The sequence below is a fragment of the Streptomyces regalis genome (assembly GCF_001509475.1).
GTDB classification, from domain to species: Bacteria; Actinomycetota; Actinomycetes; order Streptomycetales; family Streptomycetaceae; genus Streptomyces; species Streptomyces regalis.
On the sequence record NZ_LLZG01000410.1, the window covers coordinates 1 to 57,671 of the forward strand.

Below are 57,671 nucleotides of genomic sequence, written 5' to 3' on the forward strand. Positions count from 1 at the left end.
CGATCCACGGCCGAGTACTCACAGCATCACGAACGGCCGAATCATCAGACCGGTCACGCCCAACCAGCGCACCTCAACAAGATCGTGTTACGAGCTCTAAGGCGAAGCCCCCACGGGTGGGTGGGGGATCGGGATGGCCGTGCTCGTCCTCAAACGCCGGACGGGCTGGGATGCACGGACCGGCACTGGGAAGTGACCGTCAGCACCGTGAGGCGAAGCCCCTGCGGGTGGGTGGGAGATCGTGAAATGCACGGGCCGGCATTAAAAGGGACCGTCAGCATCATGAAGCCAAGCCCCCTGGGCAGGCTCAAGCCGACGCCGCCGTCAGGCTCGCCAGTTCCTTGTCCGTCAGCCTGAGCTCCGCCACCCCCAGCAGGGCCGGCAGCTGCTCGAGGGTTCGGGCCGAGGCGATCGGGGACGTTACCGTGGGCTGGGCTGCCAGCCAGGCCAGGGCCACCGTGGCCACCGGCGCCTCGTGGGCCTGGGCTACGGCGTCCAGGGCGGCCAGCGCACGCCGTCCCCGCTCCGTCTCCAGGTACCTGCCGGCGCCCTGGGCTCGCGGGCTCTCCACCGCCGTATCGGCGCGGTACTTGCCCGTGAGGAAGCCGGACGCGAGGGCGTAGTACGGGACTGCCGCCAGGCCTTCCCGCTCGGCGAGGTTCTGGAGGTCGCCCTCGTAGGTGTCGCGGGAGACCAGGTTGTAGTGGGGCTGGAGGGCGACGTACCGGGCGAGGCCCTCGCGGTCGGAGAAGGCCAGGGAGGCCTCCAGTCGCTCCGCCGAGATGTTGGACGCGGCGATGTGCCGGACCTTGCCGGCCTTCACCAGGTCGTCCAGCGCGCCGATGATCTCCTCGACCGGCACTTCCGGCTTGTCGAAGTGGGTGTAGTAGAGGTCGATGTGATCGGTGCCGAGGCGGCGCAGGGAGGCGTCCGCGGCCGCCTTGATGTTGGCCGCGGTCAGGCCCTGGAAGTCGGGGTGCTGGCTGACCTTCGTGGCGATCACGATGTCCGCCCGGTTGCCGCGCGCCTTCAGCCACTTGCCGATGACAGTCTCGGACTCGCCGCCCACGTTGCCCTCGACCCACGCCGAGTACGAGTCGGCCGTGTCGATGAAGTTGCCGCCCGCTGCCGCGTAGGCGTCGAGTACGGCGAAGGACTGGGCCTCGTCGGCGGTCCAGCCGAAGACGTTGCCGCCGAGGGAGAGCGGGAAGACCTCGAGGTCGGAAGAGCCGAGCTTGCGAAGGGAAGCAGTCATGCTCGACGTCAACGTCCTTGACGGAGGCCGCTCTTCCGGAACAGCCGCAAAGTTCCCGTAAACAAGCGGATCCCGGCGCTCCGAAAACCGGCAGCCCTGACGTCGGGGGGTGCCGTCAGGACCGCCGGGGATCAGAAACCGCCGGGGATCAGAAGCTGACCGCCGGGATCAGATGTGGATGCCCTCGGAGGAGCCCCTCAGCGACCTCGAAGGCTCAGGGCGTGAGCCCCTTGCTCTGCAGCCACGCCATCGGGTCGATGCCGCTCGTGCTGCCGTCGGGGTGCACCTCGAGGTGCAGGTGGGCGCCGGTCACGTTGCCCGTGGCGCCCACGCGGCCGATGACGTCGCCCGTGTTGACCTTCTGGCCGACGCTGACGCTGATCGAGGACTGGTGCGCGAACCAGAGCTCGGTGCCGTCGTCGAGGGTGATCTCGGTCTTGTAGCCGTACGAGCCGTCCCAGCCGGCGAAGGTGACCGTGCCGGAGTGGATCGCCTTGATCAGCGTGCCGGTGGGGGCGGCGAAGTCGAGGCCCGTGTGGTAGCCGGAGGACCAGTAGGCGCCGGCCTGACCGAAGGTCGAGGTGATGGTGTACGAGGAGGTCGGCAGCGTGTACTGCTTGGCCAGCTCGGCGAGGCGCTCGGCCTCGGCCTTCTTGCGGGCCTCCTCCTCGGCGGCGGCCTTCGCGGCGGCGGCCTTGGCCTCGGCCTCCTTCTCCGCCTTGGCGGCCGCGGCGGCGGCCTCCTTCTCGGCGGCGGCGACCGCGGCAGCGGCGGCCTTGTCGTCGATCTGGTCCTGCTGCAGCTCGACCTGCGCGATGATCCGGCTGCGCAGCGCCTCGCCGGCGTCGGTGGCGCCCTGCGTGGTCTCCTCGGTCGCCGCGCCCATGGTGCTCAGCGCGGTCGAGGAGTCCTCGGCGGGCGCGGAGGAGTCGTCGTCGGAGATCAGGGGCAGGTCCGGGATGGTGATGGCGACCGGCGGCTTGCCGCTGTTCGCGCTGGCCATGCCGCCCGCGCCGACGGCGGCTATGACGCCGACGCCGAGAACCGTGGAGCTGCGGGCGAGTCCCCCGCCGCGCTGCTTGGAGACGCGATGCCTGCCGCGTACGGGACGAATGGACTCCGCGGTGGGGTTCCACTCCTCCAGCGGGCCCTCGTCGGTGCGATAGCGGTCGTAGCCGAAGGTGTCGCTACTGCGTTGGCTCGGCACGAACGGGGCTTGCTGGGCAGGCCTGTTGGACGCCACGTGGGCGTACTCCTTTCCTTCCTTCTCGCCTACCGGGTTAGCTGACGGGTTCGGAGCAGGAAGGTCTCCTACGCGCGTATACCGGCCGTGAGTTCACGGCGGTATCCGTGCGATTCACCCCAAGGTGGTGGTTCCCCGGTTCCCTTGCGGGATTCGGCGCGTGCGCACGGAGCCGACTCTTGTGACGGCTGGGACGACCGCGCTGCGTTATCGAACGTTAATAGACGCGGGGTGCGGATTCCAAGCCGTTCCGCTTGATCATTAACTATTTTCGCCTGGACTTACGGGTCATGAGCGGCCTAAATCGGGCGAGTTGGCCAGGGCTCAGGAGTCACACAGGTATTGACGTTATGTCAGTTGTTATGCGGAGGGCGGTCACCCGATCACCGTTGGTGACAACGCTCGAGGGTCTGCTCCGCAAGAAAACACTCAGGGCCGGAACTGAATCAGTTCCGGCCCTGAGCCTTCAGTAGCGGGGACAGGATTTGAACCTGCGACCTCTGGGTTATGAGCCCAGCGAGCTACCGAGCTGCTCCACCCCGCGGCGATGACTCAATAGTACGCCATCCGCAGGACAGAAAGCACACGCCTTTCCCGGCGGTCGCCGTCGTCACGGCAATAGGTGACTATTCGGGGCCTTTGCCCTCTTCTCATACCCCGGCAGGACCAGGACACCCACCCCCCCCCCCGCCAGCACCCCACTCCCGTCGGCCCCCACCACGAACGTGTCCGGCTCCCGCCAAGCCGTCACCACCCGCCGCACCCCCGCCGCCAGGATCAGCCGCGCACAGGGCGTCGGCCGAGAGGCCCGCCGGGTGCACGGCTCCAGGCTGCTGTACACCGTCGCCGACGCCAGCCTCGGATCACCGGCCGCGATCTTCGCGAGTGCCGCCTCCTCCGCGTGCACCACGGGGTCGTCCCCTTCCCTGGAGTGCCCGCGCGCCAGCTCCGTCCCGTCGGCCGCCACCACCACCGCCCCGACGCTGAAGGCGGTCTCCGACGGCGGGCACTGGGCCGCCAGGTCGCACGCCAGGGCCAGCCAGTGCCGATCCGCGGCGGAGGGAAGGGCACCGGCGCCGGGTGCCGTCGGCTCGTAGCGCATCAGGACGACGTCCTCGATCCGCCGCGTCTCCAGCAGGCGTAGTCGCCCGCCCTGATAGCCGCCCGGCCCGAACAGCCGCGGCGCGTCCGGGTCCCCCACGAACAGCGGCGCCAGCACCAGCTGCAGTTCGTCCGCCAGCCCCTGCTGCAGCAGCTGCGTGTGGATCGTGCCGCCGCCCTCGACCATCAGCCGCTCGACGCCGCGCACCTCGCGCAGGTGCTCCAGCAGTCCCCGCCAGTCCAGCTCGGCGCCCAGCGCGACCACGTCCGCCGCGACCGGGGTCCGCCGCAGCCGCTCCGCGCCCTTCTCCGTCGTATAGACGATCTTGTCGCCGCCCGTGTGCCAGAAGTTCGCCGTCGGGTCCAGCTCGCCGGACGCGCTGACCGTGACCTTCAGCGGATACTCCGGTTTCCCCGCCGCCACCCGTACGGCCCGCCGCTCGGCCGAGTTCACCAGCAGCCGCGGATTGTCCGCCCGGATCGTGCCGGCGCCGATGAGGATCGCGTCCACCGAGGCCCGTACCTCGTCGACCCGGTCGAAGTCGGCCGGGCTGGACAGCAGCAGGCGCTCGGGGGTGGTGTCGTCGAGGTAGCCGTCCAGGGAGACCGCGGCGGACAGCAGGACGTAGGGGTACGACGGCATCGGCGCGCTCTCCGGCTCGGTCGGAAATCTCGGGCTTGGTTCAAGTTTGAAACAAACCTACACTGGTCGCATGACGACTCGCTGGCTCTCCCCCGAGGAGCAGCGCGCCTGGCGCGCCTACATCGCCTCCGTCGCCCTCGTGGAGGACGCACTGGACCGGCAGCTCCAGCAGGAAGCCGGCATGCCCCACCTGTATTACTCCATCCTCGCCACCCTGTCCGAGACTCCGGAGCGCCGGTTGCGCATGACCGATCTCGCGGAGGGGCTGAAGATCACCCGCAGCCGGCTGACGTATGCCGTGACGCGCCTGGAGAAGGACGGGCTGGTGCGGCGCGAGGACTGCCGCTGGGACAAGCGCGGCAGCATCGCGACGATCACCGGGGAGGGGATGCGCGTCCTGGAGCGCGCGGCCCCGGGTCATGTGGAGACCGTACGGGCACTGCTCTTCGACCGGCTGAGCCCGGAGCAGGTCGGGCAGCTGGAGGAGATCTTCACCGCGGTCGCCGAAGGCTTCCAGGGCGAGGACGCGCACGCCACCGCGGATGACGTGCCCTGGCGGCGGCGCTCCGGCAAGTCCTGTTCGTGACACACGGCAAACTAGTTGCTTCAAATTTAAAGCATGGGGTAGGGTCCTGGACCGAGGAGCTGCTTCAAATCTGAAGCAGCTGGCCCACGTACGGAACCCGGAGAACCCGCATGCCCGACTTCACCGCCGCCACCCAGCGCGCCCGTGTCCGGGTCCCGCTGCGCTTCCACGACGGCTACTCCGTAGACGCCGAGCTGGTCACGTTCCACGGCCTGACCGACGGCCTGGAGCACGTGGCCGTCGTCCTCGGCGACCCGGCCCCCGGCACCACCCCGCTGGTCCGCCTGCACTCCGAGTGCCTGACCGGCGACGTCTTCGGCTCGGCCCGCTGCGACTGCGGCCCCCAGCTGCGCGAGGCCGTCGAGCGCATCGCCGAGCGCGGCGGCGTGCTGCTGTACCTGCGCCAGGAGGGCCGCGGCATCGGGCTCTACAACAAGCTGGACGCGTATGCCCTCCAGGACCAGGGCCTCGACACCTACGCCGCGAACGCCGCCCTCGGTCTGCCGGAGGACGCCCGCGACTACACGGCGGCCGCCCAGATGCTCACCGCCCTGGGCATCGGCGAACTGGACCTGCTCTCCAACAACCCCGACAAGGCAGACCAGTTGCGCGCCCTCGGCATCGAGGTCCAGGGCCGCGTCCCCACCGGCGTCTTCGCCACCCCGGACAACGTCCGCTACCTGCGCGCAAAGGTCCTGCAGACCCAGCACACGCTGCCGCTGGGGGACCTCGCGGGGCTCAACGTGGGATGAGCGACGGCTGAGCGAGGGCCATACGAAGGGGCGGGTGTCCGGTACCGGACACCCGCCCCTCAGTCGTAGGTCGACTGCCGCCTTACGGCGACGGCAGCCTTACGACGACTACGGCGTGACCTTCTCGATCGTCACCCCGCCGACACCCGCGGTCGTCCCGCGCGTGCTCACCAGCCGTACCTCACCGAAGAGCTGCCGGCCCTCGGGCACGGCCCGCGCGACCATGACGTTCGCCGCCACCTTCGCCGAGTCACCCGTGCCGAGCTTCACCGGCGCCGACCCGTCGACGGTGACCGAGCCGAGCGCGGAGGAGAAGAACGCGTCCCGGTAGTCGAACGCGGTGGAGCCGGACGGCACCTCGAAGCCGACGACCTCGACGGTGTACTTGCCGGCGGCCGGGTTGGCGAGGGAGACGGCCTCCTCGGAGTCGCCGTCCGCGGACTGCCCGACGAGCTTGCCCTCGGCGTCGTACACGTTCAGGTCGAGGTCGGAGCCCAGGTCGGAGACCTTGCCGATGGCGACGTCCAGCGACGTGGTCCCCTCGGGCACCTCGACGGTGCTGGTCTGCGTCTCACCGTCGGCGATGGTCGGCCGCCCGGTCTTCGACGAGCCGAGCGCGCCGCCCTTGAGGTTGCCCTCCACGGCCTCCAGCTTGTTGGTCACCGTCCAGGAGGCGGCGACCGGCGTGCCGACCTTGGCCTCCGGCACGGTCACGGACGCCGGGTCGAAGGACGCGCCGTACACGGTGACGTCCAGCTTGTACGGGTTGTCCAGCAGCGCCGACGTACGCCGCGAGTCGACCTCGATCTCCCAGACGCCGGGCAGCGGGTCCGCGTACCGGGCGATGTCCGTCGTGCTGACGTCGTCGTCGGCGATCTGGGTGCCGTACGGGCTGATGGCGCTGAACAGCGTCCGACTGCCCTCCTTCAGACCGCCCAGCGTGACCTGGAGCGACTTGGTGCCCTCCGGGACAGTCACGAAGTACGACTTGAAGTTGTTGCGCTGCACCGAGCCCGAGGCGGTGAAGGTGTGCTTCACCGGCGTGGAGACCACGACGGTGTTGAGGATCTGCTTGTCGACGCCCACCGTCCTCGGGTCGTCGGCCTCAAGGATCACGCTCTTGATGCCCGCGTGCTTCGGCGCCGCCTGGACCTTGACGGTCACCGCCTTGTTCAGCGGCAGGTCGACCACCTTCGGGCCGACGATCGAGAAGGTACGGGCCTTGTTGTTCGCCAGGCGCAGGATGTGCGGGAGCGAGCCGCCGGGGCCGGACGTACGGGTGAGGGTGACGTCGTACGTCTTCTTCTGCCCGGCCTTCAGGCCGCCCTCGCGGTCGTAGACGCCCGTGCCGAAGCCCGGCGTCTTCAGCGCCTGGTCGAGCGCGGTGTCGACCGGGGCCTTGACGGCGTAGTCATGGGCGGTGGCGCCTGCCTTGATCGCCTTCCAGGCGTCGAGGACATCGATGAGGCCGGCACCCTCCTCGTAGGCCTGAAGTCCCTCGATGTGCTTGGCGGTCGAGGTGAGCGCGGTGCGCAGCTTCTGCGGCGTCAGGGCGATGCCCTTCTGCTTGGCGGCGCTCAGCAGCAGCGCGCTCGCGCCCGCCGTCTGCGGGGACGCCATCGACGTGCCGTTGTACATGGCGTAGCCAGCCGGCAGCTTCCAGCCCGCCTCGGCGATCGGCGCGCCGGGCATCCAGGCCGGGATCGTGCTGACCGCGGAGCCGGGGGCGACGACGGTCGGGGTGAAGCCGCCGTCCTCACGCGGGCCGCGCGAGGAGAAGTTGAACAGCTGGTAGTCGTTCTCCACGCCGGTGCCGTAGTTGGCGGCGAAGGTCTCCTTGGAGACGCCGGCGCCGACCGAGATGACCTTGTCGGCCAGGCCCGGGTCGCCGATGGTGTTGGCGCCGGGGCCGGAGTTGCCGCCGGAGAGGACGAGCTGGACGCCGTAGGTGTCGATCAGGCGGGTGTACAGCTCGGCGCCCGCGTTGTTGCCGTCGTTCAGCGGCGGCAGGCCGCCGATGGACATGTTGACGACGTCGACGCCGCGGTTGACGACGAGGTCGATCATGCCCTCGGTGAGCGCGACGTTGGAGCAGCCGGGGCCGAAGATGCAGGCGCGCGAGGAGACGATCTTCGCGCCGGGGGCCTCGCCGTTCATGTTCTTGCTGCCGAGCATGCCGTTGGCGGCGGTGATGCCGGCCACGTGGCTGCCGTGCGCACCGGCGGTGAGGCCGATGTTGACGAAGTCGGCCTTCTTGCCGACCCAGTCGCCGCCCAGCGGATCCATCGGGACGTCCTTGCGGATCTCCACGACGAAGTCCTGGCTCTCGGGGATGTCCGTGGCCGGGTTGTCGGTGCCGAAGTGGCCGACCTGGTGGCCGTCCTTGTACGGCTTCATCGGGGTGTCGTCCGTGAAGTCGCCGTTGTCGTCGACGTCGACGGTGACCGTGCCGGCGGCGGGGTCGTAGAGCACGCCCCAGTCGTCGGTCTTGTCGCCGTCGCGGTTGACGTCACCGTCGGCGTCGCCGTCCTTGACCTCGCCCTGGTTGGTGACGGCCTCGCGGAAGATGCTGATCCCGTACGAGCCCGCGGGGGCCTTCCAGGTCTTGTCGCCGTAGGTGAAGGTGGGCCCGGTGACGGACGTGGTCATCGGGCGCCAGGTGCCGTCGCCGTCGACGATCGGGTCGGTGGCGGTCACCCAGTCGACGATCTTGCGCTCACCGGTCGTCGTCTTCTGCAGCGCGGGGCTCGCGAGGTCGACACCGGTGTCGAGGACGCCGATGGTCACGCCACGGCCGTCCGCCTTCGGGTTCTTCTTCACGAAGTCCACGGCGCCCGTCTCGAAGGACGGGTTGTACGGGTTCTTCGCGGGGGTGTTCTGGTCCGGGCCGGAGTAAGTGGCCGCGGAGGCGCTCGACTTGCCGCCGCCGTCGAGGCTCGGCTCCTCGAGGGGTATCTCGTTGCGCAGGTCGATGGCCTGCACGGAGGAGAGCCTGGCGGCGGCCGCGATGGCCGAGTCCGCCTTGCCGGTCGGCACGGTGGCCCGTACGTAGCCGAGCTTGTCGTAGGTACGGCCCACGGAGCCGCCCTTGATCGCGTCCAGCTCCGCGGCGACCTTCTCGGTCTGTCCGGGCGCCGTGGCGATCATCATCGTGACGGTCTTGTCGCGCTGTGCCTTGGCCTCCGCGAGGAGGTCGGCGTCGTCCGAACCGAGCTTGTCGTGCGCGGACTTGACGCCGGGGTCGGCCGCGGGGGCGGGGGAGCCGTCCGCGGCGAGGGCGAGGGGTATAGGCCCGGCCGCGGAGAGCGCGGCGACGAGGCCTGCGGCCACTGCGATACGGGCGACGCGTCTGGCGCCCGATATCGGTGCCGGGTGGGGGGTGGTGGGCATGGTGATCCCTGGTGCTGAAGGAACGTAGACGTCGGCGGCCGTATCGAGCACCTTCGACCGCCGCGGTCCGGAATGTGATCCCGGATGATCGCCCAGCTTTCCTCAAGGGACCGATTTCTGTTGATAGTTCAGGGCGGGGAGATCGCCGGCTGGCACAAACCCGCCATGCGCCACGGGGGACTTATCGGAACAGGCTGTGACATTCCTGTGAGGCGGTCCGGTTACGGCGCGTGAGTGCCGGTCAGCCCAGCTGCACCCGGTCGATCAGCCCCGCCTCGGTGAACGCGGCCACCAGCTCGTCGCGACCCTCCGTGAAGTGGGCCCAACTGTCGAAGTGGACGGGGACGATCCGGCGCGCCCCGAGGATCTGGGCGGCCTCCACGGCCCGGAGGCTGTCGAGGGTGAGCAACTGCCGGTCCAGGACGGCCGTGCGGGCGGCACCGGCGAAGAGGACGGCGGTGTCCACCGACCCGAACCGCTCGGCGATCTCCTTGACCGGCCCGAGCTGGGCGTTGTCGCCGCTGACGTACACCGTGGGCAGACCGTCCCCCGTCAGCATGAAGCCGACGACCTGTCCGACGACCGCTTCGAGCTCCTCCCGCTCCCCCGGACCGTGCAGCGCGGGCACTCCGGTCACGGTGATCGCACCCCCGCCCGGCCGGTCCACCGTCACGGACTCCCAGTCCCCCAACCCCCGAGCAGTACCGCCCAGCCGCCCCGCGCCGCTCGGCGTGGTCAAGGTCAACGGCACGTCAGAGAGCAGCGCACGGCCGGAGATGTCGAGGTTGTCGGGGTGCTCGTCGTGCGAGAGCAGCACCACGTCGATCCGGCCGAGCCCGGCGGGCGAGGCGGAGGCGGCAGCGGTCTTGGTCAGCGCACGGCCGCCACCCAGCGGGTAGTCGCCGGGGGCGTCGAACGTGGGATCGGTGAGGAGGCGCAGACCGCCGTACTCGATGAGGGCGGTCGGACCGCCGAAGACGCGGACGGGGACAGGGGCGGGGACCTGCTCGCTGGCGGTGCGGGTGGCGACCATCGTCAGACCTCACGGTTGAGAGGAGATGTATCCGTGAGGCCTAGCTAACCGTCTCTCACGGATAGACGCAACCCATAGCGTGAGAAGCCGAAGTCGGCGCGGAAGTGAGGACATTGAGGACCCGTCACAGCCGATTGACCCTCAGGACCCCCATATGGCAGTCCCGATGAGCGCCTCCGGAGATATCGGATTAGCCTCCCATATGAGCGCAAAGCGGATCTATCAATGGTGCGCTCTACCAACCCAAGGAGGAGCAATGCGCAAGCTTCAGAAGGCCGCCGTCGCGGCCGCCATCCTGGGGAGCTTCAGCTTCATAGCCACCGGCACCGCCGCCGCATACGACCATGGCCATGGAGGATGCAAGTCGCACGACCAGAACATCGACATCCTCGGCGAGGTCGGCATCCTCAACGGCCTGCTGGGCAACGCGCTCAACGGTGAGGGCAACGCAGGCGGGCAAAACACCCACCTCGGCTCGAGTTGTCACCACTAGTCGTCCCAGTTCACCGCAACAACTCTCGGCGCCGGGCCCACCAGCCCGGCGCCGAGTCCGTGTCTGCGGGTGGCGCGCTCGAACACAGTGGCTGCCGTGCGGAGTTGAGCCCGAGGAGCCGTAGGCGTGAGCAGGGGTAGGACCGGTCCCGGTTACGAGAGCGGCCCCAGGATCTCCTGGGACTCGATGAGCCCCTGGTCGCTGGGCGCCCTGCCGTCGTCGAAGACGCGGGCGGCCTGCCGCGCCCGGAATTCGAGGTGGGCTTCGGCGGGCTTGGCGTAGCCGTGGCGGGCGCGGGCTTCCGCAGGCGTCAGCACTTCCTCCTTGCGGGGAGGGATGCCGAGCTTCATCGGCGCGATCACCGCAACCGTGGAGGGCGAGAGCCGGCCTATCAGGCGCAGTTCGGCCTTGGGGCTGAGGTGGGCGAGCGCGAAGGCCGCTTTCATGACGGGCACGATGAGCAGGTCGAGGAGGCGGGACTGCCTGATCCCGGCCATCTCGCGCATCCAGCGCGGCATGGTGGCGATCGTGGCGATCCGCTGCGCCTTCGCGACAGCCATGGTCGCCGGCTTCGCCCAGCGCGGCGCCGGCGGCAGTACGAGTTCACTCCTGAGCAGGTGGTTCATGGCCTGTCGGGCGATCGGGCTGGCGGACAGCCTCGGACGCATCCGTTCGAAGTACGCCCGGACGCCGTCACGGCTGCGGGGGATGTCGCCGGGGGAGCATGTCTGCAGTTCCGCGGCGACCGCGCACGCCTCCCAGTACTCCTTCTCCTCCTGCGCGGTGAGCTTCCCGGGCCCGTACTTCTCGTACGCGTAGAGGATCGAGTGCCAGCCGGTCAACTGGATCCACAGCTGCGAGGCGGGGTCGTTGGCATCGTAGGTCCCGCCGCCGTAAGGCAGTTGGCCGATCGCCTTGGAGTGGACCTTGACCAGGATGTCCGCGGCCTTGCACACCTCCCGCGAACCGGCGAAGGCCACCATCGCGAAGTACCGCAGGGTCCGGTCGTAGCGCGTGCGGGAGCGCCGGTAGATGCCCTGGGTCGCGTGGACGGCGGCCACCAGCGGCGGGTCGAGTTCCTCCACGACCACGGCCCGCTGAAAGCCCACCGTCGGGGCCGTCGGATAGCTCCAGACCTTCCACACCACTGAGCCCGGCCCGAAGAAGCCGTAGTCCTCGTGCGGTTCGACCTCACTCCACTTCGACCTCGACCTCGACCTCGGCTTCGACCTCGGCTTCGACTTCGCCATGGAGCCGCTCCTCACGCGTCCGCGGCGCACGCCGCCTCGATCCTGGATTACGACACTGCTGTCTTAAATTAAGACACGGGTGTCGTAAACTGCCAAGGTGTCAGCACCCACCTCTTCGGCAGACAGGCCACGCAAGCGACGCCCCTACGCCCCGCGGGTCCCGATCGCGGAACGCCGCGAGCAGCTGCTCGACGCGGCGCTGGCCGTGATCGTGAGCGACGGCTACGACCGGGTCTCCATCGATGCCATCGCGAAGAAGGCCGATGTCGCCCGGTCGGTGGTCTACGGCGCCTTCGAGAACCTCGACACCCTGCTGACCGCACTGCTCGACCGGCAGCAGGCACGCGCCTTCGGACGACTGCTTGAGACGATCCCCACCGCGGAGGACCTGCGCGACCCTGCCGCGTTCGCCTCCGAGGCGGTGCGCCGGATGTCCGCGATGCTCCGCGAGGACCCCGACACCTGGCGGCTGATCCTGCTGACGCCGGGCAACATGCCCACGGTCGTCCGCGACCGCATCGAGGCGGACCGAGAACGGTTTCGGTGCCGGGTGGAGGCATGGCTCTCCCTCGTCCTGGCCGACCGGAGCGGCCCGGCACTCGACCCGCAGGTCCTCGCCCACGCCCTCGTCGCCTGCGCGGAACACTTCGGCCGCATCGCGCTCACCGATCCCGGCAGATTCGACCCGGCCCACCTGACCGGCCAAGTAGAGGTGATCCTCGGCGCCATCTGGCCGCCGACGCGTTGACGGCAGGTCAGCGGAGAACGGCAACCTCAGCGCCGGCCTCCGCAGGCCACGGCACATCCGCTCACGTATCGATCACGCACGGGCCCGAAAACGAGTCAGCGCCCGAGCCGGCCGAAGCCGACCCGGACTCGGGTGAATCTGCGGTGCCATACCGTCAAAGAGCGTAGGGCTTGAATGCCCGCCCGCCAGCGAGCCCGTGCGCCATCCATGCCTGCTCGGCCTCAGCTCACCGAAGCCATGAAGCCACGAAGCCCAAACACCTCTCCCACTCAAGTCCCGTGCCAGGAAGCGCATTTGGCGCCGCGGCCAGAACGCCGGCCGAACTTTCGAGAGGGGGAGGTGACGCCGTGGCCGAGCCTATGACCGACCGAGACCGCGAAGGGTCCGCCTGCTGCACGGCGAGGGCAAGTCACGCAACCAGATCGCCCGCGCGATCGGGCGCAGTGTCGCCTCGGTCTCGAAGATTGCACACGAGCTCGGGCTCACCTTCGCCGGCGGCGCCCGGATCGCCGCGGCCACCGAGGCACGACGAGCCCATGCTGCCGCGCGCCGCGAGCTGCTCGCCGACGAGGCCCTCGACGGCGCCCTCGGACAGGTCACCCGCACGACGGGAGCCGAGAGTTCGCGCGATGCCCGCGACCACGCCACCGCCGCCCGCGCCAACGACAAGCTCGCCGACGCCCTGCTCGGCCCGACCAACGGCGGTGAGCACGAGGAGGGCTGATGGGCGCACCCCTCCCCCTCTCCGACAAGCAACTCGACTCGATCACCTGCAAGACCCCGCCCTCCTCGGCGATGCGACCGACGGGGTCCGCCACACCCGAGGCGCGACAACCGCCGTCATCCTGGGGCGCGTTGCCCGCTCACGCATCGCTCCCCGCAGAAGGATGTGCTGACCAGTGCGTTCGCCAGGCATTGCTGCATCGCGGGTGGCCCGCCGTACGGACGATCACGGGGGCGAGGCCGTCTCCGGGCAACCCTGCTGTGCACGTACCTGTCGGCCGTGCTCCTGGTCGGCCTGGTCCTCAACGCCGCTGTCGCCGTCAAGGAAGGCCGCGGTGCCTGGCAGGGCAAGGCTGCTGTGCGGCGCCCGCCTCGGCGGACCTGGCCATCGGCATGAAGAACGACGCATGCGGATGGTGCCCCAGCTGTGATTACTGCGGCTGACCGTCGACCGAGCGCGAGCATCGTGCGACGCCCTCACCCCCGTCGGCGCAGCGAGCGGAGGATCTTCGGCAGGACGCTTCCGATGACGAGGGCCGTGAGGGGCAGGACGACGTCGGACCACGGGTCGCGGATGGGCTTGTACGTGGCGGTGCCGTCCCGGATCTCGATGTAGCCCAGGGGCCTGGCTTCGGCTCCGCCTCCGCCGCCTCCCCCGTCGCCGCTCTTCGTGGCGCCCACTTCTCGTCCGGCTCCGCCGCCGAAGCCGAACGCGACCTTGGCGACCGGGATGACGGTGACGCCGTCGGCGGTGACGGGTTCGCCGTAGACGGCGGTGACCGAAGCGCGGCCGCCGAGCTTGTCGGCCAGGCGTTCCAGCAAGGTGACGGAGGCGTGGGCGGCTGACACGCCCGTGTCCGGTAGCCGCGCGGGTGCCGTCTCGTTCTCGCGGGCGGACACCTCGCGGGCGGTCATGAGGTGCCGCCCGGGCGGGAGCGCTCGGCGGTGCCGAGGATGTGCGTGGCCGCCGGGGAGGGAACGCGGGTCGCAGGGAAGGCGAACTTCTCCAGCGAGGTGAGGGTGAACCCGGCGGCGGTGATGGCCGCTTGGGTGTCGCGGCCGGTGTGGCAGCCTCCCATCAGCAAGGGCCAGACGGTGGCGTCCACGACGCGCTGCACACGGCGCATCGCGGGTGAATCGGCGCGTACGTGCTCGAAGAACCGGAGTTGTCCGCCGGGCCGCAGGACGCGGTGGAGCTCGGCGAGGGCGGCGTGCGGGTCGGCCACCGAGCACAGGGTGAGGCAGACGACCGCGGCGTCGAACGAGCCGTCCGGTACCGGCAGTTGCTCGGCGATCCCGTCGATCACGTCCACCTGGACCGATGTCGTGCGGGCGCTCTGCTCGGCCAGGGCGCGCAGGCGCGGCTCGGGTTCGACGGCCAGCACCCGCTTCACCTCCGGCGGATAGTGAGCGAAGTTCAGGCCGTTGCCCGCGCCGATCTCGACGACCTCGCCGGTCAGGCCGGACAGCAGGCGTGTGCGGTGTTCCGTGATACCGGCCTTGTCCAGGGCGGGGCCGGCGACCTTCGCGTAGAAGCGGGCGAATACCGGATGGCGCCTGGTCGGCGCAGCGATCTGTTGGGTCATGGCTGGTCACCGTCCTCCTCGACAGCAGTGCCTCGGGGCTACGATGTTTTGCGGAGGTGCTACATAGTGAAGTCACTTCACGATATGCCTGAAGGGACCGCTTCCGCCAGCGTCTCGCTGGACCGGCTCTTCGAGCTCGCGGAGGTGCTCGGCGCGATGATGGCGCGCGGCGTCGCCGAGCGCGGGCTGACGACGGCTCGGGCGGGTCTGCTGTGGGCCCTGCTGCACGACGGGCCGATGACGCAGCGGACGCTGGCCGCACGGCTGGGGGTCACCCCGCGCAATGTCACCGGACTGCTGGACGCCCTGCAGGCCGACGGGCTGGTGGCCCGCGAGGCACATCCGAGCGACCGGCGCGCGACCCTGGTGTCTCTGACCGAGAAGGGTCGCACGGTCACGGCCGCCCTGCGGGGTGGCCGCAACTCCATGGCCGCCGAGCTCTTCGGCGACATGACCGCCACGCAACTGGAGGCTTTCCAGGGCGGGCTGGAGGTCGTGATCGAGCGCTTGCGGGCGATGCGGTGAGGGTGCCGGTTGCCGTCGTCAACGGGCGTGCCGGCTGGGGACTGCATCACCAGGCCGGGACAGGGCGGCGGCACGTCCTGTGCTCAGCCCCGGGTTCGCGCCTGCCGGGCGTCGGGGCGCCAGGGCGCGTCGGGCCGAGTGGGCAGGGCGTCGGCCGTCAGACGGAGCGCGTAGACGTCCCGGTGCGGGTCGGGGACGGGCCCGAGGTAGGTGTGGCCGGTCATGTGGCACCAGGCGGGCAGGTCGAGCGGAGCGGCCGGATCGGTGGCGATGACGTGGACGACCGAGCCGGACCCCGCACCGTCGATACGGGCGCGCAGCTTCAGCAGGAGGGTGACGCAGAGCAGGCCGGTGCCGTCGACCGTGATGTCGGCGACGGTGGTGGAGGGGTCGTTCATCGGCTGCTCGCGGTGGCAGCGAGGTCGGCAACCGCCTTGAGCAGCGCGGTCGCCGCCGTTTCGATCTCCTCGGGCGTGCTCCAGCGGCCCAAGGACAGCCGCAGGGCCCCGAGCGCGCGGTCCGCGTCCAGACCCATGGCGGTCAGAACGGGCGAGGGCGTGTGGGTGTCTCTGTGGCAGGCCGATCCGGTGGAGGCCGCGAGGCCGGGGGCGGCGACCAGGAGTTCGTGCCCGAGCAAGCCGTCGATGCTGACGTTCAGCGTGTTGGGCAGGCGTCCCGTGTCGGGTCCGTTGAGGTGGACGCGGCCGGGCAGGGCATCGGTCAGGCGCCGGTGCAGACAGTCCCGGAGTGCCGCGATACGGCCGCCCGGCGTCCCGTCGGCGAGTTCCCCGGCGGCGAGTTCGGCGGCCGTGCCCAGCGCGACGGCGAGCGCGACGTTCTCGGTGCCGGCGCGCAGGCCCCCTTCCTGCCCTCCGCCGTGGACGAGCGGTTCGACGGCGACACCCTGGCGGACGTACAGCGCGGCGATACCCTTCGGCGCGTACATCTTGTGGCCGACCACCGTCAGCAGGTCGACGCCCAACTCCCGTACGTCCAAAGGGATTTTCCCGGCGGCCTGGGCGGCGTCGCAGTGGAAGAGCGCACCGTGGGCGCGGGTGATGCGGGCAAGCTCGGCGATGGGCTGGAGAGCGCCGGTCTCGTTGTTCGCGGCCATGACCGAGACCAGGACCGTGCGCTCGGTGAGGGCGGCGGCGAGCGCCGCCGGGTCGACCAGACCGACGCCGTCGACAGGCAGGTACGTCACCTCTGCGCCGTGGAGGCGTTCCAGGGAGCGGCAGGTCTCCAGGATGGCCGGGTGCTCAGTGACCTGGGTGATCACATGTGGGCGGTCGGCGCTGGTGCCCAGCACGGCGCCGCGCAGGGCAAGGTTGTCGGCCTCGGAGCCGGAGCCGGTGAAGATGAGCTCGCCGGGCCGGGCCCCGATCAGGGCCGCGACCTGAGCGCGTGACTGATCGAGCGCGCGGCGGGGCCGGTCGCCATAGGAATGGCTGCTGGAGGGGTTGCCGAAGTGATGCCCGAGGTGAGGCAGCATCGCGTCGACCACTCTCGGGTCCACCGGGGTGGTGGCGTTGTAGTCCAGATAGACCGGCCCGCCCCGCAGCCCCGGGTGCGCGGGGATCACGCGGCATCTCCGGTGGCCACCGGCAGATCGGCGAGGCGCCACTCCAGCATGCCGTCGGACAGCCGTACGGCTCGCCGCCCGCGGGCGTTGAGCAGCCGTACGGCGTCGTGGGCCAGGACGCAGTACTCGCCGCGGCAGTAGGCGACGACCTCGGTGTCGGCGGGCAACTCGGCGATACGGTCGGCGAGTTCCTCGACCGGGATGGAGAGCGCGCCGGGGATGTGCCCGGCGGCGTACTCCTCGGTCGGACGCACGTCGAGGACGACGACCTCGCCCGCCTGCGCGCGGGCCAGCAGTTCCTCGCGTCCGACCCCCTCCGGCCCGTCGTCCCCGAGGTAGGCGGTGCGGGCGGCTTCGACGCCTGCCTGGTGGGTCTGGGCGACCCGGCGCAGCAGAGCGTAGAGAGCGGCGACGTCGTCTCCGGCCAGCCGGTAGTGGATGCGCACGCCCTCGCGACGGGTGGCCACGAGCCCGGCCTGCTTGAGGGTCTGCAGGTGGGCCGAGGCCGTGGTCAGGTTCAGCCCCGCCGCCTTGGCCAGGGCGTCGACGGTGCGCTCGCCCTGGGCCAGCAGATCGAGCAGTTCCAGACGCTTTCCACTGCTCAGCGCCTTACCGGTGTGGGCGAAGGCGTCGTACAGCGCCGTCTTGCGCGCGGGGTCTCCCATCGCATCCTCCATAAATCCATGGAATATTGTATCTATAGGCGGGCGCCATGACCATCCAGTGGCCCCCAGTGGCCACCCCGGCGGCCGTCCAGGCGGCCATCCAGCGCCCACCGTGACACCAGGAGGATCTGATGGGCTTCGCTGACGATCACCTGATACCGCTGGTCGACGAGGGGCTGGGCAACAGCGCCTACCTCGTCGACCTGGGCGACGGACGCGCCCTGGCCGTGGACGCGAGCCGGGATCTGCGCGCCCTGCGCACGGCCTCCGAGCGGCGCGGGCTGAGCGTCGCCTACGCCGCCGACACCCATCTGCACGCCGACTTCCTCACCGGCGCGCTCCAGCTCGCGGCCGACGACGGCGCGACCGTTCTGGCCTCCGCCGCCGGACACCGCGCCTTCCCGCACACCGCGCTCGCCGACGGCGACGAGACCGACCTGGGCGGGCTGACCCTGCGGGCCCTGGCCACCCCCGGACACACCGACGAGCACCTGTCCTTCCTCCTCCTGGACGGCACAAGGGAGTTGGGCGTCTTCACCGGCGGATCCCTCATCGTCGGCTCCGCGGCCCGCACCGACCTGCTCGGCGCCGAACGCGCGGAGGAACTGGCCCGCGCCCAGTACCAGTCGCTGCGGCGGCTGGCCGACCTCCCGGACGCGACCGCCGTGTGGCCCACCCACGGCGCCGGCTCCTTCTGCTCCGCCCCGCCCGGCGCCGAACGCACCACCACCATCGGCGCCCAGAAACAGGCCAACGCCCTGCTCGCCGCGCCGGACGAGGACACGTTCGTACGGCAGCTGCTGGGCAGCCTCGGCTCCTACCCCGCCTACTTCGACCGCCTGGCCGAGATCAACCGGCGCGGCCCCGCAGTCCTCGGCACCGCCCCCACCCTCGCCGCGCTCTCGCCGGCCGGGACACGCCAACTGCTGGACCAGGGCGCCCAGATCGTCGACGTACGCCCCGTCAAGGACTTCGCCCACGGCCACATCCCCGGCGCGATCTCCATTCCGCTGCGCGACCAGTTCGCCACCTGGCTCGGCTGGCTGCTGCCCGACGCCACCCCGCTGGTCTTCGTCACCGCACCGGGGCAGGACCTCGCCGAACTCACCTGGCATGCCCTGAAGATCGGATACGAGCGGCCGGCCGGGCACCTGGAGTGGACCGCGTGGCAGGCGGACGGCGGACAGCAGCGGACCATCGACCTGCTCACCGCCGACCGCATCGCCGACCGCCCGGTCCTCGACATCCGGCAGCGGGCCGAGCACGTCACCGGACACATCCCCGGCGCCGTCGGCCTCGAACTCGGTGAACTGACCGCCCGTACCGACGAAGCACCTGCCGGGGCCGTGGTCGCCTGCGGGCACGGCGAGCGCGCCATGACCGCCGCCAGCCTCCTCGCGCGTGCCGGACACGACGACCTTGCCGTCCTGGACGGCGGACCGGCCGACTGGGCCAAGGCCACCGGCCGCACGCTGGAGGCAGGCGCGTGACCTCCTCCAAGTTCCCGACTCCGCTCGGACAGGGGGGACCCCCGTCCGCCACCCCCGGCGGCATACGGCTCGGACTGCGCGCCAACCTCACCCAGTTCACTCTGCTCGTCGTGGTCAACGCCCTGGTCGGCGGCATGCTCGGCCAGGAACGCACCGTCCTGCCCCTGCTCGCCGACGACGTCTTCCACCTGTCCGCCTACACCGCCGCCCTCACCTACATCCTGGCCTTCGGCACCACCAAGGCCATCACCAACTTCTTCGCCGGCACCTGGTCCGACCGCTACGGCCGCAAGCCGGTCCTGATCGCCGGCTGGCTGATCGCGCTACCCGTGCCTGCCATGCTGGCCTGGGGCCCCAGCTGGGCCTGGATCATCGCCGCCAACGTCCTGCTCGGCATGAACCAGGGCCTGACCTGGTCCACCACCGTCATCATGAAGATCGACCTGGTCGGCCCGGAACGCCGCGGCCTGGCCATGGGCTTCAACGAAGCCGCCGGATACCTCGCCGTCGCCGCCACGGCCATGGCCACCGGCGCCATCGCCGAACACGCCGGGCTACGGCCGGAGCCGTTCCTCCTCAGCGCCGCCTACCTCGTCCTGGCCCTGGCCCTGTCCACCGTCTTCGTCCGCGAGACCCGCGACCACGCCCGCGCCGAGGCCGCGCTGCACCCCGTACAGACAGCCACGGAGATGACAACGGCCCAGATCGCCCGCCGCACCAGCCTCACCGACAAAGCCCTGTCCGCCGCCAGCCAGGCCGGCCTGGTCAACAACCTCAACGACGCCCTCGCCTGGGGCATCTTCCCCCTGCTCTTCGCCGCCCACGGCCTGTCCATCGCCCAGATCGGCGTCCTCGCCGCGCTCTATCCCGCCGTGTGGGGGGCGGGCCAGATGCTCACCGGCTGGTGGTCCGACCACATCGGCCGCAAGCACCTCATCACCGCGGGCATGCTGCTGCAGGCCGCCGCCATCGCCCTCGTCGCCGCCGGAACCACCTTCTCCGTCTGGGCCACCGCCCAGATCCTGCTCGGCATCGGCACCGCACTGGTCTACCCGACCCTGCTCGCCGTCATCGGCGACGTGGCCCACCCCGCCTGGCGCGCCCGCGCTGTCGGCGTCTACCGGCTATGGCGTGACGGCGGCTTCGCCGTCGGCGCACTGGTCGCCGGGGCCCTCGCCGACGCCTACAGCCTCACCACCGCCATCTGGGCCGTCGCCGCCCTGACCGCCGCCTCCGGCCTCGTTGTCGCGGTCCGCATGTACGAAACCCACCCGCGTCCCACGCCAGCGGGCAACTGACCTGCGGGCACTCCACCATCACGCTGACCAACTCACGCACGGCAGGCTGGTGACCAGGTCCGCCTCACCAAGGTGACCGCGCCGCAGCAGGAAGCGCCAGAGCGTTTGATGCCGGGCGGTCCGCAGAGAGACCGCCCGGCATCTCGACGATGATCAGGAAGCGAGCTCCGCGTCGGTCAGGGGGCGACCCGCAGCCACGCCGTCGCGTCCTGCGGAAGACGGCCGGCTTCGAGAGGTGCGCTGCTGAGCAGGACTTCACCCGCGGGAAGAGCCACGGACTCCGTTCCGAAGTTGGCGAGGCACAGCCACCCGCCGGAGCGCCGGAACTGGAGGACGTCCGCCGGGCCGGACTCGATCCACTCGAAGTCCGCACCGGTGTTCAGGGCGGTTCGCAGCTGCATGGCCCGGCGGTACAGGGTCAGCGTGGAGTCCGGGTCCTCCGCCTGGACCGAGACGGCGTACGACTCGAACCACGAGGGCTGCGGCGGCCGCGCCGGCCCGGGGCCGAAGCCGAAGGAGGGCCCGTCGGCCGCCCACGGGAGCGGCACGCGGCAGCCGTCACGGCCCTTCTCACGACCGCCGGACCGGGTCGCTATCGGGTCCTCCAGGACCTCGGGCGGCAGATCGCCCACTTCGTGGAGTCCCAGCTCCTCGCCCTGGTAGATGTAGGTCGAGCCGGGCAGGGCCAGGGTCACCAGGGCCGCCGCCCGGGCGCGCCGCTCGCCGAGAGCGCGGTCGAGGGTGGGCGTCGTGCCGTCCGTGAGCAGCCACTGCCTCGCGGCGTTCATCGTCGTGAGCTCCGGGTCCTCGGGCAGGCCGTAGCGGGTGGCCACCCGGGGCGCGTCGTGGCAGCCCAGCAGCCAGGTCGTGGTCGACCCGTGCTCGTACGTCTGCTCCAGCCCCGAGTCGATGGCCTTGCGAAAGTCCGCCGACCACCAGCCGGCCTCCTGCATCTCGAAGTTGAACGCCTGGCCGAGGCCGTCCGCAGAGGCGTACCGGGCGCGGCGCGACGGATGGACGCCCGCCTCCGCGACAGCGAACCGCGGCGGGTCGTACTCGTCGAAGACGCGGCGCCACTGCGCGTAGACCTCGTGGACCGCGTCACGGTCCCACAGGGGGTGCGAGCCGTCCGTCCGGCCGGTCACGGCCACCTCGGTCCAGGGAGCGAACGGTTCGGACATGTCCTTGACCAGGCCGTGTGCGACATCGACCCGGAAGCCGTCGACGCCCCGGTCGGACCAGAAGCGCAGGGTCCTCAGAAAGTCGTCCCGGACCTCCTCGTCGTCCCAGTTGAGGTCAGGCTGCTCCCTGGCGAAGAGGTGGAAGTACCACTGCCCGTCGCCCACCGGCTCCCAGGCCGATCCGCCGAAAAGGGACTCCCAGTCGTTGGGCGGCAGTTCTCCCGCGGGGCCCAGGCCGTCCCGGAAGATGTAGCGCCGGCGTTCGCGCGAGTCGCGCCCTGCCGCGAGGGCCGCCCGGAACCATGCGTGCCGGTCCGAGCTGTGGTTGGGCACGATGTCGACGACGACCTTGATGCCGGCCCCGTGCAGGGCCTCCACCATGGCGTCGAAGTCCTGGAGCGTGCCGAGGCGCGGGTCGACGTCGCGATAGTCGTCGACGTCGTATCCGCCGTCGGCCAGTGCGGACGGGTAGAACGGGCTCAGCCAGACCGCGTCGACGCCCAACCGGGAGAGGTACGGCACCCGTGAGGTGATGCCGGCGATGTTGCCCACGCCGTCCCCGTCCGTGTCGGCGAAACTCCGGGGATAGATCTGGTAGATGACCGCGTTCTTCCACCAGTCGGGCGGGGTGTGAGGCATGGGGGAACTCCTGAAGTGGTCGGTGGAGCCGGGGCGGTGCGGTGCGGCGGGATCGGCTACTTGATGGCGCCGCGGGTGACGCCGGACATGACCCAGCGCTGGGCGAACAGGTAGGCGATGAGCGTCGGCGCCATGGCCATCAGGTAGGAGGCGAAGGCGACGTTGTAGTTCGAGGCGAACTTCAGCTGGAAGATGTTCTGCACGACCGGGATGGTCTGGAGCGAAGGGTCGCTGATGATCAGCGACGGCATCATGAAGTCGTTCCACGACGAGAGGAAGGCGAAGATGCCGACCGTCGCGTTCATCGGGGCCAGCAGAGGCAGGATCAGCTTCCGGAACACCTGCCATGTGGTGCAGCCGTCCATGCGGGCGCTCTCCTCCAGCTCGTGCGGGATCGAGCGCAGGAACGCGGTGTAGAGAAGGACGTTGAACGACATCGCGAACAGGATGTGCAGCACGGCGACGCCGAACGGGTTGTCCAGGCCCACCAGGGACGTCAGCTTCACCTGGGGCAGCGCCACCACCGGGAACGGGATGAACATCGCGGCCAGCAGGTAGAAGTAGGACCACTTGAACAGCCTGCGGTTCCAGTTGCGCGCGATGGCGTACGACGCGAGCGAGGACACGAGCAGCTGGCCGACGACGGCTATGGCGGTGACGGTCAGGGAGATGCCGAAGGCTCTCGGGAAGTCGGTGAGTTCCCACGCGGTCTTGAAGTTGCCCAGTTCGATCGGTGTGGGCCAGGCGAAGCCGGAGCCCGACGCCGCCTGCCGGTCGGACTTCAGCGCCATGGAGACGGCGAAGTAGAGCGGGACGAGCACCACCAGGGTGCCCAGGGCCAGAAGAGTGGTCTGGACCCAGTTGACCCGGTACTTCTCCTTCGGCGCCTTGATGGCCTCCGCCGCACGGGCGGTCACCGTGGGATCGATCGCTGTCATGACAGGTTCACCTCACGGTTGCGCACGAAGAGCAGCTGAAGCAGGGAGACCAGGACGGTGAAGACGAAGAAGACGACGGCGTTGGCCATCTGAAAGGCGTAGTCGCCGCCTGCGAAGCCGTTGAAGATGGTCATGGCGACGCTCATGGTCGCGGTGCCGGGGCCGCCGCCCGTGAGGCCGACGATGATGTCGTAGGCGTTGAGGAACCCCTTGAACCCCAGGATGGTGTTGATGATCACGTACCCGAAGAGCAGCGGGAAGGTGATGCTGCGGAACCGGCGCCAGGCGCCCGCGCCGTCGAGCTGGGCCGCCTCGTAGATCTCGTTCGGGATCGCCATGAGGCCGGCGAGGTAGATGATGACGGCGCCCGGTACGGCCTGCCACGCCGTCACGATGACGATGGCCAGCCAGGCCCAGTTCTCGTTGGCGAGGAGGCTGGTCTCCCCTGCGGTCCAGCCGAGCTGGGCCGCGAACTGCGGGACGGCGTTGGAGAAGAGGTAGTTGAAGACGTAGGCGATGACGATGCCGGAGATCACCATCGGGATGAAGTAGATCCCGCGCAGCCCCGTCTTCCACTTGATACGGCCGTTGAGCCCCAGGGCCAGCAGCAGGGCGAGGGTGTTGACCACGACCGTCGTGACGACCGCGAACCAGATCGTGAACCAGTAGGAGTCGAGAATCCGGGGGTCGCCGAACATCGACGTGTAGTTCCGGATGCCGATGAACTTCCAGTCGCCGAAGCCCGCGTAGTCGGTGAGGCTGTAGAACATGCCCACGAGGCCCGGCAGCGTGATGAACAGGGTGAACAGCAGGACCGCGGGCACGAGCATGAGGTAGTAGGTCCGCTCAGCCTTACGGGGCCGTACCTTCCCGGGGCCGGGCGGCTGGGTGACTGTGCCGGAACCTGCTTCCTTGACCGCCGTCAGACTCATGGTTGTCTCCTCCCGGTCGCCACGTCAGGCATTTCGCTGGGCGTACCGGGCCCAGTCGTCGTCGAGCTGGGTCAAAAACGCCTTGGCGTTCCGGCTGAGCACGAGTTCTTGCAGGTAGTTCAGAACGGGTATTCCACCCGGGAAGTAGGTGCCCGCGCCCTGGTAGAACCTGGCCGCGTCCACGTAGGGCTGGAGCCCGGAGACCCGCTCGTCCTTCGCCTTCGGCGCGTTTTTGGTGGTGGACCAGGCGAGGTTCTTCGCGTTGTAGGTGTCCATCACGTCCGGTCGCATGAGGTACCGGAGGAATGCCCGGGCCGCGTCCTGTTTCGAGGAGGCGTTCGGAATCCAGAGGGCCAGGTCGAGGTTGACTCTCACCTTGGTGTCGTCCGGGTTCTCGGTGCCCGGCATGGCGAACGTCCCGACTCTCACCTTCGGGTTGATCTTCGCGATCTCGCCTATGGCCCACGGCCCTTGGAGATACATCGCGGCATCGCCCCGGGCGAAGGCGACGTTGCCGTCGGCGTAGTTCCGGCTGGGGGCATCGCGGTTGGTGTAGGCCAGGAGAGCGAGCATCTTCTCGACGGCGTCCCCGAAATCCTTGCTGAAGGACACCTCGGCGTTCGGTCCGGCGTCCGGACCCAGAGCCTGGAGCCTGCTGAAGAAGCCGGCGACGTCGAGAGCACTGCCGGACACGTAGTCGAAGAGACCCTGCGAGATCGTCCACGTGTCCTTGAAGGTCTGTACGACGGGAACGATGCCCTTGCTCTTGAACGTCCGGCACGCGGCCAGCAGTTCACTCCAGGTCCGCGGGACGGACACCCCAAACTTCTCGAAGACGTCCTTGTTGTAGATGACGCCTGCGGCGGTGATGGAGTAGGGCAGCACGCTGGTCTGGGACTTGTACTGCGCGTACTGCGCCACGAGATCCTGCACACCGGGATCGATGCGCCTGGCGTCCGCAAGGCCGCCGAGGTTCGACAGCGCGCCGCGGGCCACGAATCTGGACGCTTCAAGGTTGTAGTTGTAACAGGCGAGGTCGGGCGGGGTCCCCCGGACGAACTGGGGGACGAGCGCCGTGGGCGTCGAATCGTGTACGACGTGGACCTCTGACTGCGAGGCGTTGAAGTCGGCGACCAGCGCGTCGAAGTAGGTGACGACCTCGGGCTTGTTCTGCAGGAAGCGGATCGTGGTCCTTCCGTCTCCGGAGGAGCCGCGCCCCGCGAGCAGCGCACCCCCGGCCGTGGCGCCGGCGAGGCTGCCGAGGAGGAAGGTGCGGCGGGGAAACAATCGCTGCGACATCGTCGTCGTGCGCATGGGCCTCACTCCTCAGTTCCTGAAGTCCGGGTGGGCGTCCGCCACTTCCGGTTCCAGCCACGCGGTCGTGTCCTGCGGAAGGTGCGCGCCGACGACGGGACCGCTGGCGAGGACGAGGCGCCCCGGCGGAAGCGGTGCCGGGGAGGTGCCGAAGTTGGTGACGCAGGTCCACCCGCCCGGGCGGCGGAAGTGCACGACGTCCGCCCTGTCATCGACCCAGGTCAGCGACTCGGCCGTCTGAAGCCGTCGCCGCTCGGCGAGGGCGTGCCGGTAGAACGACAGGGTCGATCCGGGCTCGGCTTCCTGGCCCTCCACGGAATGCGCGGCGAACGCGGCCGGCTGGGGCAGATGCGCCGCGCCCTGTCCGAACCCGAACGACGGGCCCGCCACCGTCCACGGCAGGGGGACCCGGCAGCCGTCCCTCCCCCGTTCGGTGCCCTTCGACCGCTTCCAGGTGGGATCCTGCAGGGCTTCCTCAGGCAGGTCGGCCACTTCGAACAGGCCCAGTTCCTCGCCCTGATAGAGATAGCTCGATCCCGGCAGAGCGAGTGCGAGCAGCGTCGCCGCACGACCGCGCCGGAGCCCCTGTTCCCCGTCGGGCCTCGGGTCCACGCCGCCACTGAGCAGCCATGAGCGCAGGTCGGTGCCGTTCGGCAGGGCGTAGCGTGTCGGGTGCCGTACGACGTCGTGGTTGGAGAAGACCCACGTGGACGACGTGCCGGAGACCCGGGCCAGCGCCAGGTTCTCCTCGATGATCCGGCGGAAGGTGACGGCGTCCCACTCCGCCTGCAGCAGGTCGAAGTTGAAAGCCTGACCGAGTCCGTCGGGTGAGGCGTAGCGAGGCCGGCGGTGAGCGGGCACCCATGCCTCCGCGACCGCGGTGCGCGGCGGGTCGTACTCGTTGAAGACCGCTCGCCATGCGCGGTAGATCTCGTGGACTTCGTCGCGGTCCTCCAGACGGTGTGTCCCGTCGGGCAGGCCGTCGGCCCGGAGCTGGTCCTGGCCGGGCAGCGGTTCGGAGAGGTCCTTGGCGAGCATGTGGGCCACGTCCACGCGGAAGCCGTCGACGCCGCGGTCGGCCCAGAAGCGCAGAGTCGTCAGGAAGTCGGCGCGCACCTCGGGGTTGGCCCAGTTGAGGTCCGGCTGCTCGGGGGCGAACAGGTGCAGGTACCAGTCGCCGTCCCCCACCGGCTCCCAGGCCGGCCCGCCGAACGCGGCGGTCCAGTCGGTCGGCGGCTCCTCGCCGTCCGGGCCGCTGCCGCGTCGGAAGACGTAGCGGTCACGGGCCGCCGAGCCGGGCCCGGCGGCCAGCGCTTCGCGGAACCACACATGCCGGTTGGACGTGTGGTTCGGGACGATGTCGACGATGACGCGGATCCCCGCGGCGTGCAGGGCGGCGACGAGAGCGTCGAACTGGTCGAGCGTGCCGATGCGCGGGTCGACGTCCCGGTAGTCGTCCACGTCGTATCCGCCGTCAGCGAGCGCCGAGGGATAGAAGGGGCTGAGCCAGACCGCGTCCACGCCGAGGTCGCGCAGATAGCCCACGCGGGAGGTGATCCCCGGGAGGTCACCGATCCCGTCACCGTTGGCGTCGGCGAAGCTGCGCGGATAGATCTGGTAGACGACCGCCTGCCGCCACCACGCGTCCGCTTCCGACCGTGGTGCGCTCGATGCGCGGAACTCCGCATCGAGCACCTCCCCGAGTACCTCCGCAGCTGCCTCCGTCATCGGCAGACCCTTTCGCCGAGCATTAAATATAGGAACTAGATTTATTTCCCGGATGTAAGCTAGGAGGCGAGCCAAGGGGGGTCAAGGGGTTGTCTGGGAAAAAGTCGTCCACCTCGACGCGGCAGATCCGGGAGGCGAACCTCCGAGCCGTACTGCACGACATGTGGGACTCGGATCCCGTGACGGGGTCGGACCTGATGGCCTCGACGGGCCTGACCCGGGCGACCGTCCACGACGTCTGCGAGGACCTCGCACACCGCGGCTGGATCCATGAGGTGGAGAACCAGCGCGAGCACGGCGACTACCGCCTGGGCCGGCCGGCGCGCCGCTACTGCTTCCAGCCCATGGCCGGCGTGCTGGTGGGTGTCGACTGCGGCCAGGACATGACCGTGGCCACGGTCACGGACCTGCGGGGACGAACCCTCACCCGCCACGACCACGCCTTCTCCAGCACCGAGCACTCGGCCGAGGAACGCCTCGACGTGCTCAGCCGGACCGTCCTCGGAGCGCTGGAGAAGGCATCACTGGCGGCCTCGCAGGTCCTTGCCGTGGCAGTGGGAGTCCCTGCACCCGTGGACGTCGACGGACGGACGGTGGGCACGGCCAACCCGTTCTGGGAGCGGATGAACCCGAACATCGTCGAGTACCTGGCCGATCGCCATGGCTGGACCGCTCTCGTCGACAACGACGCCAACCTCGCGGCGCTCGCGGAGGGTTGGCGGGGTGCCGGTCGCGGGCTCAGGAACTTCGTGACACTGCTCACCGGCGAGGCGCTCGGCGCGGGCATCGTGGAGGAAGGTCGGCTCCTGCGCGGGGTCCGCGGAGGCGCCGGCGAGATGAGGTTCCTCGATCTGGTGGAGGGGGTGGGATCTCCCACGGGAATCGGTGCGCTGAGCCGCGACTGGGCCCGGGAAGCGCTGCGCGATCCCAAGACCCATCCCACATCGAGCCTGCGCAAGCTCGCCCCGGAGGACATCGACGCCGAGGCGGTCTTCGCGGCGGCGGCCGCCGCCGACCCCCTCGCGACCGAGGTCGTCGAACGGCTCGGCGCGAGGTGCGCGAGGATCGTCAGCACCCTCGCCGTGCTTCTCGACACGGACCGGATCGTGCTGGCCGGCGCTCTCTCGGGGTCGTATACGGGGATCCTGCGGACCATCGAACGAGACCTGCCCCGGTACGTCCACCCTCCTCTCCCTGTTGTCGCCGCATCCGAACTCGGCGACGAAGCCGTCTCCATCGGCGCCGTCCGGCGCGCCCTCGATCACGTCCGAGAGCAGGCACTCGAGATCGAACTGCCGCCTGCGCACCCGGTACCCGCTCCTGCCCACCCGTCCTGACGGCGCGCCCGGTACGTCCGCTCACGCACGGACCCGAAAACGAATCAGCGCCCGAGCTGGCCGAAGCCGACCCGGACGCTGCGCAGTAGGTCAGAAGGGGTTTCCTCGCCCCCGCGTCCGTAGGCCCTGTGGGACTCGAACCCACAACCAATGGATCAAAAGTCCTGGCGCGATCTTGATGGGTGGTTCCGGACGCTGCTTCGGTGTCCGCAACCACCTGGTCAGGCCAGGGTCGGCGTGATCTTCGGTCCGATCCCTCCTGACCGCTGCCACATCGTCCGCTCACGCCGAGGGTGATGCCGTCGGCCATGGGGAGCGTGGAGAGGTCGACGCGCTGGTCGTCGCGGAGGATTGCGTTGACGGAGCGCATGCCCAGGGTGACGGGGTCCTGCTGGGCGGGGTCGGTGCCCCGGCCGGACCAGAGGGTGTGGTCGAGGACGATCAGGCCACTGGGCCGGGTAAGGGTGAGGGACTGCTCGTACTACGGCGCCCGGCCCTGCACGGACGCCACGGCCCGGTGTAGCTAGGCCGGGTGTCCGAGGGAACGACGACACCGGCCCACCGGGCCTTCGCCGAGGCATGCGGCCTGCTGGGCTTCGACTCCATCGACGACCTCCGTGCCCACGTGGGCGGGGTCGGCAGCTACCCCCTCGACATGGCCGACGGAGTCCGCCAGAGCACGGGCCCGGTCTACCTCGACGCGGCCACCCGCGACGCCCCAACCTGCACTTCCTGGGCGGGACCACGGTCGGCAATGTCGCCTTCGCCACGAACGGACGGGCGATCGGCGTCCCCACCCTCGTACGGGCCCGCGAGACGGTGCTGTCCGCGGGAGCCGCCGCGAGCCCAGCCATCCTGCTGCGCTCCGGCATGCACTCCCTGGCCGACAGGCGACGTACCCCCGGACCGGACCGCCACGCCTGAGACCGCGACAGGATCCGCGACCTGCTGTCGACCTGAAGGGGGTCCGGCGGTGCGTCCGCATGCCAATGGCCGTGACGCGCGGAGTGGACCGAGCCTTCTGTGAGCCGTGGGCCGACGTCAGCCCGACGTCACCAGACTCAGTGCCGGCCCGCCGATCTGGACCCACTTGCCGGAGCGGTCGCCAGTGCCGGTCCACTGCCAGACTCCCTGAGCGTCGCGCCGGTAGACGTGGTCGGTGGCGACGGCGTACGAGGTGGCAGTGCCGCCCACGCGGGTCCAACTCTGCGATCGGGTGCCGTACGCGAACAGTTGGCCGCTGTCGCGGGCGGTGGCGAACAGGCCGGCGCCCCCGGCGTAGATCTGACGGAACTCCTCTCCACCGAGCCTGGACCATTCCAGGTCGTTCCTGGTTCCCCAGCGCCAGACTCTGTGGTCCTTCTTGCTGAGGCCGTAGAGGTGATCGTCGTCGACGGCGAACCCGAGCGCGTCGTATCCGGCGTCGGACCACGAGTCCGGAGCACCGCCGTACTTCCGGATCCTGCCGTCATGGGGATCCACGGCGAACAGGCCCGGCTTGCCCGCGTACAGCTGACGGGCGGCCCAGCCGATCCTGGTCCAGCTGTCTCGTGCGCCGCCCCACTCGTAGACGGCCGACCTGTCGCCGCTGAGGACCCACAGCGCGTCGCCGACCGCGAGCACGGAACCGGCGCCCTGGTCGCCCACGTAGATCCACTTCCCGTCCCGGTGCGCGAAGATCCGGCCGTCCTTCGGGTCCGTCGCGAACAGCCCCGCGCGGCCGGCATAGATCTGCCCGGCGGGGACGCCGACCTGTTCCCAGCCCGAGCCCCGCCACTCCCACACGCTCCGGTCGACCGGACTCATGCCGTACACATGGCCGCTCTCGGAGACGGGTGAGGGCTGCCCGCTCTCCCGGGCGCTCTTCGGAAGATCGAGGTCGGCGCTTTCGGGAGGCGTGTACGGCGTGGTGGGAAAGGTGTCCTCCAGGTCCGGGGCCTCGGTCTCCGAGGACGAGGGTGACGCCGTGTCCGGGGGTGTGGCGGCGGCGGATGGCACCGTAACGTGTGAGGTATGTGATGCGACGGGGAGCTCGCGCCCCTGCCCGGCGTTCTGCTGATGGCCGCTGTCGGCGAAAACAGTGATCTTCAGGCCTACGACGATCCCGACGCAGACCGTGAACACGGAGACGGCGGCAACCGCTCTGGCCCTGCCACCGCGCCTGGCTTCCTGGAGCGGAGGATTGATGACGAGCGAGTGAATGGTGTCGGCCTGGGTCAGCGGACCGTGCTGAACGCCACCGCCCACGCTGTTGCCGACGCTCCCCGTCTTCCCCACGCCCTCCGGCTCCCCGGAACCGGATGCCGACGGAGTTCCGTCGTCCCCGTCGCCCTTCCGCAAGAATCCGCTCACGGCTCCCCCGAGTACGTGACACATGACCAACCCGACCGATGGATCACCGTACGGTAAACGCCGTCAGAGGCAGGGCTGTTCCATCCCCGGTCGGGTCAAGTTGGCTGATTCCAGAGCCAGTTGTGCGTCAGGGGGCAGACTCAAACCCGATCGGGAGGTGTCCCGTGGTTGAACGAGCCCAGGATGCCGGTCTGAATCACCGGAGCGTGATAAACGCCTCCACTGATCGTGTTGTGGACATTCACGTCCCGTTGGTCGTTCCCTCCGGGCGCCAAGTCGTCCAGTACTGCCCGTAGTTCAGCAGCAGCGGCCGGGTTGGCCTGCAAAGTGCGACGCAATCGCGTACGCCACTCCGCCTCGACGTCCAGGGCAGTCTGCTCGTCGCCGCTCCGCAGCGCCGCCGTCAGCTCGCTGCGCGACGTCTCCAGCTCCCCCTCGATCAGGTCTTCCTCACCGACGCGATGCCGAGAGAAGCGAGAGAGGAACGAGACCAGGCGGTCACGGGCCTGTGCCCAGGAGTCCGCTGCCATGTGCTGAACGAATGCCGTAGCGCCCGCGGCAGCGAGTGCCGTCAACTCCGCTTCCATCGAACCCCCATCGCAGCAGCTGAGGCAGCCACCGTACCCCTGCCCTGGAAGCGAAGCGACGCCCGAGCCGGCCGAAGCCGACCCGAGCGCTGAACAGCTGCCGCATGCCACGCCGGCCGCCGGCCGAACACCTGGGCATCACGCAGCCACCGCTCTCCCGCACGATCCCCGCCCTGAGCGCAAGCTCGACGTACCGCTGCTGGTCCGCAGCACCCGCCAGGTCGAGCCGACTCCGTCCACCAGGTGCTGCCGGAACGAGCCCGGGTCGCCCTGGACGCGGTGTCCGCGGCGTCCGCCTGGCCGTACGGGCGGGACAGACCGAGCCCCGGCCGAACGTCGCGTTCGCGCGCGCCGCCACCGATGCCGCCGAGACCGGCCCCCTCACCCTGACATCGCTCGTCTGACACGCACCGCTCACGCAAAGGCCCGAAAACGAAGCAGCGCCCGAGCCGACCGAAGCCGACTCAGGCGCTGCGTAGCAGGTCAGAGGCACTATCCCCTGCCTACCAGCCGTAGGCCCTGTGGGACTCGAACCCACAACCAATGGATTAAAAGTCCACTGCTCTGCCAATTGAGCTAAGGGCCCAGGCGATGTTGCCACCCCGAGCATAGCTGCCCATGGCCGTGTCTCCGATCGGGTATCGGGGACACGGCCGCGTCGGCGGTGGCGGAGGGCGATGAAGCAAGCCCTCGCGCGCCCCGTGGCCCTACGGATCCACCGCTTCCGGCGCCCCCGCGCGAGCCGCCTCCCGGGCGATCGTCCGCTCGTGGTCGGGGGGGAGGAACCAGTGCCGGGCCGAGGCCAGCCACCAGGTCGTGGCGAAGCCGAGGACGACCAGGACGGCGATCGGGGCGTAGTTGAAGGTCTCCCAGGTCACCGGGGACACCTGCGGCAGCATGAACAGCACCGTGATCACGCCGACCCACGCCACCGCCACCACACCCACGGCCCCCGACCAGCGGCCCAGGTGCCACGGCCCCCGATCGAGGTCACCGCCGCGTAGGCCGCCACATTGATCAGATACGGCAGCCCGAGGAGCAGCGCCCCGCCCGCCGCCAGCCACACCGCCGCGACGGGCGTGCGCGTGCGCGGACTGACCGTGTGCCACACCCGCGAGAACGGCAGGGCCCCGTCCCGTGAAAAGGCATAGATCATGCGGCTGTTGGCCGTCACCGACGCCATCCCGCAGAACAGCTGCGCCCCGATGACCACCAGCAGGAGCTGCTTGCCGGCCGTCGCCCCCAGCGCGTCGAGCAGGATCTGTGCGGGCGGCGCGCCCGTCGGGGACGCCAACGCACCCTCGTACGACTGGATCGCGAAGGTGAAGCCCAGCAGCAGCACGAATCCCGCGATCCACGACGTCCAGATCGACCGCACGATGCCCTTCGGACCGGCCGTCGACGCGTCGTGCGTCTCCTCCGTCATGTGGGCCGAGGCGTCGTACCCGGTGAAGGTGTACTGGGCCATCAGCAGGCCCAGCAACACCACGTACACGCCGCTTCCCCATCCCGTGTTGATCACGAACTCGCCGAACACGAAGGACGCGGACTGGTGCCTGTCCGGTACGAAGGCGAGCGCGCCGACGATCACCGCGACACCCAGCACGTGCCACCACACGCTGATGCTGTTGAGCAGCGCGACGATACGCACGCCGAAGGTGTTGAGCAGGCCGTGCAGCACCAGGATCCCCGCGAAGAGCAGGATCGTCCGGCCCGGCGTCACCTCGAAGACGCGGCCCCGAAGTCGATGCCCGCCGTCACCGCCACCTGGCCCAGCACGTTGAACCAGCCCGTGAACCACGCCCAGACGCTGGCCGTACGCGGCGGCGCGAGCCGGTGCGCCCAGAAGTACAGGCCCGCCGACGTCGGGTAGGCCGAACAGATCTCGGCCATCGACAGGCCGACGAAGAGGGTCATCAGGCCCACGGCCACCCAGCCCCAGGTGATCACCGCCGGGCCGCCCGTGTTCATGCCGAACAGGTAGAGGGTCAGGCAGCCCGACAGGACCGAGATGATCGTGAAGGAGACCGCGTAGTTGGAGAACGCCGACATGCGACGGGCGAGAACCTGGCCCATTCGCTATGTCGTCATCTGTCATGCCCCCAGCGATTCCCTCGCCGGGGGCGTGAGGAACGGCTTGCCCAACTCGGCTACACGCAGGGCTGAAAAGCTCGGCTAAAAAATGCCCTTGTAGCCCTGCCAGCCGCTCGCGATCTTCACCCGCGCCCCGAACGACCCCTTGCCGTCACCGTTGTTGCGCCACACGTTGCCGCTGCCGTCCCGCGAGACGAGGTCGGCCTTCCCGTCCCCGGTGATGTCCCCGGCGCCGACGATGACGTTGTAGCCCGAGCCCCAGTTCGCGAAGACCTTCACCCGGTCCTTCAACAGCCCGTTGCCGAGACCGTTGTAGCGCCACAGCGTCCCGGCCTTGTCGCGGGCGAGGACGTCCCCGTGACCGTCGCCGTTCAGGTCCCCGGCACCCACGACCTTCGTGTAGCCCGTCCACGCCGAGCGGATCTTCTTCCCCGCCGCCAGCGTCCCGTCGCTCTTCGCCGCGAAGAGGTAGATGTCCCCGGTCGATGCCTTCCGCGCCAGCAGATCGGCCCGCTTGTCGCCGGTCAGATCGCCGGGTGAGGTGAGGATGTTGTACGCGTTCCAGCCCGTGCCGAGCTTCGTGTACGCCGTCGACGGGGTGAGCGCCTTGTCGCAGCCCGGCTGGTATCCGCGCAGCGAACCGTCACTCATCCGCACCAGCGCGTCGTTGCAGCGATCCCCGTTCAGGTCGCCGAACGGCACCGCCGCGACGGACGTCGACCAGCCGCCGCCCGAGACCTTCCCGGAGAACAGCCCCTTGCCGCTGCCCTGCTGGAACGTCAGCGCACCGGAGGAGTTGAGGGTGAGCACGTCCCCGATGCCGTCGGCGCCGATGTGGTCGCGGCGCACTGCGGCGCCGCCGGACACGGCGACCGTGCCGGTGGCGGTCAGCGCCGGGCCCTGGCCGTCAGCGGGCCGGGCGGTGAGGGTCCAGGTGTACGACCCGTTCGGCGCGTACGCGCCCGATCCGTTCCTGCCGTCCCAGACGGCCTTGATGACGCCCCGTGTCTCACCGCCGCTCAGCGTGCGCACCGTCGCACCGGTCGCGGCCGACTTCACCGTCAGCGTCCAGGAAGCCGCCGGCTTGGACAGCTGCCAGGACGCCGCCCAGGTGTCCGCCGCCTTGAACGCGGCCGGCGTGGTGGCCGAGGCCGCCGTCAGCGGCGAGGCGGGCACGCCGCTCGCGACGACGTGGACGACGTTCTCCTTGTCGACGTAGGCGATGCCGCCGCCGAAGCGGTCCACGGCCCAGCTGCGACGCCGGGTCTCGCTGCCGTCCGTGGACATGGGGATGCCCAGGTCCCGGGTGACGGCCGTGCCGCTCTGGAACTCGGTGAGGCGCAGGTTCGCGCTGGTGTAGCGCTGGTTGACGAAGTAGCCGTCGCCCAGCATGCCACCCCGGCCTGCGGGCAGCGCGACCTTCGCGCCGGTGGCCACATTGACCACGCCGTGCTGGCGGAACTGCTCGCAGGTCCAGTACAGCCACGGACCGGCGCTCTGCAGCTCGACGGGCACGCAGGGGGCGCCGGTGTCGAGGGTCCCGGCGTCCTTCCCGGTCGCGAGGTCGGTGCGGGCGAAGGTGCCCGCGGTCGCCGTACCGGTGTAGAGCGTGCTGCCCCACACGGTCGCGGCCACCTGCGGCCGGTTCGCGACGACGGAGCCGGTGTCGAGGTCGACGACGATCGTCTTCCCGTCCGTCACGAGCAGCCCGGGCACGGTCGGACGGCCGCTCTGGTAGACGGCGTACCGCCCGAAGGAGTCGACAAGCCGCCCGTCGAAGTCACCGGTCAGCGCGCGGTCCGCCTGATCCGGGCCGCGCCGGCCGACGATCTCGACCTGAGGGCTGCTCTGGTAGTTGCGAACCTGGTAGACGCTGCGCCCGTCACCGCTGTTGAACAGCTGGGTGCACAGCTGCTGCCCGCAGACGGTGTAGTCGTACGACCGTCCGCTCTCCCGTCCCAGCCACTCCGGGCCGGACGCGGAGGTCGGGGCCTGCGCCGGGCTGAGGGTGCGGTTGTAGAACCCGGCGCCCTGCGGGCCGCCCTTCTCCACCGTGGACAGCGTGCCCGCGCTCAGCGCGATCGCGTCGATGCCGACCGCGACGGGGGCGACGCGCCGCAGCTTCTCCAGCCGGGGCAGGCCGTCCGCGCCGATGGTCGCCTTCTGCAGGTACCAGTCCGCCGACGACGTCCCGCCGATCACCGCGACACCGCCGCCCGCGATCTGCACGGCCTCCTTGTCGGCCTTCTCCAGCAGCGTGCGCCGCTCCTGCGAGGACGACACCGCGACCAGACTCCGCTTCAGCGCCGCGTCCGTGCCGTCGGCCTGGGTGAAGGCGAGCAGCCAGCCGTTCAGCAGCCCGATCTTCGAGCGGTCGAGGTCCGCCGGGAGGGGGAAGACCCGCTCGGGCGCCTCCAGGTCGGTGCGCGAGCGGATGTGGGCGACCCGGTCGGCGCCGACCCAGGCGATATCGTCCCCGGCGACAGTGACGGGCGTCTCCCAGGCGAGGTCTGCGGCGAAGGAACGCAGCTGCCCGGTCTTCAGGTCGATCAGCCCCAGCCGGTCGAACCGCCCGGACTCCGCCGCCTCCGCCGACATCGCGAACCGTACGACCGCCTCGTCGACGTCACCGGCGATCAGCCGCGCGTACTTCAGGTCCGCGCCCTCGGGCCAGCCGGTGACGGGGACCTTGGCGTCGGCCACCGGGTTGCCGGCCGGCAGCAGGTACCAGCCGTCGACCGTGCTCAACTGGTCCGACGTGTAGTCCTTCATCAGCGTCGTGGAGCCGACCAGCCCCTGGAAGAGGTCGTCGCCCGGGACGGTCAGCTTGTGCGTGCTGCCGTCCGCCATGTTCCGGATGTCGATCCAGCCCAGGTGGTGGTGGGCGACGTAGTCCGACTCGGCACCGAACTCGCCGAACACGGCGTCCTCGTTGTTGCCGTAGCCGAGCAGGGTCGTGGTCTCCCCGGTGTCGAACCGGGTCCACTGGAACTCCTGCCCGAAGCTCGTCTCGGCGTCCTCGGGCGAGTGCACGAACCCGCTCGCGCCGAAGGACCCCAGCGAGTCCTCCCGGGGCACGGCACGCCAGTTGGGCGTGACGTCGAGCTGCCCCGGGGTGTCCGCTGCGGCCTCGGCGACGAGGGCCGGGGCGAGTCCGAGGGCCAGCGCGAGGACGCCGACGACGGCCGTGGCGCGCATCGTTCTCGGCGCGCGGGTGTGTCGGGTACGCATCAGAAGACCCCCTTGTAGCCCTGCCAGCCGGTCGCGATCTTCACGCGCGGCCCGAACGACCCCTTGCCGTCACCGCTGTTGCGGTAGAGGTTGCCCGCCGTGTCCCGGGCGACGAGATCGTTCTTCCCGTCCCCGGTGATGTCCCCCACCCCGACGATCGCGTTGTACGACCCGCCCCAGTCGGCGACGAGCTTCACCCGGTCCTTCAGCAGCCCGGTCCCGGTGCCATCGTGACGCCACAGCGTCCCGGCCTTGTCCCGCGCGAGAACGTCCCCGAAGCCGTCGCCGGTGAAGTCCCCTACGCCCACGACCTTCGTGTAACCGGTCCACGCCGAACGGATCTTGACCCCTGCCTTCAGCTTCCCGGCACCGTCGTTGGCGAACAGATGGATGTCGCCCGTCGACGCCTTGCGGGCCAGCAGGTCCACCCGGCCGTCACCCGTCAGATCGCCGGGCGCGGTGAGGACGTTGTACGCGTTCCAGCCGGTGCCGAGGGAGGTGTGGCTGCTCGACGGGGTGTACGACGTCCCGCACTTGCCCGCGTACCGCCGCAGTTCGCCGTTGGGCATCCGGATCAGCATCTCGGCGCACCGGTCCTTGCCCATGTCGCCGAAGGGGACGGCGACCGTTCCGGCGGGCCAGCCGGAGGCGGACTGCTTCCAGTCGAAGGTGCCCTTGCCCTGGGTGTAGTGCAGGGTCAGGCCGCCCGAGGAGTTGAGCGTGACGAGTTCGCCGTAGCTGTAGCCGCCCTGGTCGTGGTGGCCCTGCCTGCCACCGGTGACCTGGATCGTTCCGCCGGTGGTGTACGTGCCGGACCCCTCGGTGGCGGTGGCCGTCAGCGTCCAGGTCGTGCGGCCGTTGTACACGTACGCGCCCGAGTCCGTCTTGCCGTCCCAGGCCAGGTCGATCGCCGTGCCGCTGCCCTTGATGGTGCGCACGAGGCGCCCTTGGGCGTCCTTCACCGTGAACGTCCAGTCGGCGGGCTTGTTGAGCTGCCAGGTACTGTCCCACGTGGTGCTTGCGCCATAACGGCCCTGAGCGTCCAGAACCGAGTCGTCCACACTCGACTCGATCTTCGCGAGGGCCTGGGTGGGCACCCCGCTCGGCACGATCCGGATCGCGTGGTCCTGGTCGACATAGGCGATGTCGCCGCCGAATTTGTCCACCGCCCAGGTCATCCGCCGCTGGTCGGCTGTGTTCCCGGCCGGCAGGTCGGCGATCTCGCGCGCGGCGGCGGCCGTACCGGTGTGGAAGTCCGTCAGCTTCAGCTTCCCCGCGCTCCGGTCGTGCCGCACGAGGTAGCCGTCGCCGACCAGCGCGGGCCCGGACGGCACGACGATGTTCTTCTTCGCCGTACGGTCGTACACGCCCGCCGCACCTGTCGAACCGCAGTTCCAGTAGATCCAACGGCCTACGACCTGAAGCTCCTTGACCGTGCAGGGTGCCCCGGTGGAGACGCTCTGGACGGTCTCCTTCGCCTCCAGGTCGTACGCCGTGACGGTCCCGTTGCCCGAACCGGGGGCCCACAGCGACGAGCCCCACACGGACGCCGCCGTGATGGAACGAGTGAGGCGAACGCCCTCGGCACGGTAGGGGTGGACGGCGTCGACGTACTGCTTGCCGGTCGAGGCCGCGTCGTAGACGAAGTAGCGGCCGGTGGTGTCCACGAACCGGCCGCCGGTCACCGCAGGTTCGGTCCCGTGATAGGTGCTCGGCGAGGTCCAGACCTGCGCGCGTTCCTGGTCGTACTCGTCGACCTGGAAGTAGCCGACGTTCTGGTTGCCGGTGGACCGCAGCGGGACGCAGGCCCCGGCGTCGCACGGCACCCGCTTCAGGTGCGTGCCGTCCGCGAAGGTGCCGGCGAACCCGCGGCCGGTCTGCGACAGCACCGTGGAGCCGTCGGCCGAGATCTCCCGGCCGACCACGCCCTGGTATCCGCTCGGGCGGAGCTCGACGGTGCTGAGAAAGCCGCCCGCGTAGTCGATCCCCCACACGCCGTCCGTCTGGACGGGCGTCGGCGCGGTCTCCGCAGCAGCCTGGGCGGCCGCTGTCAGCGAGCCGGCACCCAGGGCGGCAAGGCTCGCCAAAGTCAGTGCGATCCGGGCATGCCGGGTCAAGGGTCCCTCCCCAGGGAAAAGTGAGAAAGGCATGGTGGCGACCGTGTCGGACCCCCCGGTCGTGCTCTCCCATGCGAGTCAAAGGCAAGGGATGTTAACAACCGTCACACAGGTTCCGGTAGTGGATTGAGAGGCAGGAGAGAAAGCCGTCGCCGCGCCGTGTCCCGCACCGACCCCGGAAACGCCGGAAGGGCCCGCACGAGGGAAATCGTGCGGGCCCTTCTCAGCTCAGTGGGCGTCAGCCGTTGCGCTTCCAGCGCGGCTTGTCCTCGCGGCGCCCGAAGGAGCCGGAGGTGCCGGAGGTGCCACCACGGTGGTCGTCACGACGGCCGTACGGGCGCTCGTGGCCGCCGGAGCGGAAGCCCGGACGGTCGTCGCGACGGTCGCGGTTGAAGGGACGGTCGCTGCCGCGGTGACCGCCGCGCTCGTCCCGGCGCTCGAAGGGGCGCCCGGCCGGACGGTCGTCCCGGCGGAACCCACCCCGGTCGTCGCGGCGCTCGAAGGTGCGGCCACCACGGTCGTCACGACGGTCGAAGGAACGGCCACCACGGTCGTCACGACGGTCGTCGCGGCGGAAGCCGCCACGGTCGTTGTCGCGGCGCTCGAAACCACGGTCGCCACGGTCACGGTTGAACCCACCGCGGTCGTTGTCCCGACGCTCGAAGGAACGCCCACCCCGGTCGTCCCGGCGGTCACCGCCACGGTCGTTGTCCCGACGCTCACGACGCTCGTACGCCGGAGCCTCCGTCTTGTCGACGTCCTGCGCCGCCGGCTGCTCGGGCACGGCCACCTCGACGGCCTCGACCGCCGCGGCCTGCGCCTCGGCCACCGCGGCCTCGGGGTCCTCACCGCGCTCGCGTGCCACGCGGGCGACGAGGCGGTCGGCCTCCTCGCGCAGCTCCGCGGCGCGCCGCTGCGCCCGCTCCAGCTGCTTGGTGAGCTGGGCCACCTCACGCTCGGCCTGCTGCGCCGCGTTGGCCGCGGACTCGGCCTGCACCTCGGTCATCGAACGGGCGCCGGTGATCTCGGCGACCTCCGGGTCGAAGGCGGCACCGCCCTGGATGATGTGACGGCCCGCATCGACGCCCGCGTCCTCCATCAGCCGGAAGATCTGGCGGCGCTGGTGCGGCAGGGAGAGGGACACGACCGTGCCCGTACGCCCCGCACGCGCCGTACGGCCGGCCCGGTGCAGGTAGTCCTTGTGGTCACCGGCCGGGTCGACGTTCAGCACGAGGTCGATGCCGTCGACGTGGATACCGCGAGCGGCGACGTCGGTGGCGACGAGGACGTTGACGTAACCGTCCTTGAAGTCGGCCAGCGTCCGGGTCCGCGCGCCCTGCGTCATACCGCCGTGCAGCGCGTCGGCCTTCACGCCGGAGTCGCGCAGCTGCTCGGCGACACGGTCGGCGCCCAGCTGGGTGCGGACGAAGATGATGGTGCGGCCCTTGCGGGAGGCGATCGCGGCGGTGACCGGCGCCTTGTCCTTGGGCTTCACGATCAGGATGTGGTGCGACATGGTCGTCACCGCACCCTGCGCCGCGTCGACCTCGTGCGTGGCCGGGTTGGTGAGGTACCGGTCGACGAGGGTCTTGATCTCGTTCTCCATGGTCGCGGAGAAGAGCATGCGCTGACCGCCGGCCGGGACCTGGTCCAGCAGCTCGGTGACCTCGGGCAGGAAACCCAGGTCGGACATCTGGTCGGCCTCGTCGAGGACGGTGATCTTCACGTCCTCCAGCGAGCAGGCGCCGCGGTTGATGATGTCGCGGAGGCGACCGGGAGTGGCGACCAGCACATCCACACCCCGCTCCAGGGCGTAGATCTGGTTGCCCATCGACGTGCCGCCGCAGACGACCTTCATCTTCAGGCCGAGGACGTCGCCGTAGGGCTGGAGGGCGTCCGCCACCTGCATGGCGAGCTCACGGGTCGGGGTGAGGATGACCGCGCGGGGCTTGTGCTTCTCGGTGCGGCCGCCGGCCAGCGTAGCCAGGGTGGGCAGACCGAAGGAGAGGGTCTTGCCGGAGCCGGTGCGGCCACGGCCGAGGATGTCCTTGCCGGCCAGGGCGTCCGGGATGGTCGCGGCCTGGATCGGGAAGGGGGCGGTCACGCCGTTCTGGGCGAGCTTGCGGACTACGCCCTCGGGGAGACCGAGGTCCGCGAAGGTCACCTCGGGTGCGTCCTCGACGGCCGCGGTCTGGGCGTCCTCGGGCACAACGACGTGATCAGTACTGGAAATGGACATGCGTATGCGAAACCTTCCGGAGTCTCGTCGGCACGCGCCCGTCAACTCCGTGATTCGCAATCGACCGCCTCAATGCGGTCCGCCACGGCAAGGGAGAGTACGCGCCACACGGCGCGCTCTGCAGTGGCGCCGGGCAAATGGGATCAAACGATCTACCACCATACGCACCCCCAGCCCCCCAAGGCAAACCGACCGCCACCCGTGTAGGCAACGTCACTTGCCACCACCCCCTCGACCTCGCCGGGCCCTACATCACGCAGGCGCCCCCGCGGCCGGCGCCGGCTCCCGCTGAGCCAGCTGCGGCCCCGTCTCCTCATGCGCCGACGACGACGGCTCGGCCTCCGTGGGCGTCGGCGTGGGCGACGTCGGCTGCTCGGTCGGCGTCGGCTCCGGGTCCGGATCCGGCGTCCGGGTGGGCGTCGGCTCCGCCGTACGCGTGGGTCCCGGCTTCTCGCTCTGCCCCGGCTTGACCGGCGGCCTGCCCCCCGCGGGAGCGGACGCGCTCACCTCCGCGGACGGCGAGACCGAGGGAGACGCCGACTCCACCGCCCCCTTCTCGCCCTTCCCCTTGCCCTTCTCCTTCTCCCGCTTGCGGTCGTCCACGTGCGCCCCGTACCCGGCCCCGCCGCCCGACACGGCCGACCCCCCGTCGGGCGCCTCACCGCCCTGTTGCCCCGCGGAGTGCGACGGCTTCGCGCTCCCGCCTCCGCCGTCGTCACCCACGCTCATACAGCCGGCGGCAGCGGCGACGGCCATCACCGTGGCAGCCAGACGGACAGGTACGTACAAGGGGCGCACGGGAGCCACCTCCAGGGGCGGGCGAAGAAGTCAACCTGCCCAACTCCCGCCGCCCACAAGAGGACACGCGCCCGGTATTCACAGGGAGCGCGGGCGACGTGGAGGAGCCTCCGCCGCCCGACCGCACACCGCCGGCGTCAGCGGCCTGACGTCACCCGTATCCCAGGGCGTGCAGCCGCGCGTCGTCGATCCCGAAGTGATGCGCGATCTCGTGCACCACCGTCACCTCGGTCTCCTCGACGACCTCCTCCCGCGACTCGCACATCCGCAGCGTCGGCCCCCGGTAGATCGTGATCCGATCCGGCAGCACTCCGGCGTACCACTCCCCGCGCTCGGTCAGCGGAGTCCCCTCGTACAGCCCGAGCAGCTCGGGATCGTCCGTCGGCGGTTCGTCCTCGACGAACACCGCGACGTTGTCCATCAGCCGCGTCAACTCCGGCGGAATCCGGTCCAGCGCCTCGGCGACCAGTTCCTCGAACTCCTCGCGCGTCATCTCCAGCACAGGCCCATTGTCGGGTACGACACCCCCGTACCAGAGCCGCCGACGGCCCCGCATATCCACCCCTACACTTGGGCATACGGGATTAATGGCCCGCGACACCGCCGCTGTCATGAACGTACTGAGCCACCTCTCCCGGGCCCCGCGCGCCCTCGTCCGCCGCTATCGCTCCCACCAGGCGGCCACCTCGGTCGAGCTCGTCCCCCAGTCCCACCCCTGGGGCCGCATCCTCGGCCTGGTCACCGTCGTCCTCCTCGGCGCCTGGCTGGGCCTGCTGATCGTCGGCAACGTACGGGTGCCGGTGGGCCCGTTGGACACGACGATGACCCTGCGCCCGTCGTTCACCGGCGGCACGAAGATCAATGTCTCCCCGCTCGGCGATCTGCAACTCGACAGCCACACGGCCCCCGTCCGCCTGGACGTGAACGTCGACCAGCTCGACCCCGCCCGCTCCCGGGCCCTGGTCGACCACCCCGAACGCCTCTCCGGCCTCCAGGACGAGGTCACCCAGGACATCGCCCACGGCACCCGCGACCTGGCCGTACGAAGCTGTGTGGCCGTCGTCTCCGGAGCCACGGCCCTCGGCCTGGCGGTCTACCGCCGCCCCCGCCGCGCCCTCGCCGCCGGCGGCCTCGCCCTCACCCTCCTCGCCGCGTCCGGCGGGACGGCGTACGCCACCTGGAACCCCGATTCCGTCCTGGAGCCGAAGTTCTCGGGCCTGCTCTCCTCCGCCCCCTCCCTCGTCGGCAACGCGCGCAGCATCGTCACCGAATTCGACGTCTACCAGAAGGAGTTGGCGCGCCTGGTGACGAACATGACCAAGCTCTACGACGTCACCTCCACGCTCCCCGCCTACACACCGGACCCGAGCACCATCCGCGTCCTGCACGTCTCGGACATCCACCTCAATCCGGCCAGCTGGAAGATCGTCGCCTCGCTCGTCGACCAGTACAAGATCAACGTGATCGTCGACTCCGGCGACACCATGGACCACGGCACGGCCGCCGAGAACCGCTTCCTGGACCCGATCGAGGACCTCGGCGCCCCGTACGTCTGGGTCCGCGGCAACCACGACTCGCGCGTCACCCAGCGCTATCTGGAGGGCCTGAACAACGTCCACGTCCTGGACGACGGCCGCCTGGTGGAAGTCGCCGGTCTGCGCTTCGCGGGCATCGGCGACCCCCAGTTCACCCCCGACCGCTCGAAGGTGCCGGGCGGCGACGCGGCGAACGAACTGGCGGGCGCCCGCCTGGCCTCGGCCCTGCGCGACCATACGGCCGCGGACACCCCCGTGGACGTGGCCGTCGCCCACGAGCCGGTGGCGGCCCGCCAGACGGACGGCGAGGTACCGCTGGCCCTGGCCGGCCACATCCACCACCAAGAGATGGAGGTCATGAAGTACGGCACCCGACTCCGCGTCGAGGGCTCGACGGGCGGCAGCGGTCTGCGCGCCGTCGAGGGCAAGTACCCGGACCCGATCCAGGCCTCGATCCTCTACCTCGACCGCGAGAGCCGCCGCCTCCAGGCCTGGGACGAGATCGAACTGGGCGGCCTGGGCCTGACCACGGCGGAGGTGAGGCGCCACCTCGTGGAGGAGAACCAGCCGGGCGCGACGGAGTCCCCTGCCCCCACCCCGGCCCCGTCACCCACCCCCTCCCCGTAAACCGTTTTGGCGATACCTCCCGCCATCCCATATGCTTCTCACGTCCCCGACGCGCTGAGAAGCGCCCAGGCGGGCCGATAGCCCTCATCGTCTAGCGGCCTAGGACGCCGCCCTTTCAAGGCGGTAGCACGGGTTCGAATCCCGTTGGGGGCACGCAGTACGGTGTGCGACATTGTCGTACGCATTGCTTGGTCCTGTGGAGCAGTTTGGAGTGCTCGCCACCCTGTCAAGGTGGAGGCCGCGGGTTCAAATCCCGTCAGGACCGCTGAGGCGGACCGCTGAGGCTTCTTGCAGGCCTCGTGGCTGGGTAGCTCAGTTGGTACGAGCGATCGCCTGAAAAGCGATAGGTCGCCGGTTCGACCCCGGCCCCAGCCACCACTCTGGGAACGTCCCCGACGGCATACCGTCGGGGACGTTCTCGTTGTGTGCCCTGGCGAAGGCGCGCCCCTGGCGGCAACCGAGCACAGGGGTTCTGGCTGTCGGCCCCTTCCTGCTCCCGTACGAAACCCGTGCTGGTACGCGAGCGCGGTCAAGAAGATCCGGGGGATCCTCCGGGCTGAGGTCTCCCGACCGTCAGGCCCGCAGCAGGGTGACGGTGCGGCCAGAGGGTGTGGTCTTCTGGGAGAAGGCGGTGCGCTCGTGGACCGGGGCCGCCTGGTCACGGGTGTCGAAGACAACGAGGGTGCCCGTGGACAGCTCCATGCGATCGAGGTAGTCGTCCAGCTGCGCAAGGCCCTCGACCAGGGGGTCAGGGCGGCCCTGACGCCACACCTTCAGCTCCAGCGCCTCACGCTGCACCGCCCGCGAGCCGTCGGATTCAACGGTGTACGGCTGGCGGATCAGCAGATCGATCCGGCGCCGGCCCACCCCGTACTCCCGGTCGATGAAGCCTGCACCGTTCACGATCCGGTGCAGGTACGCCATCATCACCAGCTGCGCCGCCGCCTCCGGATAGGTCGAGCTCGTGGCCAGGATCTCGCCGTTCTCCCGCCAGAACCCGGCGAACGAACGCAGCAGCTTGTCCATGTCGATCCGGCCATCCGGCAACCGGAAACTGGCCGGGGTCGTGGTGATGACCCGGGCACCTCGACAGCTACATCGGGCAACGGAACTACCCGAGCATGCCCCCTGACCATGCCGCCGCACCGCGAAACACCAAGATCCCCGACTGTGAGGATGGGGGAGGCACCACTCGAGGGTCTGACCCGATCCCCGATTGACGCTCCGGCTGTCCTCACTCTGAATCGTCGGCCTTCCGAGCGGTGCCGTTGCGCGTACCGGCTCGGCGACCGTGACCTCATAGGAGCTTGACCGAAGCGGTCCCATCACAGTCGTGTCCGTCCGCCGGACCGGTGCGCGCGAGCCCACACACCGCGCACGGAAGGACCAACCCGGCCGCCATGCCACAGCCCATCGAGGTGATCGGCGGGATCGACAACCACACCGACGTCCACCAGGCCGCCGTCATCGACACCATCGGCCGGCACCTTGCCACCGAGGCATTCCCCACCACGCCTGCAGGCTACCGCCGCCTGCTGGCGTGGCTGCGCTCGCACGGCCAGGTAATGGCGGTGGGCATGGAGGGCACCGGATCCTTCGGCGCCGAACTCGCCCGGTACCTGCGCGCCAACCAGATCGCCGTGATCGAGGTGGAGCGACCCGACCGTCGAGCGCGCCGCGCCGCAGGCAAATCCGCCCCTGTCGACGCCTACGCCGCCGCCACCGCGGTGCTCTCCGGCCGTGCCAACGGCACCCCGAAGGACCGCGACGGCAAAGTCGAGGCGATCCGCGCGCTGCGCGTGGTCCGCGCCAGCGCCGTCAAGGCCCGCACCCAGACCACCAACCAGATCAAATCACTGATCATCACCGCGCCCGCTGCGGTACGGGAAGCACTGCGCTCGCTGACCACCACCGAGTTGATACGGCGCCTGGCCGCCAGCCGTCCCGGCACCGATCTGACCGCCCCGGCCGCCGCCGTCAAACTCGCGCTCAAGCGCCTTGCCAAGCGCTTCCAGCACCTGAGCGAGGAGATCGCAGACGCGGACGCCGAGCTGCGCGCCCTGATCACCCGCACCGCGCCGGGCCTGCTCGCGCTACCGGGCGTCGGAACCGAGACTGCCGGGCAATTGCTGGTCACAGCCGGGGACAACCCCGACAGGCTCGTCTCGGAGGCATCCTTCGCCCACCTGTGCGCCGCCGCACCCGTGCCAGCCTCCTCCGGCCGCACCGACCGCCACCGGCTCAACCGTGGCGGCGACAGGCAGGCCAACCGGCGCTGCACACAATCGTGCTGGTTCGCATGCGTCACGACCCACGCACCCGCGACTACGTGGCACGGCGCACCCTCGAGGGGCTCAAGACGAAGGACATCCTCAGATGCCTTAAACGCTTCGTCGCGCACGAGGTCCACCGCCACCTGACCAGCTCCTTCAGGAGCGAACCATCGGTATCTCCAGCCACTTGACGATCTATAGGAGCTTCTGTGATTGCAGCATTAGGCCGTTTCGCGGATCGCCCGCACCAGCGTCCGCAGGCCCTCGTCCAGCTCCTCGGGCGTCGTCGTCAGCGCCGGCATCAGCTTGACGACCTCGCCCTCCGGACCGGAGGTCTCGATGAGGAGGCCGAGGTCGAAGGCGTGGCGGGCGATCTTGTTGGCGCGGGTCTTGTCGGTGAACTCGATGCCCCAGGCCATGCCCCGGCCGCGGTACGAAGTGCCGGCGTCCGCGTGCTCGGCGCAGATCGTGCGCAGGGCGGCCTCGATCTGGTGGCCGCGCTCCACGGTCTGCTGCTCCAACTGCCCGTCGGCCCAGTACGTTTTCAGGGTCGCGGTCGCGGTGACGAACGCCGGGTTGTTGCCGCGGAAGGTGCCGTTGTGCTCGCCCGGCTCCCACACGTCCAGCTCCGGCTTGAAGAGCGTCAGCGACATCGGCAGGCCGTAACCGCTGATGGACTTCGACAGGGTGACGATGTCCGGGGTGATGCCGGCCTCCTCGAAGGAGAAGAAGCCGCCGGTGCGGCCGCAGCCCATCTGGATGTCGTCGACGATCAGCAGCATGTCGTGGCGCTTGCAGACGCCGGCCAGCGCGCGCAGCCACTCGGCGCGGGCGACATTAATGCCGCCCTCGCCCTGGATGGTCTCGACGATCACGGCGGCCGGGTGGTTCAGGCCCGAGCCGGAGTCCTCCAGTAGTCGCTCGAACCACAGGAAGTCCGGGGTCTGCCCGTCGAGGTAGTTGTCGAACGGCATCGGGATGCCGTGGACGAGGGGGAGGCCGGCGCCAGCCCGCTTGAAGGCGTTGCCGGTAACGGCGAGGGAGCCCAGCGACATGCCGTGGAAGGCGTTGGTGAAGAACACGACCGGCTCACGGCCCTTGACCTTGCGGGCCAGCTTCAGCGCGGCCTCGACGGCGTTGGTGCCCGTCGGGCCCGTGAACATGATCTTGTACGGCAGGTCGCGCGGGCGCAGGATCAAGTCCTGGAACGTCTCCAGGAATGCGCGCTTTGCGGTGGTGCCCATGTCGAGGCCATGGGTGATGCCGTCGCGCTCGATGTAGTCGATGAGCGCCCGTTTCATCACCGGGTTGTTGTGCCCGTAGTTGAGTGAGCCGGCGCCGGCGAAGAAGTCGAGGTAGGCGTTGCCGTCCTCGTCGTACAGATAGCTGCCCTGCGCCCGGTCGAAGACCGTAGGCCAGCCGCGGCAGTAGCTGCGCACCTCCGACTCCAGCGTTTCGAAGACGCTCAGGTCGGGCTGGGTGATGGTCACAGCGAAACACTCCTGGTTTCAGCGGAAGAAGTAGGGGTTGTCGGTTGGCCAGGCCGTCAAGTCAGAAGCTCCTATAGATCGTCAATTGATCTGTGGGAGCGGTGTGGTGGCGTGGGTCACGTGGGATAGGTGGCGGCAGATCTCGCGGGCGACGAACCGTTTCAGGCACCGGACGATGCCCTTCTTGACCATGCCTTCGGCGGTACGGCAAGACCGGGCAAGGCGACCAGCTTCGGGACGGCGCGGTGACGATGAGCGTGCGGATCTGGTTGATGGTCTGGGTTCGAGCCTTGGCCGCGCTCTTGCGGGCGATCCGCAGTGGCCCGGATCGCCTCCACGATCCCGTTGCGCGCCTTAGGCGTCCAACCAGACGGCTGGACGGGGCCGCGACCGGAGCCGCGTAGGCGTCGATGGGGTCGGACTTGCCATTGCCCCGCCTGGCCTTGCTGTCGGGACGGTCGACCTCGGCCACCGTGACGTCGTTCGCGGACAGGATGCGGGCGAGTCCGGCGCCGAATGCACCGGTCCCCTCGACGCCGACGGCGAGGACCTGTGCGTGGAAGCGCAGCCAGTCCAGAAGCTCCTGGTCACCCTCGGGGGTGGTGGCGAACGCTTCGGTGGCCAGTTGCCGGCCCACCGTGTCGATGACCGCGGCCTGGTGGAGATCGGTATGGGTGTCGATCCCGGCGACGACCGCTATCTCGGCTGCTGTCATGCCGGTTCGTACTGCCTTTCCGACCTGTTCTGCGTGGGAGTCGGTCGGGCCGCCGGACAAGACAGTGACGGGACCTCTGGCCAGGCTCCAATGAAGTCACCGAAGCCCGGCCGGCCACGCACCAGACGGCACCGCCCGGCAGGTTGACGATTCCACGCAAGACAACCGAAGCGTCAGTCAGTCGGAGAGTCAGACCTCCGGGCGATGCCATGGCCAATCCTCACGGTCAGTCGCTGCGGATCTCGACGAGCATGACGGCGGCGCTCAGGCCGTTGCCGGCCCCGATGAGCAGTACTCGGTCGCCTGGCGCGAGGAGCCCGCGGTCGATGAGGTCGGCGAGTCCCAGAACCTGGTCGCTGACGCCGGTATGGCCAATCGTGCGCCCGTAGTCCCAGGCGTTGGCCTGCGCGAGGTCGCCAAAGGAATCCTGGTAGAAGCCGGCACTGATCCCGGCCCCCACGTTCGGGTACACGACGTACCGGGCCGGGTGGCGGTCGAGCGGATACCTGGCCAGCAGCTTCTCGCGGAGCCGCCCCAGGGTATCCGCGAACACCGACCTGATCTCGCCGTCGCCGAACCGCTGGAGGTAGGCGCGCTTGGCCGAACCAACGTCATAGTCACGGCCGGGGTTGTCCGCATCCTCCGGCGTCGGCGACTCGTCCCGGTACATGCGCTCAAGCTCGCTGCCCTGCTCGACATCGAGAAAGAGCACCTCGATCGGCCCGGGCTTGCTCGAGAGCACGACTGCCGAGGCGGCATCGCCGTAGACGGTCCCGTGATCGGATGACCAGCGGTCGAACAGCGAGCCCTCGAACCGATCGGCGCCGACGACAACGGCCGAGGCATCGGGGTGGTGCCGGACGTGGTCGGCGGCAAGGCGCATTGCGACGAACGCGCCGTTGCACCCCTGGTTCAGCGAGAACGGGAGCGCGCCGGGGTCGAGTCCCAGCTCGTGGTGCGCGTAGCTCGCGACCGGCCACAGCGTCTTGTGGCCGGTACGGTGGATCGAGGTCCACGCCAGCCAGTCGATTTCGCGACGGTCGATGCCGTCGAGTGCGCGCCGGGCCGCCTCGACGCCCATGTCGGCCGGGAACAGCTCATGCTCGACGGCGACGCTGCTGAACCCGTCCTTGACGGCCCGGTCGCGGCCGTATGAACCGGCTGCGACCGCCTTGTCGACGGTGTCCCGGGTCGGGGGCAGCCACGCCCCGATCCCCCGGATGAACAACCGGCTGTCGCCGGCGCGGTCGGTCGTGCCGCCTGTCATGCCGCCTCCAGTGCCTGGCCGATGTCTTCGATGATGTCGTCGATGTGCTCGAGGCCAACCGTGATCCGGATCAGGTCATCCGGAACCGTGGCCATGCTGGACGCGGAAGCGACAACCTGCCGGTGCGTCGCGATGGCCGGGATCGTGGCCGCGCTCTTGGCCCGCCCGATGTCGTTGGCGCGCCAGATGAGCCGGAACTTGTCGAGGATCCGGACCGCCGCCTCGGCGCCGCCGACGGGGCGGAAGCCGAGCACGAAGCCGTACCGGCGCGCCGCCTTTCCGTCCTCCTCGCTGTCCACGAGGACCATGTCCTGGGCCAGTGCGTGGCTGGGGTGCGAGGCGAGCCCCGGGTAGAAGACCTCCTCAACGCGGTCCGAGGCCTGGAGGTACTCCGCGACGGTGAGGGTCGAACGCGACATCACGTCGACCCTGTACCGCAGGTCGCGGATGTCGCTGAGAATGGTGAAGGCGTTGAACGGGCTGAGCACCCCTCCCATGTCCCGGATCGGTCCGCGCCGCAGGTAGGCCGCGAAGTCGTCAGTGACCGCTGGATCCGCAACCGCCGAGGTAAGGGCGCGACGGGCGATGACGGCGCCGGCCAGGCTTGCGCCGCTCGTGCCGGCAGCCTTGCCGAGCGATTGCACGACGATGTCCGCTCCCATGCCCAACGGCCGGAGAAGCGCCGGGGTCGCGAGCGTGGAGTCGACGATGAACGGCGCACCGGCCTGATGCGCCAGCCGCGAGACCGCCGGGATATCGATGAGGTCGAGCAGCGGGTTCGACGGCGACTCGGCGTATACGAAACGAGTTCGCTCGTCGATCTTCGAGGCCCACTCGTCGATCGCGGACGGGTCGCGGACCCACCGGACCTCGACGCCGCGCTCCCGTCCGTAACGCTGGGAGAAGACCATGAACGTTGCGCCGTAGCACGCCGACGACGCGACGATGTTCATCGGTCCCTCGCCATCCACAGCCAGGAACGGGGACGTCGCGAGGGTTACGGCGGCCATTCCGGACGGCGTTGCGGCAGCGCCGACCTCGGCATCGACGCCATAGCCTTCGAGTGCCGCGACGACGGATTCAAGGTAGCGCACGGTCGGATTTCCGAGACGCGTGTACACCCAGTCATCAGACCCGCCGGAAAGGGCCGCGCCCATGTCGTCCGCCGTCGGGAAGTGCTGTGAGGAAGTCAGGTACAGCGGCGGGATGATTGAACCCTGATTGGCCGCCGCCTCCTCGCGACCGTAGCCGGCGCCCACCGCCAGCGTGTCGAAGCGTGGACCCCGCATGGTCATCGACCCTCCTCCATCCCGGAGCCGACCGCGACCGGCGCCGCAGTTCCTTCGTCGGACTGCCGGAGCCGCCGAAGGATGTCTGCCGAGCGGATCGAGGTCAGGCTGAGGGACCCGCCGTCGCCGATGCCGTGCGTGCGCTCGCACAGGCCGTTGAGGACGACGACGCCGGAGGCGTCTGCGGGCTGGTTCGCAAAGTCGATGGCATACCCGCGGTCGACATCGACGTGGCCCTCGCCGGCGGACGAGTCGAGCCACGACGACAGGCCGTCGAGCAGGCTGATGCTCCGCAAGTCCTCGGGCCCCGGGCCAATGTTGGAGAAGCCGGTGGCCAGGATGACCAGATCGTAGCTCGCGGTGCGGGTCTCGCCGCTTGCGCGATCGGCGAGGGCGAGCTCGACACGGTCATTGTCGACGCGGGCGTCGACGATGTCGGTGAGCCGACGCAGGTGGATCTGGTTGCGACCGTGGAGCCGGTCATAGTACATCTGCCGGTATATCTCCTCGAGGACGTCCATGTCGCAGGCACCGTAGTTCGTCCGGGAAATGTCCCGGTCGATGCGTCGACGAAGCTCTACCGGAGATTCGTAGTACATGTCGGTAAATTCCGGGAAGTACGCCTCGCTCATGAAGGGGCTCGTGTCCTTCAGCGGGAAAGCGTATCGCCGCATGATCGAGTCGATCGAGAGCTGCGGGTACGTCTTGCTGAGGTGAAGGATGATCTCGGCCGCGCTCTGGCTGCTCCCGATGACGGCGACTTTGCTCGACGGCTGCGCGCTGAGGATCGGCCGGGTGCCGCTCTGATAGCTGGACTGGTGAACGATGCGGTCGGTCTCAAGCTTGGCGAACTGCGATGGCACCTTGGGAAGCCGCCCGGTGCCGATGACAACGTGGCGCGCGAGAAACTCCTCACCCGTGTTGGTCACGAGTCGGTAGGCACCCCCGCCGGGTGCCGCTTCGTCGTACGTGAGGGCCTCGACTCGCCGACCGTAGCGAACGCGATCCTCGAAGAACCGGGTAACCCACTGAATGTACTTGGCATAGTCCGGCCTCAGCGGCATCAACATATCCATGTTGAGGTGAGAAAAGAGAAGGTCGTTCTCGACGAGGTAGTTGAGGAATGTGTACCGGCTTCGAGGATTTCTCGGAGTGACGAGGTCACGGTACGGGATGTTCTGGATATTCGAGTACGTGTCGAGGCTGATATCGAAGAGCATCTCCTCCTGCCAAACGGGTGTCGACGCACCCTCGAGGAAAAGCCAGTCGTCGTACGCTCCCGACTCCTCCAGCGCGATCGCCAGAGCGATGTTCGACGGCCCGAAGCCGATCCCGATGACGTCCATAACGTCCATAATTACTGACTCCTTCAACATGCAGGAATGGTTTTTAACGCTTGCCGGGAGGCCCGGTGCCTGAATCTCGGGACCGGCGCGTCTGGCTTATCGTCGTCATCCACCGGCCGTCGCGGTCTCCGATTCGGCAGCTGCCGGGGCAAGCCCGATGACGTTCGACTCGTCGGGCTCACGGAGAGATGCCACGAGGACGATCGAGACCACGCAGAAGATCGCGGCGATGTACATGAGCGGGGTGTAGCTGCCGAATCCCTCGTGCAGTACCGCCCCGATCTGGCTGCTCAGTGCGGCGCCGACCTGGTGCACGGTCCACAGGACGCCGAGGAGCAGGCCCCGGACCCGAGCCGGGTAGAGCTTGATAATCCAGGTCGTCGTCGCGACAACCGTCATGAGATAGCTGGTCCCGAATATGACCCCGAAGACCTGGACGACGGCGGCGTTCGGGGCGAATGCCAATAGTGTGATCGACGCTCCGCGGAGCAGATAGGCAAGGATAAGGATCATTCGGATGCGGCCCCGGTCGCACACCATCCCGGTGACGAACGCGCCGATCACTTCGGTGAGTCCCAGCAGCACCATCGCGCTGGACACCGCCGGCGCTCCCACGTGGTGGTCATGGAGCATCGGAACCATATGGACGTCGACAAAGGCCATCGTGATCCCGCAGGCGAAGAATGCCGCCGCGAGGGCGGCGAAAGGGCCACGCCGCAGGATCGAGATGCCCCGCGGGCCGGTGGCGGCGGGCGCCTGAGGCGCGGCCGTTCCCGCCCACCGGTGCCGACGCAGTGTGAAGGACAGCGGCAGGAGAACGAGAGCCATGAAGACGCCCACGGCAAACATCACCAACCGCCAGTCGGTGAGCTGCTCGAGCCAGACCCACAGCGGGACGAGGACCATGAAGCCGATGGCCGTGCCGTTCGTGAGGAGCGCGTAAAAGAACCCCTTGCGGTCCGGGGGGAACACGCGGTCGACGAGCACGCCGATCGGAATGTACGACAGCGACGCGTAGCCGAGCGCCCCGAGAATGCCGTAGCCCACAGTGAGCAGGACGAAATTCTGGACGAGGGAAACCCACACGAACATCGCGGCCGAGACAACGAGCCCCGCACGTAGGACAATTAGCGGTCCGTATCGGTCCGACAGGGCTCCGATGAGTGGTGAGGCGACTGCCAAGACGACAGCGAACAGCGTTGTCGCGAGCGCGAACCTATCCCGAGGTTCGCCGAAGGAGTGCGCCATCGGGACGAAGTACACCTGGACGGTACTTTTCAGGGACGACCCCATCAAGGAGATGAGAGCTGCGACGCCCGTGATCCATATGATCGGCGTCAGCTGCGTCATCCCGGCAGCCTTGACTTTGGACATGTTCTCGGGTTCTCCTTGCCGAACTTGTATGCCAACGCCCTCGCCCCGCACCGTCTCGACCATTGCCGCCGACGGGGTGTTGTGTGGTGTCGACTGGCTACAGCCTGATGCGGAACAGGATCTCCGGTTCGTGTGAGTCCGGAAACTGATCCGGGGCGAAGAGCGCATGTCGGTGCGGTTGACCGTGATTGGCCGCAGCGAACGCCGAGAACAGCCTGGCAGCCGGTTCGTCGTCCGGGGTGACGGTGGTCTCCACGTACCGCAGGTCCGGTACGTTGCCGGCCAGCCACTCCAGCATCGCCAGCTCAAGCCCCTGATCCCGGGCGGCCCGGGCCACCGCGACCTGCCGCACGAACAGCGTGTCGGCGGCCTCCGGCCGTCGGTATCCGGTCACGAACCCCAGCGGAGCGCCCCCGTCGGTCGGACGGGCGACCACAGACGTCGCCGCGAAATCACGGCACCACATGAGGTAGCTGTACGAGGGGTCCAAGTCGGCAAGACCCACGTCACGAGCCAGGCCCCAGACAGCCGCGCCGTCTTGGACGTGCGGATGCCTCAGGCGCGCCTTCATGCACTCAACCGCGGCGTCACAGTGCGGTACCAGCTTCTGAGCGGATATACAAACGTCCTCAGTAGACATGGTGGGCCCCTTCCTCGGGCCGCTGTCGGTGGGGGTCACATCTGCCGGCGGATATCGGCCGCCTCCCCGGCCTCAGCCGGGGAGGCACCGGTTCGGCTGATGGAGCCGGCGGACGACGAGGGGAGGTCATCCCCAGCCGAGATCGGTCATCCCCCGACTCCAGCTTCAGCGGCTCCGGCAGCACGCACCACGAGCGCCGCCCCTGCGGCTGTCCTGGCAGCCATGCACCGGTGACCGGCAGCTGCCCGGATGCACTCCGGGTACGGTCAGAGCAGTCCGTGGACATGGAACTCCTCCTTTGCCTGAGGGTCGTCGAGTACGTCCAGGGCGGTGAAGTAGTGCAGGGTCCGCTTGGCCGTCGCCCGGGTGTGCGCGGCCACGGTCGCTTCGTCGTAGACCTCCGCGAGCACCTGCTCGGCGTCGTCCCTCGCAAGCCCGTACTCCAGCAGCTCCGCGCGGATGGCGTCGCGGTCGGGCTGCAGGAAGGCGGTGATCAGACGCGGCACCAGCAGCGCCGCAGTGCGCCGGCCCGCCGGGTCGAGGGCGGCCCACAGGTACCGGAGGAACGTGGCGAAGTAGGCGTGGTGGCGGCCCTCGTCGGCGGCGTGGTCGCGGATCGACTCGCGCACGGCGGGCAGCACGGTGTCGTCGGCCGGCAGATCGGCGAGACTCGCCGAGATCAGGGTCTCCGAGACGGTCACGAAGAGCAGCTCGGCCAGCGGCCGGTTCTCGGGTGTCAGCGACTGCTGGATCTCGGCCAGCCGCCGCAGGAAGTAGGGCTGTTCGGGCAGCAGCGGGCGGATGCCGCTGGCGTCGCGCACCTGGCGCATCAGGTCCACGGAGAACAGGGCGTGATAGGCCTCGTCGCAGTAGATCTTGTAGGCGTCGAAGCGCATCTCCTCGGGCAGGCCGACTCCGACCGAGCCCGTGGCGATGCCCAGCACGGTGCGGTTGACGACAAGCGTCTCCAGCTGGGCGGTGAAGTCGAGGTAGCGGTAGAGATGCTGGACGAGGATCTCGTCGAACAGCTCGGGGCGCAGCCCGGTGACCAGCCGGTGGCGGGCGACGGGAACCAGGTCGGGTGAGAAGTAACGCGCTGTCCCAGAGGGCGAGTCGTCGAGCACGCGCCGCGGCGAGCGCCGGACGGCGGCCCGCTCGTCCCAGCGCGCAAACGGGCTGGTGTATGACACCTCGCCGGCCTCGACGACCTTGACGGCTTCGTCGGCCTCGTCTGCGTCCCGAGGTGGACCTTGCCCGGCCGGGGCGGAGCCGGCCGGCGCGAGGGTCCGGCGGGGGCAGTAGGAAAGGGCGGAGCAGCCAGTGAAGAGCCCGACAATCCCGCACATCGCGTGGTTCCCATTCTTTCGTGACAGTGGTGGTTGCCGGGCGGGGGCGAGCCGTGCGGCTCAGAGGCCGCGCCCGTGGCTCACGAGCTCCCGAGCGCGAGGATTCCGGACTCGGCCAGGTCGGTGACGAGTTCCAGCGTGTCCGCGATTCCTTCGTCGGCGTCGATGCCGTACTCCTGTGCGAGCAGTGCTCCGAGCTGGGCCACCGAGTGCTGTCCGTCGACACGGGCGAGGACGAAGGCCGCCGTGTCGGACAGCTCCAGCGCGTTCGGCCCGAAGGCCACCACGGTCGTGCCCCGGAACTTCCTGAACCGCGCCTCCGGCCGGAGCTCGGGCACGGCGTCGGCCGTCGGACTGGTCGTCATCTCTCAAACCTCCACTTGCAGGGACAGGCTCTTGCACAGGGCGACCACGTCCCGCACCCACTTCTCCGGGGCGGCGGCGTCGAAGCCGGCCATGGTCTCGACCGCCCAGTACCGCTCGAACGACAGCGCTTCCGGGCGGGCGGCGAGCATGCGTCGGGCGCGCCACTTGACCAGGCGGTTGCACTCGCCCTGGGAGGCGAGCAGACCGTCCACGGCGTGCCCGAACGCCGCCCGGGCCGACAGGACGGCGCTCGCGGTGTCGCCTTCGGCGAGCTGACCGAGCGCGTCGTCGACGAAGTCGTCGGCGTTGGTGAGGCAGTACGACACCACGGACGCGCCGAACGCCGACGTACGGATCAGCTCCTGCTGCCCCGCGACCCAGTCCTCGCCGTCCAGCGGGCGGCAGTACAACAGCCGTTCCAGCAGCTGTTCCTCGTCGCGGCTGAGCAACTGGCCGATGGGAACGGTGGTTTCGAAGCTGTCCCAGGAGACCTTGGTGAGGATCTCGTCGAGCTGGCCGGTGGTCCAGTACTTCAGTTCCCAGCGCCGGTCGGCGACGTACCAGCTCTCGGTCGGCACCTCGGGGTGGCTGAGCGACACCCGGATCGCGGAGGACACCGGGCCGGGCCACGGTGCGTCGCCGATGACGTAGATGTCCACGTCGCTCGCCGCGTTGGCCCAGCCCCGGGCCAGCGAGCCGACCACGAAGGCGGAGCGGTAGGAGGCGGGCAGCAGGCCGCGGCCGGCCAGTTCGGGCAGGCAGCTGGAGAAGTCGATGGTCATACGGTGTCTGCCCTTCCGGAGCGGGCGCACTGGATCTGGAGTACGGCGGACGGGATGTTGTTGATCAGGTGTGCCAGCAGCGCCGGATAGACGGACTGCGAGTACACGGTCAGGGCCAGCAGCAGCGCGGCGGCGCTCACCTCCACCGCCATGGCCCGGGTGGAGTCACGGCCGTTGGCGCCCGGGGAGATGTGGTGACGGGCCACGAACGCCGCGGCGGCGAGCAGTCCCAGGGGCAGGTCGGTGGTCGCGGCGGACGCGGCCGCCGTCAGGACGATGCCGCGGTAGAGCGCCTCCTCGCCGAACGGGCCGACGAGGATCGCGGTGGCCCGCGCGTATCCGTGGCCGGGGCGGGTGGGACCGGCGAAGAAGGCGAGCTCCCCGGTGGCCAGGGCACGCAGGTTCATGCCGCCGAGCCACAGCAGCGCGCCGCCGAGCGCGGCACCGGCCACGTACCACTGCGGCGCTCCCGGTTGCCACAGCCAGGCGGGGCCGGCCCAGACGGCGACGGCGAGCGCCCCGAGGGGCGCGAGGAGGCCACAGACGATCTCCGCCCAGAATCCGGCGACCGAGCGTCCGGTCCTGGGCACCCGCCATGGCAGGGCGAGCAGAAGCGTCTCCATCAGGACGATGACACCCGCGGCCCGGAAGGCGCCGGCGTCCGCACACAGGGCCACCGCGAACGCGGCCGAGCACGCGGCCGCGGCCAGCCGCCCTCGCGACAGCTGCCAGTGCGGCCAGTCGAAGACCCGGTCGAGCGGTCCCGCGCCG

General features: G+C 69.6%; 46 protein-coding genes, 5 tRNA genes, 2 pseudogenes and 1 riboswitch (1 of these 54 running past the window's edge). Of the genes and pseudogenes, 13 read left to right on the forward strand and 40 right to left on the reverse strand.

From position 1 onward, the window contains the following. Positions 1–307: 307 nt before the first annotated feature. From ADL12_RS45045 to ADL12_RS45060, 4 genes are all read right to left on the reverse strand, one after another. Positions 308–1,255: an aldo/keto reductase gene (locus ADL12_RS45045; RefSeq protein ID WP_062714464.1), complete on the reverse strand. Its 948-nt coding sequence runs from the start codon at positions 1,253–1,255 to the stop codon at positions 308–310. 214 nt (positions 1,256–1,469) lie between these two features. After that, positions 1,470–2,498 carry a M23 family metallopeptidase gene (locus tag ADL12_RS45050; RefSeq protein WP_062714466.1) on the reverse strand — a complete coding sequence of 343 codons (1,029 nt, stop codon included), beginning with the start codon at positions 2,496–2,498 and terminating at the stop codon, positions 1,470–1,472. Positions 2,499–2,509: 11 nt separating this feature from the next. Beyond that, a riboswitch (cyclic di-AMP (ydaO/yuaA leader) is annotated at positions 2,510–2,667 on the reverse strand. Positions 2,668–2,968: 301 nt separating this feature from the next. Continuing rightward, a tRNA-Met gene (locus ADL12_RS45055) sits at positions 2,969–3,042 on the reverse strand. A 66-nt stretch (positions 3,043–3,108) separates the two neighbouring features. Continuing rightward, positions 3,109–4,242 carry a dihydrofolate reductase family protein gene (locus ADL12_RS45060; protein ID WP_062714468.1) on the reverse strand — a complete coding sequence of 378 codons (1,134 nt, stop codon included), beginning with the start codon at positions 4,240–4,242 and terminating at the stop codon, positions 3,109–3,111. A gap of 70 nt (positions 4,243–4,312) precedes the next feature. Here ADL12_RS45060 and ADL12_RS45065 point away from each other — a divergent pair, with 70 nt between their 5' ends. Beyond that, entirely contained in the window at positions 4,313–4,828 is a 516-nt protein-coding gene (locus ADL12_RS45065) for a MarR family winged helix-turn-helix transcriptional regulator (RefSeq protein WP_062714470.1), read from the forward strand. Positions 4,829–4,938: 110 nt separating this feature from the next. Next, positions 4,939–5,580, forward strand: a complete 642-nt coding sequence (locus ADL12_RS45070; protein WP_062714472.1) for a GTP cyclohydrolase II — start codon at positions 4,939–4,941, stop codon at positions 5,578–5,580. A 108-nt stretch (positions 5,581–5,688) separates the two neighbouring features. On the opposite strand, the gene ADL12_RS45075 is transcribed toward ADL12_RS45070, so the two are convergent. Further along, positions 5,689–8,970 (reverse strand): S8 family serine peptidase, encoded by a 3,282-nt coding sequence (locus ADL12_RS45075; protein ID WP_079052628.1) that lies wholly within the window; start codon positions 8,968–8,970, stop codon positions 5,689–5,691. A gap of 241 nt (positions 8,971–9,211) precedes the next feature. Then, positions 9,212–10,003: an MBL fold metallo-hydrolase gene (locus tag ADL12_RS45080; RefSeq protein WP_062714474.1), complete on the reverse strand. Its 792-nt coding sequence runs from the start codon at positions 10,001–10,003 to the stop codon at positions 9,212–9,214. A 256-nt stretch (positions 10,004–10,259) separates the two neighbouring features. Here ADL12_RS45080 and ADL12_RS45085 point away from each other — a divergent pair, with 256 nt between their 5' ends. Then, complete coding sequence (locus ADL12_RS45085; protein ID WP_062714476.1) at positions 10,260–10,496, forward strand: hypothetical protein; 237 nt, start codon at positions 10,260–10,262, stop codon at positions 10,494–10,496. Positions 10,497–10,648: 152 nt separating this feature from the next. Here ADL12_RS45085 and ADL12_RS45090 read toward each other — a convergent pair whose 3' ends face one another. Next, on the reverse strand, positions 10,649–11,746 hold the full coding sequence (locus ADL12_RS45090) for an oxygenase MpaB family protein (RefSeq protein WP_062714479.1): 1,098 nt from the start codon (positions 11,744–11,746) through the stop codon (positions 10,649–10,651). A gap of 97 nt (positions 11,747–11,843) precedes the next feature. On the opposite strand from ADL12_RS45090, the gene ADL12_RS45095 reads away from it, so the two are divergent. After that, positions 11,844–12,494, forward strand: coding sequence for a TetR/AcrR family transcriptional regulator (locus ADL12_RS45095; protein WP_062714480.1), 651 nt, complete (start codon positions 11,844–11,846; stop codon positions 12,492–12,494). A gap of 409 nt (positions 12,495–12,903) precedes the next feature. Here ADL12_RS45095 and ADL12_RS45100 read toward each other — a convergent pair whose 3' ends face one another. The 3 genes from ADL12_RS45100 to ADL12_RS45110 form a co-directional block, all read right to left on the reverse strand. After that, positions 12,904–13,206 (reverse strand): hypothetical protein, encoded by a 303-nt coding sequence (locus ADL12_RS45100; RefSeq protein ID WP_062714483.1) that lies wholly within the window; start codon positions 13,204–13,206, stop codon positions 12,904–12,906. Positions 13,207–13,694: 488 nt separating this feature from the next. Further along, the gene (locus tag ADL12_RS45105) at positions 13,695–14,132 is read right to left on the reverse strand and encodes a spore germination protein GerW family protein (RefSeq protein ID WP_244188282.1); all 438 of its coding nucleotides are present in this window, start codon (positions 14,130–14,132) and stop codon (positions 13,695–13,697) included. After that, on the reverse strand, positions 14,129–14,803 hold the full coding sequence (locus tag ADL12_RS45110; protein ID WP_062714485.1) for a class I SAM-dependent methyltransferase: 675 nt from the start codon (positions 14,801–14,803) through the stop codon (positions 14,129–14,131). Before ADL12_RS45110 ends, ADL12_RS45105 begins: the two co-directional genes overlap by 4 nt. A gap of 84 nt (positions 14,804–14,887) precedes the next feature. On the opposite strand from ADL12_RS45110, the gene ADL12_RS45115 reads away from it, so the two are divergent. Continuing rightward, positions 14,888–15,328, forward strand: coding sequence for a MarR family winged helix-turn-helix transcriptional regulator (locus tag ADL12_RS45115; RefSeq protein ID WP_062714487.1), 441 nt, complete (start codon positions 14,888–14,890; stop codon positions 15,326–15,328). A gap of 83 nt (positions 15,329–15,411) precedes the next feature. On the opposite strand, the gene ADL12_RS45120 is transcribed toward ADL12_RS45115, so the two are convergent. Genes ADL12_RS45120 through ADL12_RS45130 form a run of 3 tightly spaced genes read right to left on the reverse strand, consistent with a single transcriptional unit; the run spans position 15,412 to position 17,575 of the window. Continuing rightward, positions 15,412–15,726 (reverse strand): sulfurtransferase TusA family protein, encoded by a 315-nt coding sequence (locus ADL12_RS45120; RefSeq protein WP_062714488.1) that lies wholly within the window; start codon positions 15,724–15,726, stop codon positions 15,412–15,414. Next, complete coding sequence (locus tag ADL12_RS45125; protein ID WP_062714490.1) at positions 15,723–16,910, reverse strand: cysteine desulfurase family protein; 1,188 nt, start codon at positions 16,908–16,910, stop codon at positions 15,723–15,725. Before ADL12_RS45125 ends, ADL12_RS45120 begins: the two co-directional genes overlap by 4 nt. Then, positions 16,907–17,575, reverse strand: a complete 669-nt coding sequence (locus tag ADL12_RS45130) for an ArsR/SmtB family transcription factor (RefSeq protein ID WP_062714492.1) — start codon at positions 17,573–17,575, stop codon at positions 16,907–16,909. The genes ADL12_RS45125 and ADL12_RS45130 overlap by 4 nt, the downstream gene beginning before the upstream one ends. Before the next feature lie 131 nt (positions 17,576–17,706). Here ADL12_RS45130 and ADL12_RS45135 point away from each other — a divergent pair, with 131 nt between their 5' ends. Together ADL12_RS45135 and ADL12_RS45140 are read left to right on the forward strand one after the other, a co-directional pair. Then, the gene (locus tag ADL12_RS45135; RefSeq protein WP_062714495.1) at positions 17,707–19,065 is read left to right on the forward strand and encodes an MBL fold metallo-hydrolase; all 1,359 of its coding nucleotides are present in this window, start codon (positions 17,707–17,709) and stop codon (positions 19,063–19,065) included. Beyond that, positions 19,062–20,363, forward strand: a complete 1,302-nt coding sequence (locus ADL12_RS45140; RefSeq protein ID WP_062714497.1) for an MFS transporter — start codon at positions 19,062–19,064, stop codon at positions 20,361–20,363. Before ADL12_RS45135 ends, ADL12_RS45140 begins: the two co-directional genes overlap by 4 nt. A 176-nt stretch (positions 20,364–20,539) precedes the next feature. Here the strand turns inward: ADL12_RS45140 and ADL12_RS45145 are convergent, their stop codons facing one another. From ADL12_RS45145 to ADL12_RS45165, 5 genes are read right to left on the reverse strand one after another with little or no spacing between them, the layout of a single operon-like run. Then, positions 20,540–22,183 (reverse strand): glycoside hydrolase family 13 protein, encoded by a 1,644-nt coding sequence (locus ADL12_RS45145; protein ID WP_062714498.1) that lies wholly within the window; start codon positions 22,181–22,183, stop codon positions 20,540–20,542. Positions 22,184–22,239: 56 nt separating this feature from the next. Then, positions 22,240–23,121, reverse strand: a complete 882-nt coding sequence (locus ADL12_RS45150) for a carbohydrate ABC transporter permease (protein WP_062714500.1) — start codon at positions 23,119–23,121, stop codon at positions 22,240–22,242. Beyond that, complete coding sequence (locus tag ADL12_RS45155) at positions 23,118–24,053, reverse strand: carbohydrate ABC transporter permease (protein ID WP_062714502.1); 936 nt, start codon at positions 24,051–24,053, stop codon at positions 23,118–23,120. The genes ADL12_RS45150 and ADL12_RS45155 overlap by 4 nt, the downstream gene beginning before the upstream one ends. Before the next feature lie 24 nt (positions 24,054–24,077). Next, positions 24,078–25,367, reverse strand: a complete 1,290-nt coding sequence (locus tag ADL12_RS45160) for an ABC transporter substrate-binding protein (protein ID WP_063806815.1) — start codon at positions 25,365–25,367, stop codon at positions 24,078–24,080. A gap of 12 nt (positions 25,368–25,379) precedes the next feature. Further along, positions 25,380–27,095 carry a glycoside hydrolase family 13 protein gene (locus tag ADL12_RS45165; protein ID WP_079052630.1) on the reverse strand — a complete coding sequence of 572 codons (1,716 nt, stop codon included), beginning with the start codon at positions 27,093–27,095 and terminating at the stop codon, positions 25,380–25,382. 89 nt (positions 27,096–27,184) lie between these two features. On the opposite strand from ADL12_RS45165, the gene ADL12_RS45170 reads away from it, so the two are divergent. Next, entirely contained in the window at positions 27,185–28,432 is a 1,248-nt protein-coding gene (locus ADL12_RS45170; RefSeq protein WP_063806816.1) for an ROK family protein, read from the forward strand. A gap of 301 nt (positions 28,433–28,733) precedes the next feature. On the opposite strand, the pseudogene ADL12_RS57940 reads toward ADL12_RS45170, so the two are convergent. The 10 genes and pseudogenes from ADL12_RS57940 to ADL12_RS45220 form a co-directional block, all read right to left on the reverse strand. Further along, positions 28,734–28,901 (reverse strand): annotated as a pseudogene (locus ADL12_RS57940) (SAM-dependent methyltransferase); the annotation flags it as partial. A 572-nt stretch (positions 28,902–29,473) separates the two neighbouring features. Further along, the gene (locus ADL12_RS45180; RefSeq protein ID WP_159053498.1) at positions 29,474–30,784 is read right to left on the reverse strand and encodes a hypothetical protein; all 1,311 of its coding nucleotides are present in this window, start codon (positions 30,782–30,784) and stop codon (positions 29,474–29,476) included. A 140-nt stretch (positions 30,785–30,924) separates the two neighbouring features. Further along, positions 30,925–31,371 carry a hypothetical protein gene (locus ADL12_RS45185; RefSeq protein ID WP_062714510.1) on the reverse strand — a complete coding sequence of 149 codons (447 nt, stop codon included), beginning with the start codon at positions 31,369–31,371 and terminating at the stop codon, positions 30,925–30,927. Between the two features lie 513 nt (positions 31,372–31,884). Further along, positions 31,885–31,957: transfer RNA gene (locus ADL12_RS45190), tRNA-Lys, on the reverse strand. A gap of 121 nt (positions 31,958–32,078) precedes the next feature. Then, positions 32,079–33,447 (reverse strand): annotated as a pseudogene (locus ADL12_RS45195) (amino acid permease). Positions 33,448–33,546: 99 nt separating this feature from the next. Then, positions 33,547–36,696 carry an FG-GAP-like repeat-containing protein gene (locus ADL12_RS45200; RefSeq protein ID WP_107120195.1) on the reverse strand — a complete coding sequence of 1,050 codons (3,150 nt, stop codon included), beginning with the start codon at positions 36,694–36,696 and terminating at the stop codon, positions 33,547–33,549. Continuing rightward, on the reverse strand, positions 36,696–38,813 hold the full coding sequence (locus ADL12_RS45205; RefSeq protein ID WP_062714513.1) for an FG-GAP-like repeat-containing protein: 2,118 nt from the start codon (positions 38,811–38,813) through the stop codon (positions 36,696–36,698). Before ADL12_RS45205 ends, ADL12_RS45200 begins: the two co-directional genes overlap by 1 nt. 238 nt (positions 38,814–39,051) lie before the next feature. Then, positions 39,052–41,052: a DEAD/DEAH box helicase gene (locus tag ADL12_RS45210; protein WP_062714515.1), complete on the reverse strand. Its 2,001-nt coding sequence runs from the start codon at positions 41,050–41,052 to the stop codon at positions 39,052–39,054. 252 nt (positions 41,053–41,304) lie between these two features. Next, positions 41,305–41,850 carry a hypothetical protein gene (locus ADL12_RS57475; RefSeq protein ID WP_062714518.1) on the reverse strand — a complete coding sequence of 182 codons (546 nt, stop codon included), beginning with the start codon at positions 41,848–41,850 and terminating at the stop codon, positions 41,305–41,307. Between the two features lie 151 nt (positions 41,851–42,001). Beyond that, the gene (locus tag ADL12_RS45220) at positions 42,002–42,352 is read right to left on the reverse strand and encodes a metallopeptidase family protein (protein ID WP_062714520.1); all 351 of its coding nucleotides are present in this window, start codon (positions 42,350–42,352) and stop codon (positions 42,002–42,004) included. 85 nt (positions 42,353–42,437) lie between these two features. On the opposite strand from ADL12_RS45220, the gene ADL12_RS45225 reads away from it, so the two are divergent. The 4 genes from ADL12_RS45225 (at position 42,438) to ADL12_RS45240 (ending at position 44,390) form a co-directional block, all read left to right on the forward strand. Further along, entirely contained in the window at positions 42,438–44,012 is a 1,575-nt protein-coding gene (locus ADL12_RS45225) for a metallophosphoesterase family protein (RefSeq protein ID WP_062714522.1), read from the forward strand. 80 nt (positions 44,013–44,092) lie between these two features. Then, a tRNA-Glu gene (locus ADL12_RS45230) sits at positions 44,093–44,165 on the forward strand. Positions 44,166–44,202: 37 nt separating this feature from the next. Then, positions 44,203–44,277 (forward strand) — tRNA-Asp (locus tag ADL12_RS45235). 36 nt (positions 44,278–44,313) lie between these two features. Continuing rightward, positions 44,314–44,390, forward strand: a tRNA-Phe gene (locus ADL12_RS45240). 195 nt (positions 44,391–44,585) lie between these two features. Here the strand turns inward: ADL12_RS45240 and ADL12_RS45245 are convergent. After that, positions 44,586–45,038, reverse strand: a complete 453-nt coding sequence (locus ADL12_RS45245) for a hypothetical protein (protein ID WP_062714524.1) — start codon at positions 45,036–45,038, stop codon at positions 44,586–44,588. A 374-nt stretch (positions 45,039–45,412) separates the two neighbouring features. Here ADL12_RS45245 and ADL12_RS45250 point away from each other — a divergent pair, with 374 nt between their 5' ends. Beyond that, positions 45,413–46,432 carry an IS110 family RNA-guided transposase gene (locus ADL12_RS45250; protein ID WP_244188284.1) on the forward strand — a complete coding sequence of 340 codons (1,020 nt, stop codon included), beginning with the start codon at positions 45,413–45,415 and terminating at the stop codon, positions 46,430–46,432. Positions 46,433–46,506: 74 nt separating this feature from the next. Here ADL12_RS45250 and ectB read toward each other — a convergent pair whose 3' ends face one another. The 11 genes from ectB to ADL12_RS45305 form a co-directional block, all read right to left on the reverse strand. Beyond that, on the reverse strand, positions 46,507–47,775 hold the full coding sequence (ectB, locus tag ADL12_RS45255) for a diaminobutyrate--2-oxoglutarate transaminase (protein ID WP_062714526.1): 1,269 nt from the start codon (positions 47,773–47,775) through the stop codon (positions 46,507–46,509). Between the two features lie 61 nt (positions 47,776–47,836). Further along, the gene (locus ADL12_RS45260) at positions 47,837–48,490 is read right to left on the reverse strand and encodes an IS110 family transposase (protein ID WP_062714529.1); all 654 of its coding nucleotides are present in this window, start codon (positions 48,488–48,490) and stop codon (positions 47,837–47,839) included. 226 nt (positions 48,491–48,716) lie between these two features. After that, positions 48,717–49,757 carry a ketoacyl-ACP synthase III family protein gene (locus tag ADL12_RS45265; protein WP_062714531.1) on the reverse strand — a complete coding sequence of 347 codons (1,041 nt, stop codon included), beginning with the start codon at positions 49,755–49,757 and terminating at the stop codon, positions 48,717–48,719. After that, positions 49,754–51,052: a trans-sulfuration enzyme family protein gene (locus ADL12_RS45270; protein ID WP_079052632.1), complete on the reverse strand. Its 1,299-nt coding sequence runs from the start codon at positions 51,050–51,052 to the stop codon at positions 49,754–49,756. Before ADL12_RS45270 ends, ADL12_RS45265 begins: the two co-directional genes overlap by 4 nt. Further along, on the reverse strand, positions 51,049–52,422 hold the full coding sequence (locus ADL12_RS45275) for a SidA/IucD/PvdA family monooxygenase (protein ID WP_079052633.1): 1,374 nt from the start codon (positions 52,420–52,422) through the stop codon (positions 51,049–51,051). The genes ADL12_RS45270 and ADL12_RS45275 overlap by 4 nt, the downstream gene beginning before the upstream one ends. A gap of 75 nt (positions 52,423–52,497) precedes the next feature. After that, positions 52,498–53,766, reverse strand: a complete 1,269-nt coding sequence (locus ADL12_RS45280; RefSeq protein ID WP_062714537.1) for an MFS transporter — start codon at positions 53,764–53,766, stop codon at positions 52,498–52,500. 97 nt (positions 53,767–53,863) lie between these two features. After that, a complete protein-coding gene (gene ectA, locus ADL12_RS45285; RefSeq protein WP_341846408.1) occupies positions 53,864–54,406 on the reverse strand; it encodes a diaminobutyrate acetyltransferase in 543 nt (180 codons plus the stop codon). A gap of 266 nt (positions 54,407–54,672) precedes the next feature. Beyond that, positions 54,673–55,596, reverse strand: coding sequence for a diiron oxygenase (locus ADL12_RS45290; RefSeq protein ID WP_208614755.1), 924 nt, complete (start codon positions 55,594–55,596; stop codon positions 54,673–54,675). 236 nt (positions 55,597–55,832) lie between these two features. Then, on the reverse strand, positions 55,833–56,117 hold the full coding sequence (locus ADL12_RS45295) for a PqqD family protein (protein WP_062714543.1): 285 nt from the start codon (positions 56,115–56,117) through the stop codon (positions 55,833–55,835). Positions 56,118–56,120: 3 nt separating this feature from the next. Further along, on the reverse strand, positions 56,121–56,900 hold the full coding sequence (locus ADL12_RS45300) for a nucleotidyltransferase family protein (RefSeq protein ID WP_062714545.1): 780 nt from the start codon (positions 56,898–56,900) through the stop codon (positions 56,121–56,123). After that, on the reverse strand, positions 56,897–57,671 hold the 3' portion of the coding sequence (locus ADL12_RS45305) for a CPBP family glutamic-type intramembrane protease (RefSeq protein WP_107120196.1). It continues 35 nt past the right edge of the window; the window shows 775 of its 810 coding nt (coding positions 36–810); its start codon lies off the right edge, out of view; its stop codon occupies positions 56,897–56,899. The genes ADL12_RS45300 and ADL12_RS45305 overlap by 4 nt, the downstream gene beginning before the upstream one ends.

Coding starts and splice junctions, on each gene's coding strand:
- ADL12_RS45045 (WP_062714464.1), bottom strand. CDS start 1,255: ATGACTGCTTCCCTTCGCAAGCTCGGCTCTTCCGACCTCGAGGTCTTC.
- ADL12_RS45060 (WP_062714468.1), bottom strand. CDS start 4,242: ATGCCGTCGTACCCCTACGTCCTGCTGTCCGCCGCGGTCTCCCTGGAC.
- ADL12_RS45065 (WP_062714470.1), top strand. CDS start 4,313: ATGACGACTCGCTGGCTCTCCCCCGAGGAGCAGCGCGCCTGGCGCGCC.
- ADL12_RS45070 (WP_062714472.1), top strand. CDS start 4,939: ATGCCCGACTTCACCGCCGCCACCCAGCGCGCCCGTGTCCGGGTCCCG.
- ADL12_RS45075 (WP_079052628.1), bottom strand. CDS start 8,970: ATGCCCACCACCCCCCACCCGGCACCGATATCGGGCGCCAGACGCGTC.
- ADL12_RS45080 (WP_062714474.1), bottom strand. CDS start 10,003: ATGGTCGCCACCCGCACCGCCAGCGAGCAGGTCCCCGCCCCTGTCCCC.
- ADL12_RS45085 (WP_062714476.1), top strand. CDS start 10,260: ATGCGCAAGCTTCAGAAGGCCGCCGTCGCGGCCGCCATCCTGGGGAGC.
- ADL12_RS45090 (WP_062714479.1), bottom strand. CDS start 11,746: ATGGCGAAGTCGAAGCCGAGGTCGAAGCCGAGGTCGAGGTCGAGGTCG.
- ADL12_RS45105 (WP_244188282.1), bottom strand. CDS start 14,132: ATGACCGCCCGCGAGGTGTCCGCCCGCGAGAACGAGACGGCACCCGCG.
- ADL12_RS45110 (WP_062714485.1), bottom strand. CDS start 14,803: ATGACCCAACAGATCGCTGCGCCGACCAGGCGCCATCCGGTATTCGCC.
- ADL12_RS45115 (WP_062714487.1), top strand. CDS start 14,888: ATGCCTGAAGGGACCGCTTCCGCCAGCGTCTCGCTGGACCGGCTCTTC.
- ADL12_RS45120 (WP_062714488.1), bottom strand. CDS start 15,726: ATGAACGACCCCTCCACCACCGTCGCCGACATCACGGTCGACGGCACC.
- ADL12_RS45130 (WP_062714492.1), bottom strand. CDS start 17,575: ATGGGAGACCCCGCGCGCAAGACGGCGCTGTACGACGCCTTCGCCCAC.
- ADL12_RS45135 (WP_062714495.1), top strand. CDS start 17,707: ATGGGCTTCGCTGACGATCACCTGATACCGCTGGTCGACGAGGGGCTG.
- ADL12_RS45145 (WP_062714498.1), bottom strand. CDS start 22,183: ATGCCTCACACCCCGCCCGACTGGTGGAAGAACGCGGTCATCTACCAG.
- ADL12_RS45150 (WP_062714500.1), bottom strand. CDS start 23,121: ATGACAGCGATCGATCCCACGGTGACCGCCCGTGCGGCGGAGGCCATC.
- ADL12_RS45155 (WP_062714502.1), bottom strand. CDS start 24,053: ATGAGTCTGACGGCGGTCAAGGAAGCAGGTTCCGGCACAGTCACCCAG.
- ADL12_RS45160 (WP_063806815.1), bottom strand. CDS start 25,367: ATGCGCACGACGACGATGTCGCAGCGATTGTTTCCCCGCCGCACCTTC.
- ADL12_RS45165 (WP_079052630.1), bottom strand. CDS start 27,095: ATGACGGAGGCAGCTGCGGAGGTACTCGGGGAGGTGCTCGATGCGGAG.
- ADL12_RS45185 (WP_062714510.1), bottom strand. CDS start 31,371: ATGGAAGCGGAGTTGACGGCACTCGCTGCCGCGGGCGCTACGGCATTC.
- ADL12_RS45200 (WP_107120195.1), bottom strand. CDS start 36,696: ATGCGTACCCGACACACCCGCGCGCCGAGAACGATGCGCGCCACGGCC.
- ADL12_RS45210 (WP_062714515.1), bottom strand. CDS start 41,052: ATGTCCATTTCCAGTACTGATCACGTCGTTGTGCCCGAGGACGCCCAG.
- ADL12_RS45225 (WP_062714522.1), top strand. CDS start 42,438: ATGGCCCGCGACACCGCCGCTGTCATGAACGTACTGAGCCACCTCTCC.
- ADL12_RS45245 (WP_062714524.1), bottom strand. CDS start 45,038: ATGGACAAGCTGCTGCGTTCGTTCGCCGGGTTCTGGCGGGAGAACGGC.
- ADL12_RS45250 (WP_244188284.1), top strand. CDS start 45,413: ATGCCACAGCCCATCGAGGTGATCGGCGGGATCGACAACCACACCGAC.
- ADL12_RS45260 (WP_062714529.1), bottom strand. CDS start 48,490: ATGACAGCAGCCGAGATAGCGGTCGTCGCCGGGATCGACACCCATACC.
- ADL12_RS45265 (WP_062714531.1), bottom strand. CDS start 49,757: ATGACAGGCGGCACGACCGACCGCGCCGGCGACAGCCGGTTGTTCATC.
- ADL12_RS45270 (WP_079052632.1), bottom strand. CDS start 51,052: ATGACCATGCGGGGTCCACGCTTCGACACGCTGGCGGTGGGCGCCGGC.
- ADL12_RS45275 (WP_079052633.1), bottom strand. CDS start 52,422: ATGTTGAAGGAGTCAGTAATTATGGACGTTATGGACGTCATCGGGATC.
- ADL12_RS45280 (WP_062714537.1), bottom strand. CDS start 53,766: ATGTCCAAAGTCAAGGCTGCCGGGATGACGCAGCTGACGCCGATCATA.
- ectA (WP_341846408.1), bottom strand. CDS start 54,406: ATGTCTACTGAGGACGTTTGTATATCCGCTCAGAAGCTGGTACCGCAC.
- ADL12_RS45295 (WP_062714543.1), bottom strand. CDS start 56,117: ATGACGACCAGTCCGACGGCCGACGCCGTGCCCGAGCTCCGGCCGGAG.
- ADL12_RS45300 (WP_062714545.1), bottom strand. CDS start 56,900: ATGACCATCGACTTCTCCAGCTGCCTGCCCGAACTGGCCGGCCGCGGC.